The sequence below is a fragment of the Salipiger mucosus DSM 16094 genome (assembly GCF_000442255.1).
Classification (GTDB): Bacteria; Pseudomonadota; Alphaproteobacteria; order Rhodobacterales; family Rhodobacteraceae; genus Salipiger; species Salipiger mucosus.
This window is the reverse complement of sequence record NZ_KE557275.1, coordinates 138,105-183,628: the sequence shown is the minus strand read 5'-3', so window position 1 is coordinate 183,628 and position 45,524 is coordinate 138,105. Positions and strand designations below refer to the sequence as shown.

The following is a 45,524-nucleotide window of genomic DNA, read 5'->3' as shown; positions in this document are numbered from 1 at the left end:
GGCGCGCTGCGGCGGCGGCTGTCCGGGGCCGCCCGCGCGACCGCCGCGACGGAGTTGTCGCCGGGGCGGTTCCTGGAGCGGGTCGAGAGGCTGCTGGCGGACGGCGCGCTGCGGCGGCGGCTGTCCGGGGCCGCCCGCGCGACCGCCGCGACGGAGTTGTCGCCGGGGCGGTTCCTGGAGCGGGTCGAGAGGCTGCTGGCGGCGGGGTGAGGGGCCTTGGCGCCGTTCGCGGGCGTGCGAGGGTGCCGTGGGCTTTGGGGCTCCGTCCGTGAGCACCTCAATCGCTCCCCCGGAGCGATTGCCGGCCCTCCGGGCCGGTCCGCTCGGGGCTCCGCCCGTGAGCATCTCAATCGCTCCCCCGGAGCGATTGCCGGCCCTCCGGGCCGGTCCGATGCTCACTCCCACCACCGATCAATCGTGGCGATGTCGTCGTCGGACCAGCCGAAGTGATGGGCGAACTCGTGGACGGTGACATGGGCGACGAGGTCGGCGAAGTCGATGTCGCCGCGGTCGCGCCATTCCTGCAGGATCGGCTCGCGGAAGAGCCAGACCGTGTCGGGGAAGGACGCCGGGTCGGTCACCGATTTCTCGGTCACCGGGATGCCGTCGTAGAGGCCCGTCAGGTCGAGCGGATCGTCGATGCCGAGCTCGTCGAGAAAGTCGTCCGGGGGCCAGTCCTCGACTCGCAGCAGGACCTGGGCCGCGCCCGCGCGGAAGGGCTCGGGCAGGGCCTCGACGGTGCGGCGGGCGATGGCCTCGATGTCGTCGTCTTCGGGGGCACTCATGGCGTGGTTATGCGCCCGGCGAGGTCCTCGGCCTCGGCGCTGTCCATGCGCAGGACGAAGGGCGCGGGGTCGGTGCCCGCCGCGAGGTAGGCGAGCGCGGGGCCGGAGGTGTCGACGATGACCTTGGCGCCCTTGCCGGCGAGCGCCTCGCAGAGGCGGGTGGGAAACTCGACCGGCACGCCGGGGGGCTGGCTGCCGCTGAGCACCACGATGCCGCCCTCGGGCACGGCGCCGGCGATGGCCGAGAGCGCCTGCGCGACGTGCGCCTCGCCCCAGTCGGGGCCGGGCATGACGAAGCGGTACTGCTCGCCGGTGCCGCGGTCGGTCACGGCGAGGCTTTCGCGGGTCGCGCCGGGGGCCTTCATGCGCACCAGCGGGATGCGGTGTTCGGCCAGCGCGTCCTGCAGGCGCATGCCGGTGGGCCCGCCGAGCGCCACGAAGGCGCGGGCGCTGCCGCCGAGCGCCGCCACCACGCGCGCCACGTTGATGCCGCCGCCGCCCGGGTCGGCCTCGGCCGCCTCGCAGCGCAGCTTGAGGCCGGGGACGACCCGTTCGGCGCCGGTCGAGAGGTCGAGCGCGGGGTTCAGCGTGACGGTCAGGATGTCGGTCATGGGCGGTCCGTTGCGGGGTCTCGGTCGGGGCCGAGCATGGCAGGCCCTCCGCGCGGGGCCAAGGTCTGCCAACTGGACAATTGCGCGCGCTTGTGAAATTGCCTCGCGCGTAATCTGGAGGCCAGAATGACCGTCACCCGTTTCGCCCCGTCGCCCACCGGTCACATCCACGTCGGCAACCTGCGCACCGCGCTGTTCAACTACCTGATCGCCCGCAAGGCCGGCGGGACCTTCATCCTGCGCATCGACGACACCGATCCCGAGCGCAGCAAGGAAGAGTACGTCGACGGCATCAAGCGCGACCTCGAGTGGCTGGGCCTGACCTGGGACCGCATCGAGCGCCAGTCCGAGCGGCTGGACCGCTATTCCGCCGCCGCCGACAAGCTGCGCGAGATGGGCCGGTTCTACGAGGCCTTCGAGACGCCGACCGAGCTGGACCTCAAGCGGCGCAAGCAGCTGAACATGGGCCGCCCGCCGGTCTACGACCGCGCGGCGCTGGCGCTGTCCGAGGACGAGAAGGCCGCGCTGCGGGCCGAGCGCGGGGCGGGGCACTGGCGCTTCAAGCTCGACCAGGAGCGGATCGTCTGGCAGGACGGCATCCTGGGCGAGATCTCGATCGACGCGGCGAGCGTGTCGGACCCGGTGCTGATCCGGGGCGACGGGCAGGTGCTGTATACGCTGGCCTCGGTGGTGGACGATACCGAGATGGGCGTGACGCATGTCGTGCGCGGGTCGGACCACGTGACCAACACCGCGACGCAGATCCAGATGATCGAGGCGCTGGGCGGGCAGGTGCCGCAGTTCGCGCACCACTCGCTGCTGACCGGCCCCGCGGGCGAGTCGCTGTCGAAGCGCCTCGGCGTGCTGTCGCTGCGCGACCTGCGCGAGGCCGGGGTCGAGCCCGAGGCGCTGCTGTCGCTCATGGCGCGGCTGGGCTCCAGCCAGCCGGTCGAGCTGCGGATGTCGATGGACGAGATCGCCGAGGGCTTCGAGCTGTCGCAGTTCGGCTCGGCGCCGACCAAGTTCGACGTGAACGACCTCTACCCGCTGACCGCGCGCAAGCTGCACGCGCTGCCCTTCGAGGCGGTGGCCGACGAGATCGCGGCGCTGGGCGTGCCCGAGGACAAGGCGGGCCTCTTCTGGTCGGTCACGCGCGAGAACATCACCACGCGCAAGGATCTTGCCGGGTGGTGGGAGCTTTACTGCGACGGGGCCGAGCCGGTGGTGGCCGAGGAGGACCGCGAGTTCGTGGCGCAGGCGATGACGCTGCTGCCCGAGGGGCCCTTCGACCGCGAGACCTGGGGCAACTGGACCAAGGCGGTGAAGGAGGCCACGGGGCGCAAGGGCAAGGGGCTGTTCATGCCGCTGCGCAAGGCGCTGACGGGCCGCGAGCGCGGGCCGGAGATGGCCGACGTGATGCCGCTGCTGCAGACGGTTCCGGCCCGGAAGCTGGCCGAGGGCTGAGCCTTTCGGGAGGGGCCTTGGCCGGCCGTGCCCGGTGCTGCCGTGCTGCGCGACCTCTCGGGAAGGCCGGCGCCCGGCCGCCGGGTGGGCGTCCTGCCGGGAGAGACGCCGGCACTTTATCCATCGGCCATATGCCTTTGTTCGCGACGGCAGGCCCGGCGGCGCCGCGCGCCTTGATTCCGGGCCGGTGGCGCTGCCGCAGGCGCTCTACCTTTCGCGGTCGGCCTTTTCCTGCAGCCACTTGCGGTCCGGCTCGACCGTGATGGCGGCCTCGGCGTGGGCGATGGCATAGTGGCGACGCTCGCGGGCGGCCGCGGCGAGTTCGGGCCAGTCCTCGCGTTGCAGAACCTCGAGCCCGTCCAGCAGCGCGCCCACCACGTCGGGCCGGTTCGCGCCGTCCCGGGCGATCTGGTCGAAGGCATCCGACAGCAGGTCGAACGCGCTCGCCGGCACGATGCTGATGTGCGGGCAGCGCGGCGCGTCCTCGGAAGGGCGGCCGGCCTCGGTCAGCATGCGGATCAGGCGGCGGATCACGTCGATCGCCGTGCCGGGATCGTTCACCGCCGGCGAGAGCGCGCGCACCGCGATCTCGTTCAGCAGCTGCGCGCCGAAGCGCACGTCCTGCTCGAGCGTGCGGAAGACCCCCAGCGTGAAACAGGCGCGGATCTGCTTCTCGTCGATGCCGTCGCCCGAGATCCAGCCCAGCGGTTCGCCCTGGATGACATGCGCGCCCGGGATGGCGGCGACCTGGAACTCGGCCCCGGCATCCGACAGCCGCTGCTCGAGCCGCGCCATGTCGATGAACTGCACGTGCCCGCCGCGCTCGGCGGTGACGGCCCTTGAGCCCTGCGGCGGGAGCGTGCCTGCCTCGATGGGCACGCCGCCCAGCGTGGGGCTTTCCATGTAGGCGCGCAACGGGGTCTTGGCGTGCGACTCGGCCATTTCCAGCGTGTCGTCCATGCTGCCCAGCGTGCTGAGGTGATCGATCCAGCGCAGGATCGCGACCACGATGGCGACGATCACCCCCATCGTGACCCAGAAGACCACCACCGCCGCCGGGTCGCTGTAGATCTTGGCCCGGAACAGCGCGATGGCCGTCAGCGAGTAGAGGAAGGCGCCGGTGAAGGTGGCCAGCACCGTGTGCGTCGTGGTGTCGGCGAGGTGCAGCCGGTAGGCGCGCGGCGTCGCCTGGCTCGAGGCCGCGCGGAAGGCCTGCACCATGACCGAGAGCGAGAAGGTCGTCACCGTCAGCATCGACGATGCGAGGATGGTCAGGATCGGCAGGACGGAGTCGCGGCCGAAGCGGTCGGTCCAGCCATCGGGGATCAGCGGCTGGATCAGAGGCGCCAGCAGCAGGATCCCGAGGGCCAGCAGCGCGCCGAGAAGCACCCGCACCGCAAGCCGCCGCGACAGGCGGCCCAGGAGCATGAGCGACTTGGAGAGCATCAGGCCGCCACCCGGCAGTCGAGCCGCCGCAGCCAGTCGTCGACGTAGGCGCGCTCGCCCGCCTTGAGCTTCTGCGCGCGGGGGTAGCGGGGCGTGGCGCGGTCGTCGAGAATCGGGGCCTCCCAGCCGGAGGTGGTCTCGAAGAAGCGGTCGGCGCCGGCCTCGCCGAACTCGGAGAGGTAGCCCTGCACCACGACGTCGAGGTAGCTCAGCAGCACGGGGTGGGTGCCGTCGGGATCGCGCATGCGCTCGGGCGCGATGGCGTAGAGCGCGAGCTGCTCGACGCCGCCGGCTTCGTGCTGGACCCAGTCGCGGGCGTCGCGCCGGTCGTAGGCATGTTCGCGCTGATCGAGCGCGGCCCAGCCGTCGTCGGGGACCGGGGCGATGAGGCCCTCGATCTCGCATCCGGCGTCGGGAATCGCCGTCAGGTAGGCAACCTCGCGGTCGGCGGTGTAGCGCCAGGCGCGGCGCCAGCCGCGGGCGCGGGCGGGATGCGCGGGGTCGAATCCGTGCGTCAGACGGTTCACCAGCGATCCGTAGCCAAAGAAAAATGCCGTGCTCATGGGGTCTTGGTCTCCGAATTGATGCATGTCAAAACCTCATTTTCCGCGCCGTGGTACGTAATCCGGCGTGGGATCAGGACGAGGGGCCAGCCGTGCGTGTTACCAAGAGAACCAATATCGCGGTCCGCGTGCTGATGCACTGCGCGGCCAATGCCGGACGACTCGTGACGAAATCCGAGATTGCCGAGAGGTGCAATGCCTCGGAGAACCACCTCGCGCAGGTCATCAACCAGCTGGCGCAGCTGGGCTACCTGCACACGCAACGCGGCCGCAACGGCGGGCTGGCGCTGGGCCGGCCGGCGGACCAGATCCGCATCGGCGACGTCTTTCGCGCACTCGAGGCGCCGGTGCCGCTGGCGGAGTGCTTTGCCGACGTGGACAACACCTGCCCGCTGACCGAGGCCTGCCGCCTGCGGGTGGCGCTGAGCGATGCGGCGCATGCCTTTTACGCGACGCTGGACCCGATCACGCTGGATGCGCTGGTCTGCGACAATGCCCCTTTGATGGACATTCTCGCGCCAAGTGGCGGTTGCACGGCGGCGCGGGCGCCGCGCGCTGTTGCAGCGGCGGACGCCGTATCGTAGGTTCGCCTGCAACGCGATGGGAGAACCGGCAGCCGCCGGTGCCGAAGGAGCAACCGCCCCGGAAACTCTCAGGCCCATGGACCACCGCGGACCGAACACTCTGGAGAGAGGCGCAAGCATCGCGCCCGCCGAAGGGATAACGATCTCAGGCAGACGGACAGAGGGGGCATGAAGCGCGGGATGGTCCCGCGCGGAGTGCCCGGCACCGCGCCACATGCGCAGCATCCGGGCCGCAGGATGTGAGGACGCATGGACGCGCTGAAACGCACGCCGCTATACGAGCTGCACCAGTCGCTGGGCGCGAAGATGGTGCCCTTTGCCGGCTACGAGATGCCGGTCCAGTACCCGCTGGGGGTGCTCAAGGAGCACCTGCACACCCGCGAGGCCGCGGGGCTTTTCGATGTCAGCCACATGGGGCAGGTGATCCTGCGCGGGGACGACCCCGAGGCCGTGGCGCTGGCGCTGGAGGCCCTCGTGCCGGTCAGCGTGGCGGGCCTCAAGGAGGATCGCCAGCGCTATGCCCTGTTCACCAACGACGAAGGCGGGATCGAGGACGACCTGATGATCGCCAACCGGGGCGATCACCTGTTCCTCGTGGTCAACGCCGCCTGCAAGGAGGCCGATGTCGCGCGCCTGCGGGCGGGGCTCGAGCCGAAGGGCGTCACGGTCGAGTATCTCGAGGACCGCGCGCTGCTGGCGCTGCAGGGCCCCGGCGCCGAGGCGGCGCTGGCGGCGCTGAACCCCGCCGTGCGCGAGATGCGCTTCATGGACGTGGCCACCGTCGAGCTGGCGGGCGCCGAGGCCTGGGTCTCGCGCTCGGGCTACACCGGCGAGGACGGCTACGAGATCTCGGTGCCCGAGACGGCGGCGGAGGAGCTGGCGCGGGCGCTGCTGGACCAGGCGGGCGTCGAGCCCATCGGCCTGGGCGCGCGGGATTCGCTGCGGCTCGAGGCGGGGCTCTGCCTTTACGGACACGACATCGACACGACGACCACGCCGGTCGCGGCGAGCCTGCCCTGGGCGATCCAGAAGGTGCGCCGCAAGGGCGGGGACCGCGAGGGCGGTTTCCCCGGCGCCGAGGTGGTGCTGGCGGAGTTCGAGACCGGCGCCGCGACGGCGCGCGTCGGCCTGAAGCCGGAGGGGCGCGCGCCGATGCGCGAGGGCGTGGCCCTCTACGAGAGCGACGCGGGCGGCGAGCCCGTGGGCAAGGTGACCTCGGGCGGTTTCGGCCCGACGGTCGGGGGACCGGTGGCGATGGGCTACGTGCCCGCGGCGCTGTCGGAGCCCGGAACGCGGGTCTTCGGCGAGGTGCGCGGCAAGCGGCTGCCCGTCGAGGTGGTCAAGCTGCCCTTCGTGACCCAGACTTACAAGCGATAGGACAACAGGGGAATGCAGATGAAATTCACCGAAGAACACGAGTGGCTGCGGGTCGAGGATGACGTCGTCGTGGTCGGGATCACCAATCACGCGGCGGAACAGCTGGGCGACGTGGTTTTCGTCGAGCTGCCCGACGAGGGCGCGACCGTGAGCAAGGACGACGAGATCGTCGTGATCGAGTCGGTCAAGGCGGCCTCGGACATCCTCGCGCCGCTGGACGGCGAGATCGTCGAGGTCAACGAGGCGATCGTCGAGGAGCCGGCCAAGGTCAACGAGGACCCCGAGGGCGATGCCTGGTTCTTCAAGATGAAGGTCGAGGATCTCTCGGCGCTCGACGACATGATGGACGCCGCCGCCTACAAGGACTTCATCGGGTGAGCGCCGGCCCGGCCTGGGGCCGGCGAAGGCTCCGGCGGAGCCTTCGAGGCGCGAACGGGCGGAGCCCCGGACGTGCCGCCGGCCCGGCACGGACTCAAGCGCGAAGCGCGCCGGGTCAGCGCCCGACCGCCCCGTCGCACCGGAGGTGCGCCTCCGGCGCAGCGGGCGGACGCTGATCGAGGACGTGCCTGCCGCCCCGGCTGCGGGCCTGTGGCCGATGGACAAACTGCCAGGGTCTCGACCGGCACCAGCGCCCACCCGGCGGTCGGGCGCCGGCCCTGTCCAAACGTGGCGCGCGATCCGGCGGACGCAGGGCGATGACGCCCCGACGCCGGATCGACGCCTGCCAGAAAGGATGCAAAGGACACCATGAGTTTCAAGCCAACCGACTACCTGCCCTACGATTTCGCCAACCGACGCCACATCGGCCCCTCGCCTGTCGAGATGTCCCAGATGTTCGAGGTGCTCGGCGTCGACGGGCTCGAGACGCTGATGGACCAGACGGTGCCCAAGGGCATCCGCCAGGACGAGGCGCTCGACTTCGGCAAGCCCATGTCCGAGCGCGAGATGCTCTGGCACATGCGGCAGGTCGCGGGCCAGAACCGCGTGCTGACCTCGCTGATCGGGCAGGGCTATCACGGCACGGTCACGCCGCCCGCGATCCAGCGCAACATCTTCGAGAACCCGGCCTGGTACACCGCCTACACGCCCTACCAGCCGGAGATCAGCCAGGGCCGTCTCGAGGCGCTGCTGAACTTCCAGACCATGGTGAGCGACCTTACCGGGCTCGAGATCGCCAATGCCTCGCTGCTCGACGAGGCGACGGCCTGCGCCGAGGCGATGACCATGGCGCAGCGCGTGGCCAAGTCGAAGGCCAAGGCCTTCTTCGTGGACGAGAACTGCCACCCGCAGAACATCTCGGTGATGAAGACCCGCGCCAAGCCGCTGGGCATCGAGGTGATCGTGGGACCGGCGGACGAGCTTGAGGCCGACAAGGTCTTCGGCGCGATCTTCCAGTACCCGGGCACGCACGGGCACGTGCGCGACTTCACCCCCGAGATCGAGAAGCTGCACGGCGAGAAGGCCATCGGCATCATGGCCGCCGACATCATGGCGCTGTGCCTGCTCAAGGAGCCGGGCGCGATGGGCGCCGACATCGCCGTGGGCTCGACCCAGCGCTTCGGCATCCCGATGGGCTATGGCGGGCCGCACGCGGCCTACATGGCCGCGAAGGAGTCCTACAAGCGCGCCATGCCCGGCCGCATCGTGGGCGTGTCGATCGACAGCCACGGCAACCGCGCCTACCGCCTCGCGCTGCAGACGCGCGAGCAGCACATCCGGCGCGAGAAGGCGACCTCGAACGTCTGCACGGCGCAGGCGCTGCTGGCGGTCATGGCGGGCTTCTACGCGGTGTTCCACGGGCCCGAGGGGCTGAAGGCCATCGCGCAGCGCATCCACCGCAAGACCGTGCGGCTGGCCACCGGCCTCGAAGAGGCGGGCTTCGAGGTCGAGCCGGGCGATTTCTTCGACACGATCACGGTGGACGTGGGCCTGTTGCAGCGGGGCGTCATCCAGTCGGCCGTGCAGCAGGGCGTGAACCTGCGCCGCGTCGGCAAGACCAAGGTGGGGATCACCGTGGACGAGACCACGCGCCCCGCGACCATCGAGGCGGTCTGGCGCGCCTTCGGGCTGGAGAAGTCGGACGACGACTTCACCCCCGCCTACCGGCTGCCCGATCCGCTGCTGCGCACCTCGGACTACCTGCAGCACGAGATCTTCCACATGAACCGGGCCGAGACCGAGATGATGCGCTACATGCGGCGCCTCGCGGACCGGGACCTCGCGCTCGACCGGGCGATGATCCCGCTGGGCTCCTGCACGATGAAGCTCAACGCCGCGGCCGAGATGCTGCCGGTGAGCTGGCCCGAGTTCGCCGACCTGCACCCCTACGTGCCGGCCGAGCAGGCGCAGGGCTATCGCCGGCTGATCGACGACCTGTCGGATCGGCTCTGCACGATCACCGGCTACGACGCCTTCTCGATGCAGCCCAACTCGGGCGCGCAGGGGGAATACGCCGGCCTGCTGACCATCGCCGACTGGCAGACCGCCCGCGGCGAGGGGCATCGCAACGTCTGCCTGATCCCGGTGAACGCGCATGGCACCAACCCGGCCTCGGCGCACATGGTGGGCTGGAAGGTCGTGGCGGTGAAATGCGACGACATGGGCTCGATCGACATCGAGGACTTCCGCGCCAAGGCGGAGAAGCACTCGGCCGAGCTGGCGGGCTGCATGATCACCTATCCCTCGACGCACGGCGTCTTCGAGGAGACGGTGAAGGAGGTCTGCGAGATCACCCACGAGCACGGCGGGCAGGTCTACATCGACGGCGCCAACATGAACGCCATGGTGGGCCTGTCGCGGCCCGGCGACCTGGGCGGCGACGTGAGCCACCTCAACCTGCACAAGACCTTCTGCATCCCGCACGGCGGCGGCGGTCCCGGCATGGGGCCGATCGGGGTCAAGGCGCATCTCGCGCCGCACCTGCCCTCGCATCCGCTGGAGCCGGGCGTGGGCTCGGTGGCGGCGGCGCCCTACGGCTCGCCCTCGATCCTGCCGATCTCCTGGGCCTACATCCTGATGATGGGCGGCGAGGGGCTGACGCAGGCGACGCGGGCGGCGATCCTGAACGCCAACTACGTGGCCAAGCGGCTCGAGGACGATTTCGACATCCTCTACACCGGGCCCAAGGGCCGGGTCGCGCACGAGTGCATCATCGACGTGCGGCCCTTCGAGAAATCGGCCGGGGTGACGGTCGAGGACATCGCCAAGCGGCTGATGGACTCGGGCTTCCACGCGCCGACGATGAGCTGGCCGGTGGCGGGCACGCTGATGGTGGAGCCCACCGAGAGCGAGACCAAGGCCGAGCTGGACCGCTTCTGCGATGCCATGCTGTCGATCCGGGCCGAGATCCGGGCCATCGAGGAGGGCAAGGCGGACCCGGAGAACAACCCGCTCAAGAACGCGCCGCACACCATGGAGGACCTGGTGCGCGACTGGGATCGTCCCTACACGCGCGAGGAGGGGTGCTTTCCGCCCGGTGCCTTCCGGGTCGACAAGTACTGGCCGCCGGTCAACCGCGTGGACAACGTCTATGGCGACCGGCACCTGATCTGCACCTGCCCGCCGATGGAGGCCTACGCCGAGGCGGCGGAGTGACGTCGGGGGTGTGACCGGGGCGCGCTGGCGCGCGCCGCCGAGGGGCTCTGCCCCTCGGGCACCCCGGGATATTTGCAGCCAGAAGATGCCCCGGGGGTGGAGATGCCCCCGGGGTTTTTCGTGTTTTCAGGCGAGATGCGCGAGGACGAGGTCGGCGCGGGCGGCGACATCGGCTTTCGGGAGGATGATCGGGGTATAGCCGAGGCTTTGGCAGGCGGCGCGGAGGCGGTGGTATTCGCGGATGCCCTCCTGCAGGTCCTGGCGGCGCTCGGGGTCCGGGTGGTGGATCTCGGGCCAGGGCGGCGCGAGGAAGACCCGGTCGTGAAAGCGGGCGCGGGTTCGCAGTGTCTGGGCGGCGGGCTGGCCGGTGGCGTGTTCGAGCGCGACGGCGGCGTCGACGAGGCCCCGGTCGAAGAAGACCGGGCCGGGGGTGTCGGGGAGCTGCGCGCGGTCGCGGTCGGCCAGGGCGATGGCGCGCCGGGCGAAGGCGGCGAGGTCGACCCAGGGCAGGGCGCGGCCCTCGCCGCGCAGCTCCTCGGCGACGATGCGGCGGCCGGGTTCCGGCACGGTGGCGTGGCCGCGCCGCGCCAGTTCGGCCAGCAGCGTGGATTTCCCGCCGCCGGAGCAGCCGGAGAGGATGACGTGTCGGTGCTGCATCGCGCGGCGCTCCGGGGGCTGGCCGGGGCGGTCGCGCGGTGGCGGCGTTCAGCCCGCGGCGGGGGTGTCGGTCTCGGCTTCGGCTTCTGTCCCGGTCTCGTCGAGGAGGAAGGAGAAGGTGTCGCGCAGGCGGCCCCAGGTGGCGGCGTCGGGGGCGAGGAGGAGGTAGCCCTCGCGCTTTTCGGCGCTGTATTCGGAGCCGTCGAGCATGGCGACATGGCCGCCCGCGGCGCGGGCGATGAGCACGCCGGCCGCATGGTCCCAGGGCGTCAGGCGGCCGATGAGCATGAAATCCATGTTGCCCTGCGCGAACATGCGGAATTCATGCGCGGTGCAGCGGAGCGTCATGGTGCGTTCGAACCCCGGGAGGGTGGCGGCGACCTGCGGCTGCACCTCCTTGGGGAGGTTGTAGAGCTGGATGAAGCCCTGCAGCTCCTCGATGGGGGCGCCCTTCGAGACCGTGATCTCGCGCGTGGTCTGGCGGCCGGGCAGAGTGAGCACCGCAGGCTCGCCCGAGGCGGCGAGGGCGCAGTCGTCCATGACGGGATCGTAGATCAGGCCGAAGACCGGCTTGCCGAAGCGCAGCATCGAGACGATCACGCCGAAGGTGGTGAGCCCGTTGGCATAGGCCCAGGTGCCGTCGACCGGGTCGATGGTGAAGGCCTGCTCGGCCTCGGGGATGCCGTCGAGGATCCCGGGGTTCTCGGAGACCGCTTCCTCGCCCACGATGAGGGCGTTGGGGAAGAGCCGCGAGAGGCCGCGGGCGATCATCGCCTCGGCGGCGCGGTCGGCCTCGGTCACGAGGTCCTGCCGGCCGGTCTTTTCCGCGATGTCCGAGGCCTCGAGCGAGCGGAAGCGCGGCAGGATCTCGGCCCGGGCGGCGCGGCGCACGAGGTTCAGGATGCTGGTGCGCTGGGCCTTGGTCAGCGTGGAAATCGGCATGGGCAGGGAATCGGTCATCGCGTCGCGGGTCCGTTGGCAGACAGGGGTTGGCCCATGCCTTGCCAGCACGGCGCCCGTATATCAAGGCGCCGCGCCGCGGCGAGGCCTATTCCCGGGCGCGCAGCACCTGCGCCGGGCGGGCCGCGAGCGGGCGCCAGGCGAAGGCCAGCCCCGCCAGCAGCGTGGCCACCACGCCGCCCGCGACGATCCCCAGCGCCGAGGGCCAGATCACCGCGAAGGAGGTCTCCATCAGGAAGGTGCTGACCGCCCAGCCCCCGAGGATGCCCGCGACGATGGCCACCACCCCCGCCGCGCCGCCGAGCAGGGCCGAGCGCAGGGCGAAGCTTTGCAGGATGCGGCGGCGGCTGGCGCCGAGGGTCTTGAGCACCGCGGCCTCGTAGGTGCGGGCGCCTTCGCCGGCCGCCGCCGCGCCGATCAGCACGAGGAAGCCCGTCACCAGCGTCGCGGCCGCGCCCCAGCGCACGGCGCCGGCCACGCCGTCGAGCAGCTCGCTCACCCGGTCGATGGCGTCGCGGACGCGGATCGCGGTGATGTTGGGGTAGGCGTCGGCGAGATCGCGGAGGATCCGGGCCTCGGCCTGCGGCTCGGCGTAGACGGTCGAGATGAAGGTATGCGGCGCGCCCTGCAGGGCGGCGGGGTTGAAGGTCATGACGAAGCCGATGCCGGCGGTGGAGAAATCCACCGCGCGGAAGCTGGTGATCGTCGCGGTGATGTCGCGGCCGAGGATGTTGACGGTGACGGTGTCGCCGATCTGCAGGCCGATCTCTTCGGCCTCCTCGGCGGCGAAGCTGACCTGAGGCTCGCCGCTGTAACCCTCGGGCCACCAGTCTCCCTCGGTGACGGTGGTGCGGCTGTCGGGCTGCGCGGCATAGGTGATGCCCCGGTCGCCGCGCACGACCCAGTGGTCGCCTGCCACGTCCTGCGCGCGCTCTCCGTTGATGCGGGTGACGACGCCGCGCATCATCGGCGCGGTGTCGACGCGGCTGACGGCGGGGTCGGTCTCGAGCCGCTCGCGGTAGCCGTCGATCTGGTCGGGCTGGATGTCGACGAAGAAATACGACGGTGCCACCTCGGGGAGGTCGCGGGCGATGGCGGCGCGCAGGTTGCCGTCGATCTGGCCGATGGCGGCGAGCACGGCGAGGCCGAGGCCGAGCGAGAGCACCACGGAGGCGGCGGTTTCGCGCGGGCCGCCGATGGCGGCGAGGGCCCAGCGCCAGGCCGGGCGGCCGCGCGTCGCGGGGGCCGCGCGGCGGGCCAGCCAGCGGATGCCGACGGCGGCCAGCGCGAGGATCACCAGCGCGGCGAGGATGCCGCCGGCGGTCCAGAGCGCGAGGGCCGGGTTGCCCGAGAAGACGGCGGCGAGCCCCACGAGCGCGACGACCAGCAGCGCCGTGGCGACGACGTAGCGCCTGGCCGGGATGGCGCGGGCGCTGTCGAGCGCGTCGCGGAAGAGGCTGGCCGCGCGCACCTCCTCGGTCCGGGCGAGGGGCCAGAGGGTGAAGATCAGCGCGGTGAGCAGGCCGTAGATCGCGGCCTCGGCCAGGGGCACGGGATAGAGCGTGAAGAGCGCGGGGATCGGTAGGGCGGCGGTGATGAGCGGCGCGAAGAGCAGCGGCACCGCGGCGCCCAGCACGAGGCCGATGGCGATGCCCAGCAGGCTGAGCGCGCCGACCTGCAGGAAGTAGGTCTGGAAGATCGTCGCGCGGGAGGCGCCCAGCGTGCGCAGCGTGGCGATGACCGAGGTCTTGCGCGCGAGGTAGGCGCGCACCGCCGCCGAGACGCCGATGCCGCCCACGGCGAGGCCCGAGAGCCCCACGAGCACGAGGAAATTGCCCAGCCGCTCGACGAAGCGCGCGATGCCGGGCGCGCCGTTGCGGGCGTCGCGCCAGCGGATGCCGCGGCCCTCGAAGCGGGCCTCGGCCTCGGCCTCGAGTGCGTCGAGATCGGTGCCGGGGGGCAGCAGGAGGCGGTATTCCGTTTCGTAGAGCGAGCCGGGCGCGAGCAGTCCCGAGCCCTCGAGATCCTGGGTGCGCACCATCGTCCGGGGGCCAAGGCCGAAGCCGTCACCGGCGTCGTCCGGCTCGGTCTCGATCACGGCCGAGAGGGTGAAGGTGTTGTCGCCGAGGCGGAAGGCGTCGCCGGGCGAGAGCCCGAGGCGGTCGGCGAGGACCGGGGCCATGACCGCGCCGGGGTGGTCGTCGCCGTCCAGCGCCTGCGCCAGCGGCATGGGCGGGTCGAGGACGATCTCGCCCAGCAGGGGGTAGGCGGCGTCGACGGATTTCACCTGCGTGAGGCCGCGGGCCCTCTCGCCGTCGCGGTCGACGGTGGCCATCGAGCGGAAATCGGTGATCTCGGAGACCTCGGTCGAGATGCTGTCGAGCCAGGCGCGTTCGTCCTCGTTGGCGAAGCGGTAGGTGAACTCGGCCTGGGCATCGCCGCCCAGCAGCACGGCGCCCTGGTCCGAGAGGCCGGCCTGGATCGCCGTGCGCACCGAGCCGACGCCGGCGATGGTGGCCACCCCCAGTGCAAGGCAGGCGAGGAAGATGCGGAAGCCCCGCAGGCCGCCGCGCAGCTCGCGGCGGGCGAAGCGGGACGCGATCCGAAGGCTCATTCGGCGGCCCTCACACGCGCGGTGTCGAGCCGCCCGTCGGTGAGGCCGACGACGCGGTCACAGCGCTGCGCGAGGTCGGGCGCGTGGGTGACGAGCACCAGCGTGGCGCCGTGGCGGTCGCGCAGGCCGAAGAGCATGTCCATGATCGCCTGACCGTTGGTGCCGTCGAGGTTGCCCGTGGGCTCGTCGGCCAGCAGGATGTGTGGACGCGGCGCGGCGGCGCGGGCGAGGGCCACGCGCTGCTGCTCGCCGCCCGACATCTGCGCGGGGTAGTGGTCGGCGCGGTTGCCGAGGCCCACCGCCTCGAGCTCGGCCGCGGCGCGGTCGAAGGCGTCACGGTGGCCGGCCAGTTCGAGCGGGGTGGCGACGTTTTCCAGCGCGGTCATGGTCGGGATCAGGTTGAAGGACTGGAAGACCACGCCCATGTGATCGCGCCGGAAACGGGCGAGCCGGTCCTCGTCCATGTCGGTGAGGTCTTCGCCCAGCACCTCGACCCTGCCCGAAGTGGCGTTCTCCAGCCCGCCCATGACCATGAGCAGCGAGGATTTGCCCGAGCCGGAGGGGCCGATCAGGCCCACCGTCTCGCCGCGCGTGACGTCGAAGCTGATCCCGTGCAGGATTTCCACCGGTCCGGCATTGCCCCGCAGGCTGAGGGTCACATCTTTGAGGGCAATGGCGGTGTCTGACATGGAGGATGATCCGTAACATGCTGCGTTTGGTGACATATGGGGTGCGGGCGCGCCTGAGCAAGGCGGCCGCGCTGCTGCTTCTGGCCGCACCGGCACAGGCGGATCAGGTGCACCTGCTGGCGCTGGGCGACAGCCTGACCCAAGGATATGGGCTGATCGAGAGCGAGGGCTTCGTGCCTCAGATGCGGGCCTGGCTGGCCGAGCGGGGGCACGACGTGCGGCTGGTCAACGGCGGCGTCTCGGGAGACACCACCGCGGGCGGGCTGTCGCGCGTCGAGTGGTCGCTGACGCCCGAGATCGAGGGGATGATCGTGGCGCTGGGGGGCAACGACCTGCTGCGCGGCCTGCCGCCGGAGGTGGCGCGCGAGAATCTCTCGGGCATCCTCGAGGTGGCCGAGGCGCAGGACGTCGAGGTTCTGCTGGTGGGGATGTCGGCGCCCGGCAACTACGGCGCCGACTACAAGGCGGCCTTTGACGCGATCTATCCCGATCTGGCCGAGCGTTACGGCACGCTTTATCACCCGGATTTCCTTGGCGGTCTGCTGGAGGACGGGGAAACCCCGGCGGATGCGACGGACCTCATGCAGCCGGACGGGATTCATCCCTCGGCCGAGGGTGTCGCGCGCATCGTCGCGACGATGGGGCCGGCGGTGGAAGAGCTGATCGCGCGGATCGAGGAGTGATTGCCGAGGCCGGCGCCGGCGCCCGGTTCCGGGCGATCAGGTGCGGGCCGGCGTGCCCTCGTCCCGGATCTGGTCCATGTCGACGAAGGCAAGCCTGACGAGGGGCAAAAGGCCCAGCCCCAGTGCGCAGCCCAGGTAGATGGCAAAGGCCCCGAGAAGGGACACGTCGAAGGCCAGCCACGCGACCAGCCCGGTCACGGCGCCCAGAAAGCTTCCCACAAGAAGTGACACGGCTGCCATCCGACTCTCCATGCTGCACACTCCTTTGCTAGGGCCTAAAAGTTTCTCAAACCTTTCTACTGGGCGTTTTGGGCGAATCGACGACGCGATCCGCCCTTTTTACGTCATATTGACGGGTCGGCCGGAGCCTTGCCGTCAGAGAACGGTGACCGGGGTGCCCACGGGCACGCGCTGGTAAAGGTCGATCACGTGTTCGTTCAGCATGCGGATGCAGCCGTTCGAGACCGAGCGTCCGATGCTTTGCGGGGCGGTGGTGCCGTGGATGCGGTAGAAGGTGTCGCGCCCGTTCTGGAACAGGTAGAGCGCCCGCGCGCCCAGCGGATTCTCGGGGCCGCCCGGCTGGACGTAGTCATTGTCCTTGAAGCGGCCGTAGGTGTCGGGTTCGCGCTCGATCATTTCCTGCGTGGGGCGCCAGGTCGGCCATTCCTTCTTGACCTCGATGACGGCCTTGCCGGTGAATTCCAGCCCGGCGCGGCCGACGCCGACGCCGTAGCGCAGGGCCTGTCCCGGCGCGTCGACGTAGTAGAGGAAGTGCGCACGCGGCAGGATGAAGATCTGTCCGGCCTCGACGCCGGGCTTCATGCGGACCTGCTGGGGCTTGAACTTGGTCTCGACCTCGAAGGCATGGGCCGGCAGCGCGCCAAGCGCGGTGCCCGCGGCGGCGCCGGCAACGAGGGCGCGTCGGGTCAGGTGGGTCACGTGCGAAATCCTTTATCTCTGGGCGGTGCCAATTGTCTCGACCCAACACCGTGAATCAATGTCGAGTTTCATCGCGGCGCCGCAAGCCATTGCAGGAATGTCGTCGGGGTCACATATATCGTCAAACGAATGTATATCGGAGCACGACATGACGAAACTCGTGTGTCTTTCCTGCGGCCAGACCAACCGCTTCCCCGAAACCCGCTCGGGCGCGGCGGCGAAATGCGGCGTCTGCGGCGACGCGCTGATCGACGGCCGGCCGCATGACGTCGATCTGGCGACCCTGCGCAAGGCGATTCGCAACGACGGGTTGCCGCTTCTCGCAGACTTCTGGGCCCCCTGGTGCGGCCCCTGCCGAATGATGGCACCCGCGTTCTCGAAGGCGGCCGAGGCGCTGCGGGGCCAGGCGCGGCTGGTCAAGCTCGACACCCAGGCGCAACTCGACGCGGCGGCGGCCTTCGGCATCCGCGGGATTCCGACGCTGATCGGTTTTGTGGGCGGCAAGGAGGCGCTGCGCCAGTCGGGCGCGCTGCCGGCCGCGCAGATCGCCGAACTGGCGGGCCGCCTGCGGCAGACCGCCTGACGCGTCATTCCTTCGGCACGTCGGCATTGCGTCCTGCCAGCGTCACGCTGACGGTATAGGCCTGCTCGGGGCTGAGGCCCGCCATGATCGCCGCTGCCGCGTCGGGCCGCATCCGCCCGAGGAAGCCGGCGGCGAACTCGGGGTCCATCCGCTCGAACAGGGCTGCGGCCTGCTTGGGCTTCATGTTGGCATAGACCTGCGTCAGCCGCTCGACGTCCTGCTCGGCGGCGTCCTGCGCCACCGAGAGCGTGGCGCGCAGGCGCTTCTCGGCCTCGGTCAGGGCGGCCATCTTGCGGTCGATCTCGGTCTCGGCGACCTTCAGCGCCTGGGCGCGGGTGCGCATGGCGGCCTCGCGCTTTGCGATCCGCTCTTCGCGGGCGCGCAGCGCCTCGAGCAGCGGACCGAGCTCTTCGTCGGACAGGTCGGCACCGATCCTGTTGTCCTGAGGGGCCTCGTGCTCGGGCTCGGTGGTCTCCCGCGCTGGCGGGTCCTCCGCCGCCTGGGCCGGCGGGGTGGCGGAGTCGGTGTCGAGGGCCAGCGCCGCGCCGGCCTCGGACCCCAGCCGTACCAGCGCCGAGGCCACCAGAAGGCCGCCGATGATCCGGAGCACGCCGCGGCCGCGCCGCCGGGCCCCGGACTTTTTCTTTTGCCTTTCAGGGGGTTTCTGTTTCGCCATCATCTTGCTCCGCTCGCGGGGCGGCGGAAGACCGCGGGCTCGTCGTCGGGCGCGGCCGGGGGTTCACGCCCGCCCTCGGGCAGGTCATGCATCGAGGCGAGCATGAGCTCGAGCCGTTTCGAGACCTCCTCGGCCCGTGCGGTGAGGTCCTGCAGCGATTCGGTCGAGCCCGAGGCCGACGCCTGCGCCGCCTCGAGCGTGCGGGTCAGGTCGTCGACCTGCGCCGACAGGACGGCCACGGCCCCGCCAACGCCGTTTTCGAGATCGGTGAACCTCGTCAGCCGCCGCGACAGGATCAGGCAGTAGAAGCCCGCGCCAAGGGCGCCGGCGGCAAGCAGGATGTCGGCGATCACGTCCATTCCGTATCCTTTCAGTTCAGTACGAATTCCTGGACCAGGAGGTCCTGCACCGCCTCGCGCCCGGTGACGAGCTGCACCCGGCGCAGCATCTGCGCGCGTAGCCGGATCAGCGCGCCCGGCGCGTCGATGTCGGAGGGCTCCAGCGCCCGGAGGTAGGTGTTCAGCACGTCGACGACGCGCGGCATGAGCGTTTCGACATCGGCGGCGGCGCTGGCCGCGACCTCGAGGCTGGTCCGGAAGCGCAGGTGGTGCATATCGGTCGTCGTGCCGAGCGAGACCACGAGTTGCGGCACCTCGACGAAGGCGACGTCACCCATTGGCACCGCGACGCCGGGGTCATCGGGCGCGGCGTGATCGCCGGTGCTGCCGTGATCCCCGGGCGCGGCGTGACCGGCATCGCCTTCGTCCGCATGGGCGGAGCCGCCGAATGGCAGCATCCCTGACCAGGCGGCGAAAAACCCGCCGCCGCCCCCCGCGAGCGCCAGCACGATCCCCAGGATCAGCGGCAGTTTCGACGATGTCTTCTTCGGTGTCTCGGCGTCGCCGGCGGCGTCTGCGGTCGCGTCGGACATGACCACACCCTCCTTTGCGGTTCGGCCATCGTATAGACTCGCGGGGACTAACCGATTGTTAAGTCAGATGGTCCAAAGATGCGCCAACCGAGCAGAATGGTCGGAACGGAGGTCGGTCTTGGATCAGGTCACGACAGTCTGGAACGCGCTGGGCGCGAAGCGCCGCATCGTGGTCCTTGCGGCGACGGCGGCGATGGTGCTGGCGGTGCTGGGCATGGCGCGCATGGCCTCGTCGCCGTCGATGTCGCTGCTCTACGCGGGGCTCGAATCGGGCGCCGCGGGGGACGTGGTGGCCGCGCTGGAACAGCGCGGCGTGGAATACGACGTGCGCGGCGGGGCCATCTTCGTGCCCGAAACGCGGCGCGACGCCCTGCGCATGACTCTCGCGAGCGAGGGGCTGCCGGCCAACAGCACGCAGGGCTACGAGTTGCTGGACGGGCTTTCGGGCTTCGGCACCACGAGCCAGATGTTCGACGCCGCCTACTGGCGCGCGAAGGAGGGCGAACTGGCCCGCACCATCGTCGCCAACCCGCTGATCGCCACCGCGCGGGTTCATATCGCCAATTCCAGCGCGAATCCCTTCCAGCGGGAGGTGACGCCCTCGGCCTCGATCGCGCTGACCACGACCGGAGAGGTGCTCTCGCCCGGGCAGGCGCGCGCCTTTCGGCATCTCGTGGCCTCGGCCGTACCGGGCCTGGTGCCCGATGCCGTGACGGTGATCGACGGCCAGGGCGAGCTGATCGGCGGCGAGGACGCCACCGGCGCGGGGCCCAATGCCGACGACCGGGCGGCCATGCTGCGCGACCGGGTGCAGCGGCTTGCGGACGCGCGCGTCGGCCCGGGCAATGCGGTGGTCGAGGTCAGTGTCGACACCGTGACCGAGACCGAATCGATCCGCGAGCGGCGCTTCGATCCCGAGGGCCGCGTGGCCATCTCGACCGAGACCGAGGAGCAGAGCAGCACCTCGCAGGACAGCGGTGGCGGCGATGTCACGGTGGCCTCGAACCTGCCCGACGGCGAGGCCGGTGGCGGTGGCGACAGCTCGTCCAGCCAGTCGAACGAGACGCGCGAGCGGGTGAACTACGAGGTCTCGGAAACCATGCGCGAGATCACCCGCGCGCCGGGCGCGATCAGCCGTCTGACCGTGGCGGTGCTGGTCAACGGCACCTACGAGACCGCCGCCGACGGCAGCCAGACCTTCGTGCCGCTGCCCGAAGAGGAGCTTTCGGCGCTGCGCGATCTGGTCGCCTCGGCCGTGGGCTTCGACGAGGACCGCGGCGACGAGATCACCATTCGCTCGCTGCCCTTCGAGCGGCCCGAGGGGGCTGGGCACAGGGCCTATCGCGCCGGGCTGGTTCCAGATGCCGCTGGACCCCATGTCGCTGATCCAGATGGGGATTCTCGCCGTCGTGGCGCTGATCCTCGGGCTTTTCGTGGTGCGCCCGATCCTCGCCGGCGGCGCTGCGGCGGGAGCCCAGGCGCCGGCGCTGGCGCTGCCGGGCGGCGGCGCCGAGGAGGGCGCGGCGCTCGACGGCGAAATCGATCCCGAGGAGGAGTTCGCGCAGTTTCCGGCGCTCTCGGGCGGCGGCGATTTCGGCGGCATGGGCATGGTCGACTTTGACGCCCCGACCGAGCAGGACCCGGTCGACCGCCTGCGCGGCCTGATCGAGGAGCGCCGCACCGAAACGGTCGAGATCCTGCGCAGCTGGCTTGACGAGACCGAGGAGGCGCAATGACCGCCCTCCGCGACGTTCTCGAGGATTTCGGCGCCCCACGCGCTTCGGCCGCGCCCACGGCCCCGCGCTTTGACGAGGGCGAGGTGGAGACGGCCAAGCTTGAGGCCTTCGACACCGGCTACCGCGCCGGCTGGGACGACGCCATCAAGGCGCAGAGCGACGATCAAGCGCGGATCTCGAGCGATTTTGCGCAAAATCTTCAGGACCTCTCGTTCACCTACCACGAGGCCTGCGCGCAGGTGCTGAACGGGATCACGCCGCTGCTGGACGACATGGTGCGCGTGCTGCTGCCGGGAATGCTCCGCGACACGCTGGGCGCGCACGTGGTCGAACAGCTTGCCGAGCACGCGCGCCAGATCGGCACCCGCGACGTCGTCATCGCCGTCGCCCCCGGCGCGGCCGAGGCCGTGCAGCCCATGCTGGAGGCCGATTTCGGCTTCCCGCTGCGGCTCGAGGAGGACGCGACGCTGGCCGAGGGGCAGGCCGATATCCGCTTTGGCGAGACCGAGCGGCAGATCGACCTTGGCGGGCTGCTCGACGAGGTGCGGCAGGCCGTCGAGGGCTTTGCACATGACAACCGAAGGACGATTTCCCATGGATGACAGCCAGGACACCGCGCGCGCGGAGGCCGCCTCGCGGACCGCCACGCCCTTCACCTCGGTGCCGATCGACATCACGGTCTCGGTCGGGCGGGCGCGCCCGCTGGTGCGGCGACCTGCTGCGGCTGGCCGAGGGCTCGGTCCTGACGCTGGACAAGAAGCTCGACGATCCGGTCGAGCTCTACGTCGGCGACCGGCTGATCGGAATGGGCGCGCTCGAGGTCGTGGAGGGCGGCGAAGGGGGTCTGCTCGCGGTGCGCATCACCGAGGTCGCCGACCTGAAGAGCCCGACCTGAGCGATGCGGTGGCCCGGCGCGGCACTGGCCCTCGCGGGCGTTTTGCTGCCCGGCGCGGCGGCGGCGCAGGGGATCTCGATCGACCTCGGCGGCGAGGGCGGCTCGGTCACCGCGGCCAGCCTGCAACTCATCGCGCTGATCACGCTGCTGGGCCTCGCGCCCGGTATCGCGATCATGGTGACCTGCTTTCCCTTCCTGGTCACGGTGCTGTCGATCCTGCGGCAGGCGGTGGGACTGCAACAGTCGCCGCCCAACATGCTGATCGTCAGCCTCGCGCTGTTCCTGACCTATTTCGTGATGGAGCCCACCTTTACCGCCGCCTGGCAGGACGGGCTGGAACCGCTGATCGACGAGCAGATCGAGGTCGAGGAGGCCTTCGACCGCACGCTCGCGCCCTTTCGCGATTTCATGGCGGCGCGGGCCGATCCGGACACCTACGACACCATGGCCGAGCTGCGGCCAGACGCGGCGGGCACGGTGCTGGAGCCGGGCGCGCCGCTTTCGGTGCTGGTGCCGAGCTTCATGCTGTCCGAGATCGCCCGCGCCTTCCAGGTGGGCTTCCTGATCTTCCTGCCCTTCCTCATCATCGACCTCGTGGTCGCGGCGGTGCTGATGTCGATGGGCATGATGATGGTGCCGCCGGCCATCGTGTCGCTGCCCTTCAAGCTGGCCTTCTTCGTGATCGCGGACGGCTGGTCGCTGATCGCGGCCTCGCTGGTGCGCAGCTACTTCTGACGGGGTGTCAGCTCACCAGCTTGGGCTGCGCGGCGAAGGGGCTGAGACCCAGCCATTGCTGCATCGCTGAGGCGACGCCGGGGTCGCCGTCCAGTTCGAACCGGTCGGCGGCGGCGCGCACGGTGGTGAGGCCCATCCAGACCTCGGTCATGGTCCGCAGGTCGGTGCCGACGTAGAGGTCGACGTCGAAGCCGGGATCGCTGAGGCAGAGGTCGGTGCCGCCCGAGGGCTCGACGACGAGCCACCAGAGACGCTTGGCCGGGTGCTGGTCGCTGAAGGCGAAGCGCAGCACCGTGCGCCGGTCGGGCAGGGGGCTGGGATCGAGGTTGCGGCGCATGTCCCACATGAGCAGCGAGACGTCGAGCTTTTCCAGCGAGGGGTCCGACTGAACCCATTTCTGCCCCCAGAGCCCGAAGGCCTCGACCACCGGCAGGAGATCGCGGCCGGCCGGGGTGAGCAGATACTCGACGCTCTGGCTGCCGGGCACGGGGCGACGCTCGACGATGCCGGCGGCCTCGAGCTCGCGCAGGCGTTGCGCGAGCAGGGTGCGCGACATGCGGGGCACGCCGCGGCGCAGGTCGTTGAAGCGCGAAGAGCCGGCCACCAGCTCTCGGACGAGCACCATGGTCCAGCGCGTGCAGAGGATCTCCGCCGCCATGGCGACCGGACAGAACTGGTGGTAGCTGCCGTTCGACATCGAAAGAGTCCCCTTGGGTGAATGATACCTCGTGCGGACCCATCCGATCCAGTCCTGAATCTGGACCGGCCGGTCCAGTTCCTGCACTGGCTGGCGACGGGCCGAATCGACATCCTCGAAGGCGGGACCCGGGCCGCGACCCGGCCTCCCTCCATTTTGACCCGACAGGCGAGGCGCCGGCGGTGCCCTGCGCCGGATTTGAGAGGATGACCATGGCACAGAGGATTGAACTCAATGCGCTCGACGGCGGCAGGGTGCCGATTTCCGACGAGGCGCTGGACGCGCTGGGCGCGGGCCTGCGCGGCGAGGTGGTGATCGAGGGGGCGCCCGGCTACGAGGCGGCGCGCACCATCTGGAACGGCATGATCGACCGCAGGCCGGGGCTGGTCGTCCGGGCGCTTGGCGCGGGCGACATCCGCGCGGCGGTGAATTTCGCCCGGGACAACGGGCTGCGCCTCGCGGTGCGGGCGGGGGGCCACCAGATCGGCGGGCTTGCCGTGGAAGAGGGCTCGCTGCTGCTGGATCTGTCGCAGATGCGCTCGGTCCACGTCGACCCGGAGGCGCGCACCGCGCGGGTCGAGCCCGGCGCGCTGCTGGGCGACGTCGACCGCGAGACCCAGGTGCACGGGCTGGCGCTGCCGGTGGGCGTGAACTCGACCACGGGGATCGCCGGGCTGACACTGGGCGGGGGCTTTGGCTGGATCACGCGCAAGTACGGCATGACCATCGACAACCTCATTTCGGCCGACGTCGTCACCGCCGACGGCAGCATCCTGCGGGCCTCGGAGAACGCGCATCCCGATCTCTTCTGGGCGATCCGCGGGGGCGGCGGCAACTTCGGCGTCGTGGCCTCCTTCGAGTTCCGCCTGCACGCGGTGGGCCCCGAGGTCCTGTCGGGGCTGGTGGTCCACCCCATCGCCGAGGCGCCCGCGCTGCTCAAGGAGTTCCGCGCGATCTGCGACGAGGCGCCGGACGAGCTGACGGTCTGGTCGGTGATGCGCAAGGCGCCGCCGCTGCCCTTCCTGCCCGAGGAGTGGCACGGCAAGGAGGTGCTGATCTTTGCCGCCTGCTACGCGGGCGACATGGCCGAGGGCGAGGAGGCGATGCGCGGGCTGCGGGCGCTGGGCAACCCGATCGCCGATGTCATCAGCCCGCATCCCTTCGTGGGCTGGCAGGCGGCCTTCGACCCGCTGTTGACCCCGGGCGCGCGCAACTACTGGAAAAGCCACGACTTCATCACGCTGGGCGACGGGACGATCGACACGATCCTCTCGGCGGTGAATACCCTGCCGGACCCGCAGTGCGAGGTCTTCGTGGCGCATGTGGGCGGCGCGATGGCGCGGGTGCCCTCGGGGGCGACGGCCTTTCCGCAGCGCGACGCGCATTTCACGATGAACGTGCACACCCGCTGGAGCGACCCCGCCAAGGACGAGGCCTGCATCGGCTGGGCGCGCGATCTTTTCGACCGCTGCGCGCCCGACGCGGCGGGCAGCGTCTACGTCAACTTCATGCCCGAGGACGAGGACGGCCGGCTGGGCGAGGCCTATGGCGGGAACCTCGACCGGCTGCGCGAGATCAAGGCGACCTACGATCCGGGCAACCTGTTCCGGGTGAACCACAACATCCGCCCCGCCTCGATGGCGCAGGCGGCGCAGTAGGCCCGAAAGACAAACGGCGCGGCCCGGTCCGGGTCGCGCCGCCTTGCGTTCGTGGGGTGTGACGGGCCTCAGCCCAGCACGGACTTGACCGCCTTGCCAAGCTTGCCGGCGACCTCGTCGGCCTCGGCTTGGGTCATGCAGAAGGGCGGGGCGAAGCCGATGATGTCGCCCTGCGGCATGGCGCGGGCGATCACGCCTTCCTCCAGCAGGGCCGACGCGACACGGGCGCCGACCTTTTCCGAGGCGTCGAAGAAGGCCCGCTTGTCACGGTCCTGCACGAATTCGACCGCGCAGAGCAGCCCCTCGCCCCGGACTTCGCCGACGTTGGCGTGAGCGCCGACGGCCTCGTTCAGGGCGTTCTTGAAGTAGGCGCCGACGGTGCCCGCGTTCTCGACGAGGTTCAGCTTGTCGATGAGTTCGAGGTTCGCGACACCCGCCGCGGCGCCGATGGGGTGGGCCGAGTAGGTCCAGCCGTGGCCGATGGGGCCCAGCTTGTCGGTCCCCTCCTCGAGCACCTTCCACATCTTGTCGGAGACGATGGTGCCGGACAGCGGCGCATAGGCCGAGGTCAGGCCCTTGGCGATGGTGATGAGGTCGGGCTCGATGCCGTAGTGGAACGAGCCGAACATCGAGCCCAGACGGCCGAAGCCCGTCACCACCTCGTCGGCGATGAGCAGGATGTCGTGCTTCTTCAGCACGGCCTGGATCGCCGGCCAGTAGCCCGCGGGCGGCGGCACGAGACCGCCGGTGCCCAGAGCCGGCTCGCCGATGAAGGCGCCGATGGTGTCCGCGCCCTCGCGTTCGATCAGCGCCTCGAGTTCGTCGACGCAGTGCTGCACGAAGGCCTCTTCCGACATCGAGACGTCGGCCCGGCGGTAGTAGTAGGGCGCCTCGGTGTGGATCACCTGCGCGAGCGGCAGGTCGAAGGCCTTGTGGAAGAGCTCGAGCCCGGTGAGCGAGCCGGTCATCAGGCCCGACCCGTGGTAGCCGCGCCAGCGCGAGATGATCTTCTTCTTCTCGGGGCGGCCGAGGATGTTGTTGTAGTACCAGACCAGCTTGACGTTGGTCTCGTTCGCGTCCGAGCCCGAGAGGCCGAAGTAGACCTTGGACATGTTGCCCGGCGCCCGGTCGAGCACCATCTTGGCGAGCGTGATCGAGGCCTCGGTGCCGTGGCCCACGTAGGCGTGGTAGTAGGCGAGTTCCTTGGCCTGCTCGGCGATGGCGTCCGAGATCTCGGGGCGGCCGTAGCCGACGTTCACGCAGTAGAGGCCGGCAAAGGCGTCGAGCAGCTTGACGCCGTCGCGGTCGGTGATGTGGCAGCCCGAGCCGGTCTTGATGACGCGGTTCGGAACGTTGCCGCGGGCGAACTCGGCCAGGTGGGTCGAGGGATGGAAGAAATTCTCGCGATCCCACTCGTCGAGCTGGTCGTTCCTGAGCATGGTGCCTCCTTTCATTTCGAGGCCACCATAGGCGGGCAATGGCCGCACGGAAAGGCTTGTGCCCGGTCTTTCCCTTGTTTCGTCAGCCGTCTGCGTCGAAGCCGTCCTCGGGCACATCTGCGTGCAGGTGACGCTCGCCGCGGGCCCGGGCGAGGGCGATCTGCTTCTGCCGCTCGCGGAAGCGCGCCTTGTCCTCGTCCGAGGTCTCGTCCACGCAGAGATGGCAGGCGACGCCGTGCTCGTATTCCGGGCGGGCGCGGTCCTCGGGCAGGATCGGACGGCGGCAGGCGTGGCAGAGCTCGTGCGGGCCCTCGCGCAGGCCGTGCTCGACCGAGACCCGCCCGTCGAAGACGAAACAGGACCCCTGCCAGGTGCTGTCCTGCTCGGGCATTTCCTCGAGGTATTTCAGGATGCCGCCCTTGAGGTGGTAGACCTCGGGCACGCCCTGCTGCAGCAGCCAGTTGGTGGATTTCTCGCAGCGGATGCCGCCAGTGCAGAACATGGCGATGCGCTTGTTGTGGAAGCGCTCCTTGTTGGCCTCCCACCAGGCGGGAAAGTCGCGGAAGCTCTCGGTCTGCGGGTCGACGGCGCCCTCGAAGGTGCCGATGGCGACCTCGTAGTCGTTGCGCGTGTCGATCACGGCGACGTCGGGCGAGCGGATCAGCTCGTTCCACTCGGCGGGGTCGACGTAGTGGCCGACGCTGGCGCGCGGGTCGACATCGGGCTGCCCCATGGTCACGATCTCGCGCTTGAGACGCACCTTCATGCGGGCGAAGGGCCGCTCGGTCGCGGTGGAGAGCTTCCATTCGAGGTCGGCGCAGCCGGGCAGGGCGCGGATGTGCGCCAGCACCGCGTCGATCCCGGCGCGCGGGCCCGCGATGGTGCCGTTGATGCCCTCGTGCGCGAGCAGCAGCGTGCCGGTGATCTCCTGCGCGCGGCAGAGGTCCGCCAGCGGGCCGCGCAGGGCCTCCGGGTCGTCGAAGCGGGTGAAATGGTAGAGCGCGCAGACGGTGAACATGCGGGCGCTTTACGCCGCGCGCGCGAGTCGGGCAAGCCGGCGGGCGCGGCGCCATTGACGCAGTGCGGGGGCGGTCCTACCCCTGTCGCAAAAGGAGGCTTCCCATGCACGCGCTCATCGTCGTCGACGTCCAGAACGATTTCTGCCCCGGCGGGGCGCTTGGCGTTGCGGAGGGCGACGCGGTGGTCGCGCCGATCAACGCCATGATGGGCGCGTTCGACGCCGTGATCCTGACGCAGGACTGGCATCCGGCGGGCCACAGCTCCTTTGCCAGCGAACATCCGGGCCGCGCGCCGATGGAGACGGTCGAGATGCCCTACGGGCCGCAGGTGCTCTGGCCCGACCACTGCGTGCAGGGCAGCCCCGGCGCGGCCTTTCACGCCGATCTCGACACCACGCGGGCCGAGCTGATCATCCGCAAGGGGTTCCGGCCGGGGATCGACAGCTACTCGGCCTTCTTCGAGAACGACCACGAGACGCCCACGGGGCTCGAGGGCTACCTGCGCTCGCGGGGGATCGGACGACTGACCATGGTGGGGCTCGCGACCGATTTCTGCGTGAATTTCTCGGCGGTTGACGCGGCGAAGCTGGGCTTCGACGTGACCGTGCACGAGGCGGCCTGCCGGGGGATCGACCTCGACGGATCGCTCGCGGCGGCGCGCGGAGGGGATGCGCGCGGCGGGGGTCACGCTGGCCTGAGCCTGTTGCGGCTTCCTTAACCTCCGATGGGGTAGACCCGCTCCGCAACAAGGAGCGAGGTGTATCGCCCCATGCCGCAGATCGAAGGCGCGGACCGGCCGTCACTGGCCGAATTCGAGGCGCGCGTCAGCCCGGCCGGCCGGCTCGAGCGCTATGCGCGCGGGCGGGTCCGGCATTTCCTGTCCCGGCAGGTCGCCACGCTCGCGGGGTCGCTCGCGCTGGGCCTGCTGGTGTCGCCGATGCTGGGGCTGTTCACCGCGGCGCTGGCCCTGCTGGGCGAGGCGGTGGACTGCGGCGTCCTGCGCCGCGTGCCCGCCGCGCTGGCGGCGGGCCGGTCGGTGCGCGGGCTGCGGCGGCTCACGACGTTCACGGCGGGCATCCAGGCGCTGACGATCTCGGGCTGCGTTCTGGCTGCGCAGGCGACCGCGATGGGGGGAGAGGCCTCGCTGTTCTCCTTCGCCTTCCTCGCGGCGGCGGTGCTGAACGCGGGGGTCGTGCTGACCTATCACCCTGGCGCGGCACGGGCGCGCATCGCGATCTACGCGGCGGTGGCGGTGGTCGGCTTCCTCGCCCAGATCGTCACCGGCGAGACGGGGCGCGGGCTGGTCTACGACGCGGTGGGCCTCGCGATGCTGGGGTTCATCGCGGCGGTCTTCCTGCGTTTCGTCGAGGGCGCGGAGCGCCGTCGGACCGAGGACAGCCGCCGTCTGCTCGAGGGCCAGCAGGCGCTGGCCCGCGCCAACGCCGAGCTGCGCGACAAGCAGGCCGAGGCGCGGCGGCTCGCGCTTGTGGCGCGGCACGCCAGCGACAGCATAATGCTCTGCGATCCGCGGGGCCGGATCCAATGGGTGAACGAGGGGTTCACGCGGCTGCGCGGCCATTCCGTGGCAGAGGCCGTGGGTCGTCATCCGGTCGATCTTGCGGGCCTACCCGACGGGGATCCGAGCCGCCTGCGCCGGATCGCGCGGGCCATGCTCTCGGGCGAGAGCTGGCGGGGCGAGATGCGGGGCGTCACCCGCGACGGTCGCGAGATCTGGGTGGATACGGTCGTGGTGCCCATCGCCGCGGAGGCCGGAGGGATCGAGCGGATCATCGTCACCGAACGCGACGTGACCGAGGCCCGCCACCACGCCGAGGACCTGGCCGAGGCCAAGGCGCGGGCCGAGGAGGCGGCGCGCGCCAAGGCGGCCTTTCTCGCCACCATGAGCCACGAGATCCGCACACCGATGAACGGGATCATCGGCATGGTCGACCTGCTGACCGAGACCGCGCTCACCCGCGACCAGGGACTCTATGCCGACACCATCCGCACCTCGGCCGAGGCGCTGCTGAAGATCATCAACGACATCCTCGACTACTCCCGGCTCGAGGCCGACAAGATGCCGATCGTCTCCGAGCCCTTCTCGCCCGCGGCCTGCATCCGCGACGCGATCGACCTGCTGCGCCCGCAGGCCCGCGAGAAGGGGCTGTTTCTGGACCTCTGCCACGAGGCGGCCCTGCCCGAGGCGGTGCGCGGCGACAGCGGGCGGCTGCGGCAGGTGCTCATCAACCTGCTGGGAAACGCGGTGAAATTCACCGAGGCCGGGGGTGTTACCCTCGGCACCGGGATCGCCTCGGACGAGGACGGCCACCTGCTGACACTGCGGGTCTCCGACACCGGACCCGGCATCGCGCCGGCGCGGGCGGAGCGGATCTTCGACCAGTTCGAGCAGGCCGATAATGGCAACACGCGGCCCTTGGGCGGCACGGGGCTGGGTCTTGCGATCTCGCGCCAGCTCGCGCGGCGGATGGGCGGCGACCTGACGCTGATCGACAACGAGGCGCCTGGCGCCTGTTTCGAGCTGACGGTGCGGCTGGGCCGGGCGCCGCCTGGGGCGGTGCGCGACCACCTCGACCGGCTGGGCGTTGCCGGCGGACGGGTGCCGCCGATGCGCCTGCTGCTGGCCGAGGACAACGCGACGAACCGCCTGCTGGTGCGGCGCTTCCTGCGCGACCAGCCGGTCACCATCGCCGAGGCCGCAGACGGCCGTGCCGCGACCGATGCGGTGCAGGCCGCGCCGCCGGACGTGGTTCTCATGGACATGGCGATGCCCGAGCTCGACGGGCTGGCCGCGACGCGCCTCATCCGCGAGATGGCGATCCCCCAGCCCCGGATCATCGCGCTGACCGCCAATGCCTTTGCCTCGGACCGCGCGGCCTGCCTCGAGGCCGGCATGGACGATTTCCTTGCCAAGCCGCTGCGCAAGGCCGCCCTGCTCGAGGCGCTGGCGCGCGCCGGCGCGGCGGACGGCCGGGGCAGGGCGGGCCCGGAGAAACAGGTTGGCCCTTCGCCGCCGGATGCCGTATCACCGGATCGACCCGAAGCGCACGAGGCCCCGATTTGGACATCGCGACAAGAGTCTGGAACCACAAGTGGAAGATCGACCCGATCGTCCGCTCGCTGATCGACACGGACTTCTACAAGCTGCTGATGTGCCAGTCGGTGTTCCACAATCACCGGGACATCCAGGTCACCTTCAGCCTGATCAACCGCTCGTCCCATGTTCCGCTGGCCCGTCTGATCGACGAGGGCGAGCTGCGCGAGCAGCTCGACCACATCCGCTCGCTCTCGCTGTCGCGGGGCGAGTCCACCTGGCTGCGCGGCAACACCTTCTACGGCAAGCGGCAGATGTTCCGCTCGGACTTCATGGAATGGTTCGAGAACCTGCGCCTGCCGCCCTACCACCTCGAGCGCGTGGGCGACCAGTACGAGCTGACCTTCGAGGGCAGCTGGCCCGAGGTGATGCTCTGGGAGATCCCGGCGCTGGCGGTGCTGATGGAGCTGCGCGGCCGCGCCGTCCTGCACGACATGAAGAAGTTCGAGATGCAGGTGCTCTACGCGCGCGCGACCACCAAGCTTTGGGAAAAGGTCGAACGCCTGCGCGAGGTGCCGGGCCTGCGCATCGCCGATTTCGGCACGCGCCGGCGGCACAGTTTTCTTTGGCAGGACTGGTGCGTGCAGGCCATGACCGAGGGGCTGGGCGAGGGGTTCACCGGCACCTCGAACTGCCTGATCGCCAAGAACCGTGATCTCGAGGCGATCGGCACCAACGCGCACGAGCTGCCGATGGTCTATGCCGCGATGGCCGAGGACGACGCGGCGCTCGCGCGCGCGCCCTACGACGTGCTGGCCGACTGGCACCGCGAGCATGACGGCAACCTGCGCATCATCCTGCCCGACACCTACGGCACCGAGGGGTTCCTCGAGCGGGCGCCGGACTGGCTGGCGGGCTGGACCGGCATCCGCATCGACAGCGGCGACCCGGTCAAGGGCGCCGAGACGGCCATCGCCTGGTGGGAGGCCCGGGGCGAGGACCCGCGCAAGAAGCTGGTGATCTTCTCGGACGGGCTGGACGAGGAGAAGATCCTCGACCTTTACCGGCGGTTTTCCGGGCGCGTGCGGGTGTCCTTCGGCTGGGGCACGCTGCTGACCAACGATTTCCGCGGTCTGACGGAGGACGACCGGCTCTCGCCCTTCAGCCTTGTCTGCAAGGCGGTGAGTGCGGGCGGCAACCCGACGGTCAAGCTGTCGGACAATCCCAACAAGGCGATGGGCCCGGCCGAGGAGATCGCGCGCTACAAGCGGGTCTTCGGCGTGGGCGAGCAGGAGCGGCTGGACGTCGTCGTCTGAGGCCGGGCGCCAAGAATATTCGGACGAATTTTCTTGCTGGGCGCGCGCGGTGCCGCGAAGGGTGGCGTCGGCGGCGCACGCGCTGTAGAAGGTCGCGGACCATCTGGAGGCGCGACATGGCAGGCATCGAACCGCAGCCCGGCATCATGGAAATCTCGCTCTACGTCGGCGGGAAATCCAGCGTCGAGGGCGTGTCGAACATCGTCAAGCTCAGCTCGAACGAGAACCCCTACGGCCCTTCGCCGGCCGCGCAGGAGGCCGTGCGCCGCAGCCTGCACGAGATGCATCGCTACCCGCCCACCGATCACGCCGCGCTGCGCGAGGCCATCGCCGAGGCGCATGGCCTCGAGGCCGACCGCATCATCTGCGGCGTCGGCTCGGACGAGGTGCTGCAGTTCCTGTGCCATGCCTATGCCGGCGCCGGCGACGAGGTGATTCACACCGAGCACGGCTTTGCCATGTACCGCATCCTCGCCCATGCGGTCGGTGCCACGCCCGTCGAGGTGCCCGAGCGCGAGCGCGTGGTCTGCGTGGACAGCATCCTGGAGGCCTGCACCGAGCGCACGCGCCTGGTCTTCATCGCCAACCCGAACAACCCCACCGGCACGATGATCGGCCTCTCGGAAATCGAGCGGCTGGCCGCGAACCTGCCCGAGCGGGCGCTGCTGGTGCTCGACGGCGCCTATGCCGAGTATGTCGAGGGTTACGACGGCGGGGCCAAGCTGGTGCATGCGCGCGACAACGTGGTGATGACGCGCACCTTCTCGAAGCTCTACGGGCTGGGGGGCATGCGCGTCGGCTGGGGCTACGGCCCGCGCGAGATCATCGACGTGCTGAACCGCATCCGCCAGCCATTCAACCTCTCCGGCGTGGCTCTGGCCGCCGCCGAGGCGGCGGTGCGCGACAGCGCCTACGTCGAGAAGTCGCGCAGCGAGAACACCCGCCTGCGGGCCTGGCTGGCCGAGGCACTGGCCGAGCACGGCGTGCCCTCGGATGCCTCGACCGCCAACTTCGTGCTGGCGCGCTTCGCCGATGCCGAGGAGGCCGCCGCCTGCGACACCTACCTGCAGGGGCAGGGCATCCTCGTGCGGCGGGTGACGGGCTACAAGCTGCCCGCGGCGCTGCGCATCACCGTGGGCGACGAGGCCTCGTGCCGCCGGGTGGCGCATTGCATCGGGCTGTTCAAGGCAGGTGCGCGATGAGCTATCCCCGCGTCGCGCTGATCGGGCTGGGCCTGATCGCATCGTCGATGTTCTGGGCCATGCGGCGGGCCGGCATGCAGGGCCATGTCGCGGGCTATGCGCGCTCGGCCGAGACGCGCGAGACCGCGCGCCGCATCGGGCTGTGCGACAGCATCTGCGACAGCCTCGAAGAGGTCGTGAAGGACGCCGATCTGGTGGTGCTGGCGACCCCGGTGGGCGTCATGGGCCGGGTGGCCGAGACCATCGCACCGCATCTCAAGCCCGGCGCGACCGTGACCGACGTGGGCTCGGTCAAGAAGGCCGTGATCGAGGCGGTCGGCCCGCACCTGCCCGAGAGCGTGCATTTCGTGCCCGCCCACCCCATGGCGGGGACCGAGCATTCCGGCCCCGAGGCGGGCTTTGCGCAGCTTTTCGACAACCGCTGGTGCCTGATCGTGCCGGAGAGCGCCGACGAGGCCGCGGTCGCGCGGCTCGAGGCCTTCTGGCGGGCGCTGGGCGCCAATACCGAGCGCATGGATGTCGAGCATCACGATCTCGTCTGCGCGGTGGTGAGCCATATCCCGCACCTCATCGCCTATACCATGGTGGGCGTGGCCGACGACCTGCGGCGGGTCTCGGACCAGGAGGTCATCAAGTTCTCGGCCGCCGGTTTCCGCGACTTCACCCGCATCGCGGCGAGCGATCCGACCATGTGGCGCGACGTCTTCCTGACCAACAAGGAGGCGACGCTGGAGATCCTCGGCCGCTTCACCGAGGAGCTCTTTGCCCTGCAGCGGGCGATCCGGACGGGTGACGGCGAGACCCTCTTCGACTACTTTACCCATACGCGGGAGATCCGGCGCGGCATCCTTCAGGCCGGCCAGGACACCGACGCGCCCGATTTCGGACGGATCAAGACGGAGACATGATGCGGTTCGCGGTTGCCCTGATGCTCGGCCTGACCCTTGCGGGGGCGGTCGCGGCACGGGCGCCGGAGCAATCGACACGCCCCGTCGCGCGGGGCGAGACCGTCGTGGCGGCGGATGCCGCCGAAGCGCCCGCCGCGGGGCCCGAGCGCCGTCCGCGTCTGCGGCCTGCCGAGATGTCGGGCACCCTGGCCGAGGCGCGGCTGGCGCAGGAGCTGAAGGCCGCCGGCGTGCCGGGGTTCGTGCCCGAGACGGCGGCGCTGTCGATCGCGCGGGCGCAGGCTTTTGCGACGCGCTCGCCGCAGGCGATCGGCGCCTCGCTGCGGCCCTTCCTGAGACCGCCGGCCGTGGTGCAGAAGGCCATGGCGAAACGCCGCGAGGCGCGCCGCGGCGCGGTCTGCGGCGATATCTCGATCCAGGGCGAGGCGCTGGGCTACGTCCCCGGCCGCATCGGTGGCTGCGGAATCCAGAAGGCCGTGAGGCTGCGGTCGGTCGCGGGCGTGGGCTTTACCCAGCAGCCGGTGATGGACTGCCGCACGGCGGGCGCCCTCAAGACATGGATCAATCGCTCGCTGAAACCGGCGGTCGGGCAGCGCGGTGGCGGCGTGGCACGGATCCGGGTGGCGGCGCATTACGCCTGCCGGACGCGGAACAACCAGCGCGGCGCCAAGATCAGCGAACACGGAAAGGGCCGGGCCATCGACATCTCGGGCTTCACGCTGCGCAACGGGGGCGAGGTCACGGTTCTGGGCGGCTGGGGCACCAGCCGCGACGGCCCCATGCTGCGCCGCGTCCACTCTGACGCCTGCGGGATCTTCGGCACGGTGCTGGGGCCGGGGTCGGACGGCTACCACGCCGATCACCTGCATTTCGACACGGCGCGCTATCGCGGCGGGGCCTACTGCCGCTGACGGGCTTGCATCGCGGGGGGCCGCGCCGCAGTCTTCCCCGCGGGAGGACATATCGCATGAAGCTCAAGCTGCACCACGTCAATCTCTCCACCGAGAAGGTGGAGGAGATGACCGAGTTCTACCGGCGGGTTCTCTGCCTCGACGAGACCGAGGAGGACATTCCCGTGCTGGAGAAGACCAAGGGCTATTCCGGCGACGTGGGGTTCGTCTGGGACGGAGCGGTGCAGCTGCACCTCGCGCAGAAGGACGTGCTGGCGGGCTTCAAGACCGGGCAGATCGTGAACCCGCTCGTGAAGGGCCACATCGCCTACCGCACCGACGATCTCGCGGCCTTCAAGGCGCATCTCGAGGCCGAGGGCATTCCCTACTCCGACTGGGAGAACGCCGCCGTGCAGGGCTGGCGGCAGATCTTCTTCTACGACCCGGACGGCAACATCGTGGAGGTCCACGAGGTCGGCTGAGCGCCACTGCCGTTAACCTTTGCCTTCAAGTTGACACAATCCTGGGCATGTTGGCCGCCGGGGCGCGATCCTGCGTCCCGATGGCCGGAGATGTTCCATGGATTCCCTTCTCGTCACGCCGTCGACGCTCTACCGCGTCGCCGAGGGCACGGGCGATGTCACGACGCTGATTGCCGACATGTCGGAGGTGGCGGGCACGGTGACCGACGTCGCCGTCGGGCTGGACGGTACGCTCTACCTGCTGGACTACACGACGCTCTACCGCGCCAGCCTGGCGGGGGGCGTTTTCGGGTCGGGGCCGATTGCGAGCTTTGCGGGGCAGGATGCAAACGCGCTGGCGGTGGACGAGGCGGGCCTGCTCTACGTCGGCTTCGAGAACGTCTCGGAGGTGGCCGTTGTCGATCCCGCGTCGGACGCGGTGGTGCGCACCGTCACGCTGCCCGACGGGGTCACGTCCTCGGGCGATCTGCTGGTCGAGGACGGCGTCATTCTGCTGAGTGCCGCGGGCGGCGATCTGCTGCGGCTCGACGCGGACACGGGCGCCGAGTTGTCGCGCGTCGTCTCGGGGCTGGCCGCGATTCCGGGTCTGAGCCGCGATGACGCGGGGCCGATCGGCTATACCGGCGATAACGTCTACCGGCTCGATCCCGATGCGGGCGGGGCCACCTTCCTCGCCACGCTGGGCGTGTCCGGAACGCTCCTTGGCGCCTCGCCGCTCGCGGATTTCTACAGCTTCGAGGGCACGGAGGCCTCCGAGGTGCTGCGTGGCACGCTTTTCGACGACCGGATCACGGGCGGGGCCGGTGATGACACCCTTCGGGGTTATGCCGGCGACGATGTGCTCGACGGCGGAGCGGGGGCCGATCACTTCATCGGCGGGGCCGGAGAGGACACCGTCAGCTACGAGAGCGCGTCCCGTTCGGTGCGGGTGGACCTGCTCAACGATGTCTACATGTACGGCGACGCGGTGGGCGATACATTTTCCGGCATCGAGGTCTTTCGGACCGGGGGCACCGTCGACCAGCTGCGCGGCGACAACGGGCACAACGAATTCTACGCCGGCGGGCTGTCGGACCGGCTTTACGGGCGGCAGGGCGACGACCTGCTCTTCGGCGAGGACGGGGCGGATGCCTTCTACGGCGGGATGGGCGCGGACACGATGACCGGGGGCGACCAGGAGGACCGGCGCGACCGCTACATCTACTTCAACATCGCCGAATCCCGGCCCGGCGCGGGCAACCGCGACGTCATCACCGATTTCGTCTCCGGCGAGGACCGGATCGAGATCAGACGGTTCGACGCGGACACGACGCAGGGCTTCAAGCAGGCCTTCGACTTCGTGGGCATCGAGGGCCTCAGCGGAACGGCGGGCGAGCTGGGCTACCGGCACGAGGGCGGCAACACGATTGTCGAGGCGGACGTCGATGGCGATGCAATCGCCGATTTCGAGATCCAGCTGACGGGCATCATGGACCTGACTGCGGACGATTTCCTGATCTGACGCGACGGGTCCTGTCCCGTCCGTGATGCCGGAACGGAAACGATTCGACGAGGCGGACAGCATTGTTGGCCCGGCCTGGTGATATGTGGCCGAAATCCGGCAAATCTCTTGCTTTGCGTCAATTTTTCGACACATTCGGCGGCGTGGGTGGGGGCCCACTTGCCGGAGGTCGCGTCGTGATGCGCCGTGTTGCCGTCCTGCTTGCCGCCCTGGCAGTCGCCGGGGCCGCGCGTGCCGATATCGCCTGGCAGACCATGCGCATGGCGCCGGGCTCGCTCATGGTGATCGAGGACGAGGACGGCGGCGTCGTCAGCCATGTCGCGCGCGGGCGCGAAGGCGGGCTTTTCCGCTTCGACACCTACGAGGGGCGCGAGGCCCGGGTGGTCTTTGCCGGCAGCTACTACACGACCCAGCGCGGCGAGGTGGTGCGCGAGGTCTCGGCCGGGGGCGCGGTCACGCGGTTCGAGCCCTTCCGCTGCGCACGGACGGCGGGGGTCTGCGATTACGTCATCCTGCATCCCGAGGGCTTCCGCGAACTGCGCCGCCGGGTGACGCTGGAGACGCCCGGCGGCCTTGCCTGGAAGGAATGGGGCCTCGACGGGCGGATCGCGACCGGGGCGCTGGAGCTGGACCGCATCGGCGCGGCGCTTTCGGGATGGCGGCGCGATCACCGGAGCGGTCGCCGCATCCGGTCACGACGAATCCTGATGGCGCTGCGCTGAGCGCGGGCGCCGGGATCAGCCCCCGGCGCCGATCAGCGCCCCGATCACCGCGCGCGCCTCGTCCGAGGCCCAGTCGGCATCGCCCTGAAGGCGCGCGACTTCCTCGCCTTCGGGGTTCAGGATCACGGTGATCGGCAGGCCCAGCACGCCCATCTCGCGGGCGAGCGCCGATTTGGGGTCGCGGTGGAGCGGCAGGTTGTCGACGGCGATCTCGTCGAAGAAACTCGTCATGGCGGGCTTGGGGTTGCGCCCGGCCGCGACGGTCACGACCTCGAAATCCTCGCCGCCCATGTCGGTCTGAAGCTGCGCCAGGGCCGGCATCTCCTCGCGGCAGGGGGCGCACCAGGTGGCCCAGAAATTCACCAGCACCCATTTCCCCTGCCAGTCCTCGAGCGTCAGCGGGTCGCCGTCGAAGGACTCGAAGGCATTGGTGCCGGCCGGTTTCGCCTCGGCGTGGAAATTGAGCTTCTTCATGTCACCGTCGCGCAGCGCCTGCGCGGCCTCGACATCGGCATGGGCCGGAATTGCAAGGACCGTGGCGGCGGTATAGAGGAGCGCGAGAGCCAGTTTCTTCATCTTCCCTCCGGAAAGGCAGAGCATGACGGACAAGACCTCGAACCAGATGTGGGGCGGCCGCTTTGCCGCGGGGCCGGATGCGATCATGGAGGCGATCAACGCCTCCATCGGCTTCGACAAGCGGCTCGCGGCGCAGGACATCGCCGGCTCGAGAGCCCATGCCGACATGCTGGCCGCCACGGGCATCCTCAGTGATAGCGATGCGGCGGCGATCAAGGAAGGGCTGCTCACGGTACTGTCAGAGATCGACGACGGGCGCTTCGTCTTCTCGACCGCGCTGGAAGACATCCACATGAACGTGGAGGCGCGGCTCAAGCAGATCGTGGGCGAGCCCGCGGGCCGGCTGCACACCGCGCGGTCGCGCAACGACCAGGTGGCGACGGATTTCAAGCTGTGGGTGCGCGACCAGCTCGACGCGGCCGAGAGCGGGCTGCTGGCGCTGATGCGCGCGCTCGTCGGCCAGGCCGAGGCGGGGGCCGACTGGGTGATGCCGGGCTTCACCCACCTGCAGACCGCGCAGCCGGTGACATGGGGCCACCACATGCTGGCCTACGTCGAGATGTTCGCCCGAGACCTGAGCCGGGTGCGCGACGCGCGGGCGCGGATGAACGAGAGCCCGCTGGGCTCGGCCGCGCTGGCGGGCACCGGGTTCGCCATCGACCGGCACATGACGGCCGAGGCGCTGGGCTTCGACCGGCCGACGGCCAACTCGCTCGACGCGGTGAGCGACCGCGACTTCGCGCTCGAGTTCCTGTCGGTGGCCAGCATCTGCGCGATGCACCTGAGCCGCTTCGCCGAGGAGCTGGTGATCTGGTCCTCGGCCCAGTTCCGCTTCGTGACGCTCTCGGACCGGTTCTCGACCGGCTCCTCGATCATGCCGCAGAAGAAGAACCCCGACGCCGCCGAGCTGATCCGTGCCAAGATCGGCCGGATCTTCGGGGCGAACGTGGCGCTGATGACGGTGATGAAGGGGCTGCCGCTGGCCTATTCCAAGGACATGCAGGAGGACAAGGAGCAGGTCTTCGACGCCGCCGACAACCTGATGCTGGCGCTGGCCGCGATGGAGGGCATGGTGCGCGACATGTCGGCCAACCGCGAGGCGCTCGAGGCGGCCGCCGCTTCGGGCTTTTCCACCGCGACGGATCTCGCCGACTGGCTGGTGCGCGAGACCGGGCTGCCCTTCCGCGAGGCGCATCACGCGACCGGCGCGCTGGTGGCGCTGGCCGAGCAGAGGGGCTGCGATCTGCCGGACCTGACGCTCGAGGACATGAAGGGCGTTCACGATGCCATCACCGAGGGTGTCTTCGACGTGCTCGGCGTGCATAATTCCGTGGCGAGCCGCACGAGCTACGGGGGCACGGCCCCGGTGCGGGTGCTCGAGCAGGTGACGCGCTGGAAGGAGACCCTGGGATGAGACCACTTCTCGCGATCTGCGTGCTGGGACTGCTGGCGGCCTGCGGCGCCGACGGCGAGCCGGAGCGGCCCGAACCCCGGCGGCCGATCGACATTTCGGTGAGCGGCACCGCGGAGATCGGGATCCACAGCCCGTGAGCCCGCGGCTGCGGCATCTCTGGCTGGTGCTGGCGGCCTGGGGCGCGGTGCATCCGATGTACTGGTTCATCACCTGGCTGGCGGGCAACGGCTGGGACCTGGGCGGAATGATCGACGCCTGGTACGTCAATGCCTCGACCACCGGGCTGACCTGGGACCTGACCATCGCGGCGGTGACGCTGACGCTGTGGATCCTGGCCGAGGTGGCCCTGCGCCGCAACTGGGTGGCGCTGCTGGCGATCCCGGCGACCTTCTGCATCGGGGTGAGCTGCGGCTTTCCGCTCTACCTGTGGTTCCGGTCGCGCCCGGTCTGACGGCGCGCGGCGCCGAGGGCGGGTTTGCGTATTTGGAACAAGAAGAAGCCGGGGGACTGGCGTGATCGCCGCCCCTGCGCTATCTGCGGCGCCGAAGGAAGCGGAGGCCGGCTTGGACCATTTTCTCTATCGTGACGGGCAGCTCTATGCCGAGGACGTGCCCGTGGCCGAGATCGCGGCCACGGTCGGCACGCCGTTCTACCTCTATTCGACGGCGACGCTGCTGCGGCACTTCCAGCTTTTCGACGAGGCGCTGGCCTGGGGGCCGCACCTGGTGTGCTACGCGATGAAGGCGGCGAGCAACCAGGCGATCCTGCGCACGCTGGCCGAGGCGGGCGCGGGCATGGACGTGGTCTCGGGCGGGGAATACGCGCGGGCGAAGGCCGCCGGCGTTCCGGGCGAGCGAATCGTGTTTTCCGGCGTCGGCAAGACGCGCGAGGAGATCCGCATGGCGCTGGAGGGCGGCATCCGGCAATTCAACGTCGAGAGCGAGCCCGAGATGCGGGTGATCTCGGAGGTGGCGGTCTCGCTGGGCGTGGAGGCGCCGATCACGGTCCGGGTGAACCCGGACGTGGACGCCAGGACCCATGCCAAGATCGCCACCGGCAAGAGCGAGAACAAGTTCGGCATCCCGATCTCGCGAGCGCGCGAGGTCTATGCCGAGGCGGCGGCGCTGCCGGGTCTGAAGGTGGTGGGCATCGACGTGCACATCGGCTCTCAGCTGACGGACCTCGAGCCCTTTGCGCTGGCCTACCGCAAGGTGGCCGAGCTGACGGAGGTGCTGCGCGGCGACGGGCACGAGATCACGCGGCTGGACCTGGGCGGGGGCCTCGGGATTCCCTACACGCGCAGCAACGAGGCGCCGCCCCTGCCGGTGGAGTACGGCGCGCTGATCGAGCGCGAGCTGGGGCACCTGGGCTGCGAGATCGAGATCGAACCGGGGCGGCTGATCGCGGGCAACGCGGGGGTTCTGGTCTCGGAGGTGATCTACGTGAAGCAGGGCGAGGGGCGGGATTTCCTGATTCTCGACGCGGCCATGAACGACCTGATCCGCCCGGCGATGTACGACGCGCACCACGACATCGTGCCCGTGGTCGAGCCCGAAGCGGGGGCCGAGCAGGTGCCCTACGACGTGGTGGGCCCGGTCTGCGAGAGCGGCGACACCTTTGCCCGCGGCCGCACGATGCCGACGCTGTCGGCGGGGGATCGCGTGGTCTTCCGCTCGGCGGGCGCCTACGGCGCGGTGATGTCGAGCGAGTACAATACGCGGGCACTGACCCCCGAGGTCATGGTGAAAGACGATCAATTCGCCGTCATTCGTCCGCGACCGTCCTTTGACGACATGATAAAGCGCGATACGCTGCCCGAGTGGCTGTAGGGCATCCTCCCGGCGGCCACCCGGACCGCAGGGAGACCCCATGGCCTCGACCGAGCCCGACCGCGCCGACATCCTGACACCCATCAAGTGGCCGCTGCGCCTCACGCTCTGGGGCATGGCCGCCGAGCGGATCACGCGGGCCTTCTGGCCGTTGTGGTCGGTGCTCATCGCCGCGCTGGCCATGCTGATGCTGGGCGTGCAGGACCTTGTTGCGGTGGAATGGGTCTGGGCCGGGGCCGCGGTCTTTGCGGGCGGGGCGCTCTGGGCGCTGTGGTACGGGGTGCGGCGCCTGCACTGGCCGCGCCGGGCCGAGGCGGTGGCGCGGCTCGACGGGACGATGCGCGGCAACCCGATCCAGGCCGCGATGGACGACCAGGCCGTGGGTGCGGGCGACATGGGCTCGCATGCCGTCTGGGTCGCGCACCAGGCGCGGATGCGCGCGCGGCTGGCCAGGGCCCGCGCGGTCGAGCCCGACCTGAAGGTCTCGCGCGCCGATCCCTTCGCGCTGCGCTACGTCGCGCTGCTGGCGCTGCTGGTGGCGCTGGTCTTCGGCTCGTTCCTGCGGGTCTCCTCGGTGACGGCGATGGGGCCGAGCGGCCCGGATCTCGCGGCGGGGCCCGCGTGGGAGGGCTGGATGGAGCCGCCGGGCTATACCCGGATGCCGGCGGTCTACCTCAACGACATCACCGCGCCCGGCATCGACGTGCCCGAGGGCGCGCAGATCACGCTGCGCATGTACGGCGAGGTGGGCGCGCTGAGCGTCGAGGAGAGCGTCTCGGGCCGGCCGCTGGAGAACGAGGAACAGGCGCAGGAGACGGCGCAGGAGTTTGCCGTGGTGCGCTCGGGGCGGCTGGCGGTCGAGGGGCCGGGCGGCCGCGCCTGGGAGATCGCGATGACGCCGGACGCGGCACCCAGCGTGGCGCGCGAGGGCGAGATCGAGGTCAGCTACGAGGGCGAGGCGCAGATTCCCTTCACCGCGCGTGACGACTACGGCGTCGTGGCGGGCACGGCGCGGATCACGCTGGCGCTGGACGAGGTCGACCGGCGCTACGGGCTGGAGATCGCGCCCGAGGAGCGCGCCGCGATCGAGGTGCCGCTGCCCATGCCCATCGCGGGCGACCGGGCGGAGTTCACCGAGACGCTGGTGGGCAACTTCTCGGAGCATCCCTGGGCGAACCTGCCGGTGCGGTTGAACCTTACGGTGCAGGACGAGGCCGGGCAGACCGGCGAGGACGCGGGCGAGGTGATCACGCTGCCCGGGCGGCGGTTCTTCGATCCGCTGGCGGCAGCGCTGATCGAGCAGCGCCGGGCGCTGCTGTGGAACCGCGAAAACGCGGACGATATCTCGCAGATCCTGCGGGCGGTGCGGCACCGGCCCGACGACATCTTCCGCTCGGCGGTGCATTATCTGCGGATGCGCACGATCCTGGCGCGGCTCGAGGATTTTGAGGCGCAGGGCATGACGCCCGAGCAGCAGGACGAGTTGGCGCAGGCGATGTGGGATCTCGCGCTGATCCTCGAGGAAGGCGATCTTGCCGACGCGCTGGAGCGGCTGCAGCGGGCGCAGGACCGGCTGACCGAGGCGATGAAGAACGGCGCCTCGGAGGAGGAGATCGCCGAGCTGATGCAGGAGCTGCGCGAGGCGACCGACGACTACCTGCGCCAGCTGTCGCGGCAGCAGCAGCAGAACCCTGACCAGAACCAGGACATGGCGCAGAGCCAGAACTCCATGGAGATGAGCCAGAACGACCTGCAGCGCATGATGGACCGCATCCAGGAGCTGATGGAGCAGGGCCGCATGGCCGAGGCGCAGGAGGCGCTGGAGCAGCTTCGGCAGATGATGGAGAACATGCAGGTCACCCAGGGCCAGGGGCAGGGCCAGTCGCCCGGCGAGCAGGCCATGGACGGCCTTGCCGAGACGCTGCGCGACCAGCAGGGCCTGTCGGACGAGGCCTTCCGCGACCTGCAGGAGCAGTTCAACCCCGGTCAGCAGGGGCAGAACGGCCAGCAGGGCCAGCAGCAGGGTCAGAACCAGGGCCAGCAGGGGCAACAGGGCCAGGGCCGCGAGGGCCAGCAGGGCCGCGACGGCGAGGGCCAGCGGCAGGGCATGGGCCAGGGCTCGGGGCAGCAGCCGGGGCAGGGCCAGCAGGGCCGGGGCGGCGAGCAGTCGCTCGAGCAGGACCTGGCCGACCGCCAGCAGGCGCTGCGCGACGAGCTGAACCGCCAGCAGCAGAACCTGCCCGGCGCCGGCACCGAGCCGGGCGAGGCCGCGCGCGAGGCGCTGCGCCGCGCCGAGGAGGCGATGGAGGGCGCCGAGGAGGCGCTGCGGCAGGACGATCTTCCGGGGGCCATCGACGACCAGTCACAGGCCATGGAGGCGCTGCGCGAGGGCATGCGCAACCTCGGCGAGGCGCTGGCGCAGCAGGGCCAGCAGCAGAACCAGGGCGCGCAGGGGCAGGCGCAGGGCACGAACCCCGGCCAGCAGCGCGATCCGCTGGGGCGCAACGCGGGCTCGAACGGGCAGCTCGGGACCGACGAGACCATGCTGCAGGGCGAGGACGTCTACCGCCGCGCGCGCGAGCTGCTGGACGAGATCCGGCGCCGCTCGGGCGAGGGCGAGCGCCCCGAGGAAGAGCTGGAATACCTCGAGCGGTTGCTCGAACGCTTCTGAGCCGCGTCGTCGCGGGACCCGGGGCCGGACGGACGGTCTTGCCCCCGGTTCCGCGGCGGTGCAACTCTGGCGACATGATCGCGCGCGACCTGTCATGAACCCGCATCCGCCGGACCAGCAACCTCCGCTCGAGTTGTTGCAGGCCATGCTGCAGGATCTTCTCCACTGGGGAGATTTCTACCTGCAGATCCTGACGCGCGAGTGGAACCTCTACCAGCTTCTGATTGCCGCGGGGCTCTTCGCGCTGGCGCATGTCATCGCGGCCGGCGTGCGGCCGCGGTTCCACGACTGGCTGCGCGGGCGGGACGGCTGGCCGCGCTGGCGGTTGCGGGTGCTCATCATCGTGCATCGCCGCATGCGGATGATCGTCTACGTCGTGCTGCTGTGGCTGGTGGTGCTGGCGATGCGGGAATGGACATGGCCCTCGCGGTCCTATGTCCTCGCGATCATCGCGCAGCTGGCCACGGCCTGGCTCTTCGTGACCTTCGCGACGCGGCTGATCGGCAACGCGCTGCTGCGCAGCCTCGTGCGCTACGGGGCCTGGACCTGGGTCACGCTCGAGATCCTGGGGCTGACCGACGAGACGCAGACGCTGCTGGACGGGATCGCCGTGTCGCTGGGCGAGGTGCGCCTGTCGGCCTGGCTGCTGGTGCAGGCGATCGTCCTGGTGGCCGCGCTCATCGCGCTGGCGCGGTTCCTGTCGGTGACCTCGGCCGAGCGCATCCGGCGCAACGCCGAGATCTCGCCCTCGATGCAGGTGCTGGCGGTCAAGATCCTGCAGGTGGTGCTCTACGGCGCGGCCTTCTTCCTGGGGCTGCGGCTGGTGGGCGTGGACCTGACCGGCCTCGCGGTGCTTTCGGGAGCCATCGGCGTCGGGCTGGGCTTCGGCCTGCAGAAGGTGGTGTCGAACCTCGTGTCGGGCGTGATCATCCTGCTCGACAAGTCGATCAAGCCCGGCGACGTGATTTCGCTGGGCGAGACCTTCGGCTGGATCAACAGCCTGGGCGCGCGCTATGTCTCGATCACCACGCGGGACGGCAAGGAATACCTGATCCCGAACGAGGATCTGATCACCGGGCAGGTGGTGAACTGGTCGCATTCCAACGATTTCGTGCGGCTCGACATCTATTTCGGCACGGCCTACGGCGACGATCCGCATCTCGTGCGCCGGGTCGCCATCGAGGCCGCCAAGGGCGTGACCCGCGTGCTGCACGACCGTCCGCCGGTCTGTCATATCGTGGGGTTCGGGGACAGTTCGGTCGACTACATCCTGCGGTTCTGGATCTCGGACCCGACGGGCGGGCTCACGAATATCCGCGGCAACGTCTACCTCGCGCTCTGGGATGCCTTCCGCGAGAACGGCATCTCGATCCCCTTCCCGCAGCGCGAGGTGCGGGTGCTGAACGAAGGGTTCGGGACAGGCGACCTGCCCGGCGAGTGAGCCGTGCCGTGGGGTGGGTGGAGGGCTCCGCCCTCTTCGCCTGCGGCGAATTCACCCGGCGTATTTTCGGAAAGATGAAAGGTCAGCGGAGCTCGACCGAGACGCGGGCGGCGTGGCCCCCAGCTCCTGGCGCCCGCGCCCGGCCCCGGCTTCACCACCCTCTCCGTCATCGACGCGCGGGGCCACGC

At 70.3% G+C, this 45,524-nt stretch carries 42 protein-coding genes, 3 pseudogenes and 2 riboswitches; of the genes and pseudogenes, 28 read left to right on the top strand and 17 right to left on the bottom strand.

Annotated features, from left to right (window positions below; genetic code table 11):
• Positions 1–210, top strand: a 210-nt coding sequence (locus tag SALMUC_RS30405) for a hypothetical protein (protein ID WP_037371694.1), incomplete at its 5' end; no start/stop codon positions are given.
• Between the two features lie 185 nt (positions 211–395).
• Here the strand turns inward: SALMUC_RS30405 and SALMUC_RS10275 are convergent.
• Both SALMUC_RS10275 and SALMUC_RS10270 read right to left on the bottom strand, forming a co-directional pair.
• The gene (locus tag SALMUC_RS10275; protein ID WP_021120192.1) at positions 396–785 is read right to left on the bottom strand and encodes a metallopeptidase family protein; all 390 of its coding nucleotides are present in this window, start codon (positions 783–785) and stop codon (positions 396–398) included.
• Positions 782–1,396, bottom strand: coding sequence for a 1-phosphofructokinase family hexose kinase (locus tag SALMUC_RS10270; RefSeq protein ID WP_021120191.1), 615 nt, complete (start codon positions 1,394–1,396; stop codon positions 782–784). The genes SALMUC_RS10275 and SALMUC_RS10270 overlap by 4 nt, the downstream gene beginning before the upstream one ends.
• Positions 1,397–1,522: 126 nt before the next feature.
• On the opposite strand from SALMUC_RS10270, the gene gltX reads away from it, so the two are divergent.
• Positions 1,523–2,860 (top strand): glutamate--tRNA ligase, encoded by a 1,338-nt coding sequence (gltX, locus tag SALMUC_RS10265; protein ID WP_020043561.1) that lies wholly within the window; start codon positions 1,523–1,525, stop codon positions 2,858–2,860.
• 207 nt (positions 2,861–3,067) lie between these two features.
• Here the strand turns inward: gltX and SALMUC_RS10260 are convergent, their stop codons facing one another.
• Both SALMUC_RS10260 and SALMUC_RS10255 read right to left on the bottom strand, forming a co-directional pair.
• A complete protein-coding gene (locus tag SALMUC_RS10260; RefSeq protein WP_020043562.1) occupies positions 3,068–4,306 on the bottom strand; it encodes a DUF2254 domain-containing protein in 1,239 nt (412 codons plus the stop codon).
• The gene (locus SALMUC_RS10255) at positions 4,306–4,869 is read right to left on the bottom strand and encodes a gamma-glutamylcyclotransferase (protein WP_037371773.1); all 564 of its coding nucleotides are present in this window, start codon (positions 4,867–4,869) and stop codon (positions 4,306–4,308) included. Before SALMUC_RS10255 ends, SALMUC_RS10260 begins: the two co-directional genes overlap by 1 nt.
• Before the next feature lie 92 nt (positions 4,870–4,961).
• On the opposite strand from SALMUC_RS10255, the gene SALMUC_RS10250 reads away from it, so the two are divergent.
• The 4 genes from SALMUC_RS10250 (at position 4,962) to gcvP (ending at position 10,424) form a co-directional block, all read left to right on the top strand.
• Positions 4,962–5,453: an RrF2 family transcriptional regulator gene (locus SALMUC_RS10250; protein ID WP_021120190.1), complete on the top strand. Its 492-nt coding sequence runs from the start codon at positions 4,962–4,964 to the stop codon at positions 5,451–5,453.
• Positions 5,454–5,460: 7 nt separating this feature from the next.
• A riboswitch (glycine riboswitch) is annotated at positions 5,461–5,547 on the top strand.
• A riboswitch (glycine riboswitch) is annotated at positions 5,548–5,624 on the top strand.
• 78 nt (positions 5,625–5,702) lie between these two features.
• Positions 5,703–6,830, top strand: a complete 1,128-nt coding sequence (gene gcvT / locus SALMUC_RS10245) for a glycine cleavage system aminomethyltransferase GcvT (protein ID WP_020043565.1) — start codon at positions 5,703–5,705, stop codon at positions 6,828–6,830.
• 18 nt (positions 6,831–6,848) lie between these two features.
• Positions 6,849–7,208, top strand: a complete 360-nt coding sequence (gene gcvH, locus SALMUC_RS10240) for a glycine cleavage system protein GcvH (RefSeq protein ID WP_037371772.1) — start codon at positions 6,849–6,851, stop codon at positions 7,206–7,208.
• A gap of 369 nt (positions 7,209–7,577) precedes the next feature.
• Positions 7,578–10,424 (top strand): aminomethyl-transferring glycine dehydrogenase, encoded by a 2,847-nt coding sequence (gene gcvP, locus SALMUC_RS10235; protein WP_020043567.1) that lies wholly within the window; start codon positions 7,578–7,580, stop codon positions 10,422–10,424.
• A gap of 126 nt (positions 10,425–10,550) precedes the next feature.
• On the opposite strand, the gene SALMUC_RS10230 is transcribed toward gcvP, so the two are convergent.
• The 4 genes from SALMUC_RS10230 to SALMUC_RS10215 form a co-directional block, all read right to left on the bottom strand.
• On the bottom strand, positions 10,551–11,081 hold the full coding sequence (locus tag SALMUC_RS10230) for an AAA family ATPase (RefSeq protein ID WP_020043568.1): 531 nt from the start codon (positions 11,079–11,081) through the stop codon (positions 10,551–10,553).
• Between the two features lie 48 nt (positions 11,082–11,129).
• Complete coding sequence (locus tag SALMUC_RS10225; RefSeq protein ID WP_020043569.1) at positions 11,130–12,041, bottom strand: inositol monophosphatase family protein; 912 nt, start codon at positions 12,039–12,041, stop codon at positions 11,130–11,132.
• Positions 12,042–12,129: 88 nt separating this feature from the next.
• The gene (locus SALMUC_RS10220; protein WP_021120189.1) at positions 12,130–14,655 is read right to left on the bottom strand and encodes an ABC transporter permease; all 2,526 of its coding nucleotides are present in this window, start codon (positions 14,653–14,655) and stop codon (positions 12,130–12,132) included.
• Positions 14,652–15,344 carry an ABC transporter ATP-binding protein gene (locus tag SALMUC_RS10215; protein WP_020040478.1) on the bottom strand — a complete coding sequence of 231 codons (693 nt, stop codon included), beginning with the start codon at positions 15,342–15,344 and terminating at the stop codon, positions 14,652–14,654. The genes SALMUC_RS10220 and SALMUC_RS10215 overlap by 4 nt, the downstream gene beginning before the upstream one ends.
• Positions 15,345–15,361: 17 nt before the next feature.
• Between SALMUC_RS10215 and SALMUC_RS10210 the strand changes: the two genes are divergently transcribed.
• Complete coding sequence (locus SALMUC_RS10210; RefSeq protein WP_020040479.1) at positions 15,362–16,027, top strand: arylesterase; 666 nt, start codon at positions 15,362–15,364, stop codon at positions 16,025–16,027.
• Between the two features lie 36 nt (positions 16,028–16,063).
• Here the strand turns inward: SALMUC_RS10210 and SALMUC_RS10205 are convergent, their stop codons facing one another.
• Positions 16,064–16,258 (bottom strand): hypothetical protein, encoded by a 195-nt coding sequence (locus SALMUC_RS10205; RefSeq protein WP_245584695.1) that lies wholly within the window; start codon positions 16,256–16,258, stop codon positions 16,064–16,066.
• Between the two features lie 144 nt (positions 16,259–16,402).
• Positions 16,403–16,966, bottom strand: a complete 564-nt coding sequence (locus SALMUC_RS10200; protein ID WP_020040481.1) for a L,D-transpeptidase — start codon at positions 16,964–16,966, stop codon at positions 16,403–16,405.
• A 148-nt stretch (positions 16,967–17,114) separates the two neighbouring features.
• On the opposite strand from SALMUC_RS10200, the gene trxC reads away from it, so the two are divergent.
• Entirely contained in the window at positions 17,115–17,549 is a 435-nt protein-coding gene (gene trxC, locus SALMUC_RS10195) for a thioredoxin TrxC (RefSeq protein ID WP_020040482.1), read from the top strand.
• A 4-nt stretch (positions 17,550–17,553) separates the two neighbouring features.
• Here the strand turns inward: trxC and SALMUC_RS10190 are convergent, their stop codons facing one another.
• Genes SALMUC_RS10190 through SALMUC_RS10180 form a run of 3 tightly spaced genes read right to left on the bottom strand, consistent with a single transcriptional unit; the run spans position 17,554 to position 19,156 of the window.
• Positions 17,554–18,225 carry a MotE family protein gene (locus SALMUC_RS10190; protein WP_020040483.1) on the bottom strand — a complete coding sequence of 224 codons (672 nt, stop codon included), beginning with the start codon at positions 18,223–18,225 and terminating at the stop codon, positions 17,554–17,556.
• Entirely contained in the window at positions 18,225–18,584 is a 360-nt protein-coding gene (locus SALMUC_RS10185; protein WP_020040484.1) for a hypothetical protein, read from the bottom strand. Before SALMUC_RS10185 ends, SALMUC_RS10190 begins: the two co-directional genes overlap by 1 nt.
• Positions 18,585–18,595: 11 nt before the next feature.
• Positions 18,596–19,156 (bottom strand): flagellar basal body-associated FliL family protein, encoded by a 561-nt coding sequence (locus tag SALMUC_RS10180; protein WP_020040485.1) that lies wholly within the window; start codon positions 19,154–19,156, stop codon positions 18,596–18,598.
• A 67-nt stretch (positions 19,157–19,223) separates the two neighbouring features.
• Between SALMUC_RS10180 and fliF the strand changes: the two are divergent.
• From fliF to fliP, 4 genes and pseudogenes are all read left to right on the top strand, one after another.
• Positions 19,224–20,892, top strand: a pseudogene (fliF, locus tag SALMUC_RS10175) (flagellar basal-body MS-ring/collar protein FliF).
• Entirely contained in the window at positions 20,889–21,494 is a 606-nt protein-coding gene (locus tag SALMUC_RS10170) for a FliH/SctL family protein (protein ID WP_020040486.1), read from the top strand. Before fliF ends, SALMUC_RS10170 begins: the two are co-directional and overlap by 4 nt.
• Positions 21,487–21,787 (top strand): annotated as a pseudogene (locus tag SALMUC_RS10165) (FliM/FliN family flagellar motor switch protein). Before SALMUC_RS10170 ends, SALMUC_RS10165 begins: the two are co-directional and overlap by 8 nt.
• A 3-nt stretch (positions 21,788–21,790) precedes the next feature.
• Positions 21,791–22,522, top strand: a complete 732-nt coding sequence (fliP, locus tag SALMUC_RS10160) for a flagellar type III secretion system pore protein FliP (protein ID WP_020040487.1) — start codon at positions 21,791–21,793, stop codon at positions 22,520–22,522.
• Between the two features lie 7 nt (positions 22,523–22,529).
• On the opposite strand, the gene SALMUC_RS10155 is transcribed toward fliP, so the two are convergent.
• Complete coding sequence (locus SALMUC_RS10155) at positions 22,530–23,219, bottom strand: winged helix-turn-helix transcriptional regulator (RefSeq protein WP_020040488.1); 690 nt, start codon at positions 23,217–23,219, stop codon at positions 22,530–22,532.
• A gap of 212 nt (positions 23,220–23,431) precedes the next feature.
• Between SALMUC_RS10155 and SALMUC_RS10150 the strand changes: the two genes are divergently transcribed.
• Positions 23,432–24,877 carry an FAD-binding oxidoreductase gene (locus SALMUC_RS10150; RefSeq protein ID WP_021120182.1) on the top strand — a complete coding sequence of 482 codons (1,446 nt, stop codon included), beginning with the start codon at positions 23,432–23,434 and terminating at the stop codon, positions 24,875–24,877.
• A 68-nt stretch (positions 24,878–24,945) separates the two neighbouring features.
• On the opposite strand, the gene SALMUC_RS10145 is transcribed toward SALMUC_RS10150, so the two are convergent.
• Both SALMUC_RS10145 and trhO read right to left on the bottom strand, forming a co-directional pair.
• Positions 24,946–26,316, bottom strand: coding sequence for an aspartate aminotransferase family protein (locus SALMUC_RS10145; protein WP_020040490.1), 1,371 nt, complete (start codon positions 26,314–26,316; stop codon positions 24,946–24,948).
• A gap of 82 nt (positions 26,317–26,398) precedes the next feature.
• Positions 26,399–27,334 carry an oxygen-dependent tRNA uridine(34) hydroxylase TrhO gene (trhO, locus tag SALMUC_RS10140; protein WP_020040491.1) on the bottom strand — a complete coding sequence of 312 codons (936 nt, stop codon included), beginning with the start codon at positions 27,332–27,334 and terminating at the stop codon, positions 26,399–26,401.
• Between the two features lie 104 nt (positions 27,335–27,438).
• Here trhO and pncA point away from each other — a divergent pair.
• From pncA to SALMUC_RS10095, 9 genes and pseudogenes are all read left to right on the top strand, one after another.
• Positions 27,439–28,033 (top strand): annotated as a pseudogene (gene pncA / locus SALMUC_RS10135) (bifunctional nicotinamidase/pyrazinamidase).
• Between the two features lie 71 nt (positions 28,034–28,104).
• Positions 28,105–30,477 (top strand): hybrid sensor histidine kinase/response regulator, encoded by a 2,373-nt coding sequence (locus tag SALMUC_RS10130; protein ID WP_020040493.1) that lies wholly within the window; start codon positions 28,105–28,107, stop codon positions 30,475–30,477.
• On the top strand, positions 30,414–31,703 hold the full coding sequence (gene pncB, locus SALMUC_RS10125) for a nicotinate phosphoribosyltransferase (protein WP_020040494.1): 1,290 nt from the start codon (positions 30,414–30,416) through the stop codon (positions 31,701–31,703). The genes SALMUC_RS10130 and pncB overlap by 64 nt, the downstream gene beginning before the upstream one ends.
• Positions 31,704–31,819: 116 nt before the next feature.
• On the top strand, positions 31,820–32,905 hold the full coding sequence (hisC, locus tag SALMUC_RS10120; RefSeq protein WP_020040495.1) for a histidinol-phosphate transaminase: 1,086 nt from the start codon (positions 31,820–31,822) through the stop codon (positions 32,903–32,905).
• Positions 32,902–33,813 carry a prephenate/arogenate dehydrogenase family protein gene (locus tag SALMUC_RS10115; RefSeq protein ID WP_020040496.1) on the top strand — a complete coding sequence of 304 codons (912 nt, stop codon included), beginning with the start codon at positions 32,902–32,904 and terminating at the stop codon, positions 33,811–33,813. The genes hisC and SALMUC_RS10115 overlap by 4 nt, the downstream gene beginning before the upstream one ends.
• Positions 33,813–34,721 (top strand): extensin-like domain-containing protein, encoded by a 909-nt coding sequence (locus SALMUC_RS10110; protein WP_020040497.1) that lies wholly within the window; start codon positions 33,813–33,815, stop codon positions 34,719–34,721. The genes SALMUC_RS10115 and SALMUC_RS10110 overlap by 1 nt, the downstream gene beginning before the upstream one ends.
• A 56-nt stretch (positions 34,722–34,777) precedes the next feature.
• Entirely contained in the window at positions 34,778–35,182 is a 405-nt protein-coding gene (locus tag SALMUC_RS10105; RefSeq protein WP_020040498.1) for a VOC family protein, read from the top strand.
• A 97-nt stretch (positions 35,183–35,279) separates the two neighbouring features.
• Positions 35,280–36,683, top strand: a complete 1,404-nt coding sequence (locus tag SALMUC_RS28195) for a calcium-binding protein (RefSeq protein WP_021120178.1) — start codon at positions 35,280–35,282, stop codon at positions 36,681–36,683.
• 179 nt (positions 36,684–36,862) lie between these two features.
• Positions 36,863–37,405, top strand: a complete 543-nt coding sequence (locus SALMUC_RS10095) for a hypothetical protein (protein WP_021120177.1) — start codon at positions 36,863–36,865, stop codon at positions 37,403–37,405.
• 15 nt (positions 37,406–37,420) lie between these two features.
• Here the strand turns inward: SALMUC_RS10095 and SALMUC_RS10090 are convergent, their stop codons facing one another.
• Positions 37,421–37,981, bottom strand: coding sequence for a TlpA family protein disulfide reductase (locus SALMUC_RS10090; protein WP_020040501.1), 561 nt, complete (start codon positions 37,979–37,981; stop codon positions 37,421–37,423).
• A gap of 22 nt (positions 37,982–38,003) precedes the next feature.
• Between SALMUC_RS10090 and argH the strand changes: the two genes are divergently transcribed.
• From argH to SALMUC_RS10060, 6 genes are all read left to right on the top strand, one after another.
• A complete protein-coding gene (argH, locus tag SALMUC_RS10085) occupies positions 38,004–39,395 on the top strand; it encodes an argininosuccinate lyase (RefSeq protein WP_020040502.1) in 1,392 nt (463 codons plus the stop codon).
• On the top strand, positions 39,392–39,532 hold the full coding sequence (locus SALMUC_RS10080; protein ID WP_020040503.1) for a hypothetical protein: 141 nt from the start codon (positions 39,392–39,394) through the stop codon (positions 39,530–39,532). Before argH ends, SALMUC_RS10080 begins: the two co-directional genes overlap by 4 nt.
• Positions 39,529–39,846 (top strand): DUF2834 domain-containing protein, encoded by a 318-nt coding sequence (locus SALMUC_RS10075; RefSeq protein ID WP_020040504.1) that lies wholly within the window; start codon positions 39,529–39,531, stop codon positions 39,844–39,846. The genes SALMUC_RS10080 and SALMUC_RS10075 overlap by 4 nt, the downstream gene beginning before the upstream one ends.
• A 112-nt stretch (positions 39,847–39,958) precedes the next feature.
• A complete protein-coding gene (gene lysA / locus SALMUC_RS10070; RefSeq protein ID WP_020040505.1) occupies positions 39,959–41,224 on the top strand; it encodes a diaminopimelate decarboxylase in 1,266 nt (421 codons plus the stop codon).
• A gap of 40 nt (positions 41,225–41,264) precedes the next feature.
• Positions 41,265–43,895, top strand: a complete 2,631-nt coding sequence (locus tag SALMUC_RS10065) for a TIGR02302 family protein (RefSeq protein ID WP_020040506.1) — start codon at positions 41,265–41,267, stop codon at positions 43,893–43,895.
• A 94-nt stretch (positions 43,896–43,989) separates the two neighbouring features.
• The gene (locus SALMUC_RS10060) at positions 43,990–45,336 is read left to right on the top strand and encodes a mechanosensitive ion channel family protein (RefSeq protein WP_020040507.1); all 1,347 of its coding nucleotides are present in this window, start codon (positions 43,990–43,992) and stop codon (positions 45,334–45,336) included.
• Positions 45,337–45,524 lie beyond the last annotated feature (188 nt).

Coding starts and splice junctions, on each gene's coding strand:
- SALMUC_RS10155 (WP_020040488.1), bottom strand. CDS start 23,219: ATGTCGAACGGCAGCTACCACCAGTTCTGTCCGGTCGCCATGGCGGCG.
- gcvH (WP_037371772.1), top strand. CDS start 6,849: ATGAAATTCACCGAAGAACACGAGTGGCTGCGGGTCGAGGATGACGTC.
- gcvP (WP_020043567.1), top strand. CDS start 7,578: ATGAGTTTCAAGCCAACCGACTACCTGCCCTACGATTTCGCCAACCGA.
- SALMUC_RS10115 (WP_020040496.1), top strand. CDS start 32,902: ATGAGCTATCCCCGCGTCGCGCTGATCGGGCTGGGCCTGATCGCATCG.
- SALMUC_RS10095 (WP_021120177.1), top strand. CDS start 36,863: ATGCGCCGTGTTGCCGTCCTGCTTGCCGCCCTGGCAGTCGCCGGGGCC.
- SALMUC_RS28195 (WP_021120178.1), top strand. CDS start 35,280: ATGGATTCCCTTCTCGTCACGCCGTCGACGCTCTACCGCGTCGCCGAG.
- SALMUC_RS10190 (WP_020040483.1), bottom strand. CDS start 18,225: ATGGCGAAACAGAAACCCCCTGAAAGGCAAAAGAAAAAGTCCGGGGCC.
- SALMUC_RS10080 (WP_020040503.1), top strand. CDS start 39,392: ATGAGACCACTTCTCGCGATCTGCGTGCTGGGACTGCTGGCGGCCTGC.
- SALMUC_RS10185 (WP_020040484.1), bottom strand. CDS start 18,584: ATGGACGTGATCGCCGACATCCTGCTTGCCGCCGGCGCCCTTGGCGCG.
- SALMUC_RS10255 (WP_037371773.1), bottom strand. CDS start 4,869: ATGAGCACGGCATTTTTCTTTGGCTACGGATCGCTGGTGAACCGTCTG.
- hisC (WP_020040495.1), top strand. CDS start 31,820: ATGGCAGGCATCGAACCGCAGCCCGGCATCATGGAAATCTCGCTCTAC.
- SALMUC_RS10270 (WP_021120191.1), bottom strand. CDS start 1,396: ATGACCGACATCCTGACCGTCACGCTGAACCCCGCGCTCGACCTCTCG.
- SALMUC_RS10225 (WP_020043569.1), bottom strand. CDS start 12,041: ATGACCGATTCCCTGCCCATGCCGATTTCCACGCTGACCAAGGCCCAG.
- SALMUC_RS10110 (WP_020040497.1), top strand. CDS start 33,813: ATGCGGTTCGCGGTTGCCCTGATGCTCGGCCTGACCCTTGCGGGGGCG.
- SALMUC_RS10220 (WP_021120189.1), bottom strand. CDS start 14,655: ATGAGCCTTCGGATCGCGTCCCGCTTCGCCCGCCGCGAGCTGCGCGGC.
- SALMUC_RS10275 (WP_021120192.1), bottom strand. CDS start 785: ATGAGTGCCCCCGAAGACGACGACATCGAGGCCATCGCCCGCCGCACC.
- SALMUC_RS10260 (WP_020043562.1), bottom strand. CDS start 4,306: ATGCTCTCCAAGTCGCTCATGCTCCTGGGCCGCCTGTCGCGGCGGCTT.
- trxC (WP_020040482.1), top strand. CDS start 17,115: ATGACGAAACTCGTGTGTCTTTCCTGCGGCCAGACCAACCGCTTCCCC.
- SALMUC_RS10180 (WP_020040485.1), bottom strand. CDS start 19,156: ATGTCCGACGCGACCGCAGACGCCGCCGGCGACGCCGAGACACCGAAG.
- trhO (WP_020040491.1), bottom strand. CDS start 27,334: ATGTTCACCGTCTGCGCGCTCTACCATTTCACCCGCTTCGACGACCCG.
- SALMUC_RS10150 (WP_021120182.1), top strand. CDS start 23,432: ATGGCACAGAGGATTGAACTCAATGCGCTCGACGGCGGCAGGGTGCCG.
- SALMUC_RS10215 (WP_020040478.1), bottom strand. CDS start 15,344: ATGTCAGACACCGCCATTGCCCTCAAAGATGTGACCCTCAGCCTGCGG.
- fliP (WP_020040487.1), top strand. CDS start 21,791: ATGCGGTGGCCCGGCGCGGCACTGGCCCTCGCGGGCGTTTTGCTGCCC.
- argH (WP_020040502.1), top strand. CDS start 38,004: ATGACGGACAAGACCTCGAACCAGATGTGGGGCGGCCGCTTTGCCGCG.
- SALMUC_RS10090 (WP_020040501.1), bottom strand. CDS start 37,981: ATGAAGAAACTGGCTCTCGCGCTCCTCTATACCGCCGCCACGGTCCTT.
- SALMUC_RS10210 (WP_020040479.1), top strand. CDS start 15,362: ATGCTGCGTTTGGTGACATATGGGGTGCGGGCGCGCCTGAGCAAGGCG.
- SALMUC_RS10170 (WP_020040486.1), top strand. CDS start 20,889: ATGACCGCCCTCCGCGACGTTCTCGAGGATTTCGGCGCCCCACGCGCT.
- SALMUC_RS10230 (WP_020043568.1), bottom strand. CDS start 11,081: ATGCAGCACCGACACGTCATCCTCTCCGGCTGCTCCGGCGGCGGGAAA.
- SALMUC_RS10145 (WP_020040490.1), bottom strand. CDS start 26,316: ATGCTCAGGAACGACCAGCTCGACGAGTGGGATCGCGAGAATTTCTTC.
- gltX (WP_020043561.1), top strand. CDS start 1,523: ATGACCGTCACCCGTTTCGCCCCGTCGCCCACCGGTCACATCCACGTC.
- SALMUC_RS10105 (WP_020040498.1), top strand. CDS start 34,778: ATGAAGCTCAAGCTGCACCACGTCAATCTCTCCACCGAGAAGGTGGAG.
- SALMUC_RS10130 (WP_020040493.1), top strand. CDS start 28,105: ATGCCGCAGATCGAAGGCGCGGACCGGCCGTCACTGGCCGAATTCGAG.
- SALMUC_RS10060 (WP_020040507.1), top strand. CDS start 43,990: ATGAACCCGCATCCGCCGGACCAGCAACCTCCGCTCGAGTTGTTGCAG.
- gcvT (WP_020043565.1), top strand. CDS start 5,703: ATGGACGCGCTGAAACGCACGCCGCTATACGAGCTGCACCAGTCGCTG.
- SALMUC_RS10065 (WP_020040506.1), top strand. CDS start 41,265: ATGGCCTCGACCGAGCCCGACCGCGCCGACATCCTGACACCCATCAAG.